Origin of the sequence: Corynebacterium sp. DNF00584 (genome assembly GCF_001552965.1) — a bacterium.
GTDB classification, from domain to species: domain Bacteria; phylum Actinomycetota; class Actinomycetes; order Mycobacteriales; family Mycobacteriaceae; genus Corynebacterium; species Corynebacterium phoceense.
This window is the reverse complement of sequence record NZ_KQ959769.1, coordinates 1-54,835: the sequence shown is the minus strand read 5'-3', so window position 1 is coordinate 54,835 and position 54,835 is coordinate 1. Positions and strand designations below refer to the sequence as shown.

54 protein-coding genes and 7 tRNA genes (1 of these 61 cut by a window edge) are annotated in these 54,835 nt (G+C 63.5%); 18 read left to right on the top strand and 43 right to left on the bottom strand.

The annotated features are described in order from the left end of the window. The 3 genes from HMPREF0307_RS11375 to HMPREF0307_RS11365 form a co-directional block, all read left to right on the top strand. A protein-coding gene (locus HMPREF0307_RS11375; protein ID WP_066493074.1) for a peptidylprolyl isomerase crosses the window boundary here: on the top strand, nucleotides 1-801 show its 3' portion. Its footprint begins 51 nt before the window's first position; 801 of the gene's 852 nt are visible here — the last part of the coding sequence; the start codon falls outside the window, past its left edge; its stop codon occupies nucleotides 799-801. 372 nt (nucleotides 802-1,173) lie between these two features. Beyond that, complete coding sequence (locus HMPREF0307_RS13200; protein WP_066493073.1) at nucleotides 1,174-1,785, top strand: hypothetical protein; 612 nt, start codon at nucleotides 1,174-1,176, stop codon at nucleotides 1,783-1,785. 149 nt (nucleotides 1,786-1,934) lie between these two features. After that, the gene (locus HMPREF0307_RS11365) at nucleotides 1,935-2,180 is read left to right on the top strand and encodes a hypothetical protein (protein ID WP_066493072.1); all 246 of its coding nucleotides are present in this window, start codon (nucleotides 1,935-1,937) and stop codon (nucleotides 2,178-2,180) included. Nucleotides 2,181-2,274: 94 nt separating this feature from the next. Here the strand turns inward: HMPREF0307_RS11365 and HMPREF0307_RS13600 are convergent, their stop codons facing one another. From HMPREF0307_RS13600 to HMPREF0307_RS11300, 13 genes are all read right to left on the bottom strand, one after another. Further along, on the bottom strand, nucleotides 2,275-2,979 hold the full coding sequence (locus tag HMPREF0307_RS13600) for a DUF421 domain-containing protein (RefSeq protein ID WP_369799448.1): 705 nt from the start codon (nucleotides 2,977-2,979) through the stop codon (nucleotides 2,275-2,277). A 103-nt stretch (nucleotides 2,980-3,082) separates the two neighbouring features. Continuing rightward, nucleotides 3,083-5,182, bottom strand: a complete 2,100-nt coding sequence (locus HMPREF0307_RS11355; RefSeq protein ID WP_066493070.1) for a bifunctional metallophosphatase/5'-nucleotidase — start codon at nucleotides 5,180-5,182, stop codon at nucleotides 3,083-3,085. A gap of 223 nt (nucleotides 5,183-5,405) precedes the next feature. Further along, nucleotides 5,406-7,703, bottom strand: a complete 2,298-nt coding sequence (locus HMPREF0307_RS11350) for a RelA/SpoT family protein (RefSeq protein ID WP_066493067.1) — start codon at nucleotides 7,701-7,703, stop codon at nucleotides 5,406-5,408. Between the two features lie 84 nt (nucleotides 7,704-7,787). After that, a complete protein-coding gene (locus tag HMPREF0307_RS11345) occupies nucleotides 7,788-8,333 on the bottom strand; it encodes an adenine phosphoribosyltransferase (RefSeq protein ID WP_066493063.1) in 546 nt (181 codons plus the stop codon). Nucleotides 8,334-8,362: 29 nt separating this feature from the next. Continuing rightward, entirely contained in the window at nucleotides 8,363-9,985 is a 1,623-nt protein-coding gene (locus tag HMPREF0307_RS11340) for an ABC transporter substrate-binding protein (protein WP_231725178.1), read from the bottom strand. A gap of 54 nt (nucleotides 9,986-10,039) precedes the next feature. Continuing rightward, entirely contained in the window at nucleotides 10,040-11,176 is a 1,137-nt protein-coding gene (gene secF, locus HMPREF0307_RS11335) for a protein translocase subunit SecF (RefSeq protein ID WP_066493059.1), read from the bottom strand. Nucleotides 11,177-11,179: 3 nt separating this feature from the next. After that, a complete protein-coding gene (gene secD / locus HMPREF0307_RS11330) occupies nucleotides 11,180-13,033 on the bottom strand; it encodes a protein translocase subunit SecD (protein WP_066493057.1) in 1,854 nt (617 codons plus the stop codon). 263 nt (nucleotides 13,034-13,296) lie between these two features. Beyond that, nucleotides 13,297-13,662, bottom strand: coding sequence for a preprotein translocase subunit YajC (gene yajC / locus HMPREF0307_RS11325; protein ID WP_066493055.1), 366 nt, complete (start codon nucleotides 13,660-13,662; stop codon nucleotides 13,297-13,299). Nucleotides 13,663-13,846: 184 nt separating this feature from the next. Then, nucleotides 13,847-14,959: a Holliday junction branch migration DNA helicase RuvB gene (gene ruvB / locus HMPREF0307_RS11320; RefSeq protein WP_066493053.1), complete on the bottom strand. Its 1,113-nt coding sequence runs from the start codon at nucleotides 14,957-14,959 to the stop codon at nucleotides 13,847-13,849. A 19-nt stretch (nucleotides 14,960-14,978) separates the two neighbouring features. Then, the gene (ruvA, locus tag HMPREF0307_RS11315; protein ID WP_066493051.1) at nucleotides 14,979-15,593 is read right to left on the bottom strand and encodes a Holliday junction branch migration protein RuvA; all 615 of its coding nucleotides are present in this window, start codon (nucleotides 15,591-15,593) and stop codon (nucleotides 14,979-14,981) included. A gap of 9 nt (nucleotides 15,594-15,602) precedes the next feature. Beyond that, nucleotides 15,603-16,166 carry a crossover junction endodeoxyribonuclease RuvC gene (gene ruvC, locus HMPREF0307_RS11310; RefSeq protein ID WP_066493289.1) on the bottom strand — a complete coding sequence of 188 codons (564 nt, stop codon included), beginning with the start codon at nucleotides 16,164-16,166 and terminating at the stop codon, nucleotides 15,603-15,605. Nucleotides 16,167-16,261: 95 nt separating this feature from the next. Beyond that, on the bottom strand, nucleotides 16,262-17,020 hold the full coding sequence (locus HMPREF0307_RS11305) for a YebC/PmpR family DNA-binding transcriptional regulator (RefSeq protein ID WP_066493050.1): 759 nt from the start codon (nucleotides 17,018-17,020) through the stop codon (nucleotides 16,262-16,264). A 98-nt stretch (nucleotides 17,021-17,118) separates the two neighbouring features. Continuing rightward, the gene (locus HMPREF0307_RS11300) at nucleotides 17,119-17,964 is read right to left on the bottom strand and encodes an acyl-CoA thioesterase (protein WP_066493048.1); all 846 of its coding nucleotides are present in this window, start codon (nucleotides 17,962-17,964) and stop codon (nucleotides 17,119-17,121) included. Between the two features lie 157 nt (nucleotides 17,965-18,121). On the opposite strand from HMPREF0307_RS11300, the gene HMPREF0307_RS11295 reads away from it, so the two are divergent. Then, the gene (locus HMPREF0307_RS11295; RefSeq protein ID WP_070736149.1) at nucleotides 18,122-19,489 is read left to right on the top strand and encodes a glycosyltransferase 87 family protein; all 1,368 of its coding nucleotides are present in this window, start codon (nucleotides 18,122-18,124) and stop codon (nucleotides 19,487-19,489) included. 15 nt (nucleotides 19,490-19,504) lie between these two features. Here the strand turns inward: HMPREF0307_RS11295 and HMPREF0307_RS11290 are convergent, their stop codons facing one another. The 15 genes from HMPREF0307_RS11290 to HMPREF0307_RS11220 all read right to left on the bottom strand — a co-directional run bounded on the left by HMPREF0307_RS11290 (nucleotide 19,505) and on the right by HMPREF0307_RS11220 (nucleotide 28,717). After that, entirely contained in the window at nucleotides 19,505-19,972 is a 468-nt protein-coding gene (locus tag HMPREF0307_RS11290) for a hypothetical protein (RefSeq protein ID WP_066493047.1), read from the bottom strand. Beyond that, nucleotides 19,972-21,060 (bottom strand): glycosyltransferase family 4 protein, encoded by a 1,089-nt coding sequence (locus HMPREF0307_RS11285; RefSeq protein WP_066493043.1) that lies wholly within the window; start codon nucleotides 21,058-21,060, stop codon nucleotides 19,972-19,974. Before HMPREF0307_RS11285 ends, HMPREF0307_RS11290 begins: the two co-directional genes overlap by 1 nt. Further along, nucleotides 21,061-21,969 carry a phosphatidylinositol mannoside acyltransferase gene (locus tag HMPREF0307_RS11280; protein WP_066493042.1) on the bottom strand — a complete coding sequence of 303 codons (909 nt, stop codon included), beginning with the start codon at nucleotides 21,967-21,969 and terminating at the stop codon, nucleotides 21,061-21,063. 15 nt (nucleotides 21,970-21,984) lie between these two features. Beyond that, complete coding sequence (gene pgsA, locus HMPREF0307_RS11275; RefSeq protein WP_066493038.1) at nucleotides 21,985-22,611, bottom strand: phosphatidylinositol phosphate synthase; 627 nt, start codon at nucleotides 22,609-22,611, stop codon at nucleotides 21,985-21,987. Next, a complete protein-coding gene (locus HMPREF0307_RS11270; protein WP_369799447.1) occupies nucleotides 22,604-23,215 on the bottom strand; it encodes an HIT family protein in 612 nt (203 codons plus the stop codon). The genes pgsA and HMPREF0307_RS11270 overlap by 8 nt, the downstream gene beginning before the upstream one ends. Then, entirely contained in the window at nucleotides 23,202-25,259 is a 2,058-nt protein-coding gene (gene thrS / locus HMPREF0307_RS11265) for a threonine--tRNA ligase (RefSeq protein ID WP_066493036.1), read from the bottom strand. Before thrS ends, HMPREF0307_RS11270 begins: the two co-directional genes overlap by 14 nt. A 77-nt stretch (nucleotides 25,260-25,336) precedes the next feature. Further along, complete coding sequence (locus HMPREF0307_RS11260; RefSeq protein ID WP_066493031.1) at nucleotides 25,337-26,572, bottom strand: Dyp-type peroxidase; 1,236 nt, start codon at nucleotides 26,570-26,572, stop codon at nucleotides 25,337-25,339. A gap of 9 nt (nucleotides 26,573-26,581) precedes the next feature. Continuing rightward, a complete protein-coding gene (locus HMPREF0307_RS11255; protein WP_066493029.1) occupies nucleotides 26,582-27,217 on the bottom strand; it encodes a copper chaperone PCu(A)C in 636 nt (211 codons plus the stop codon). A 13-nt stretch (nucleotides 27,218-27,230) separates the two neighbouring features. Continuing rightward, a complete protein-coding gene (locus tag HMPREF0307_RS11250) occupies nucleotides 27,231-27,776 on the bottom strand; it encodes a copper resistance CopC family protein (protein WP_066493027.1) in 546 nt (181 codons plus the stop codon). A 348-nt stretch (nucleotides 27,777-28,124) separates the two neighbouring features. Continuing rightward, nucleotides 28,125-28,197, bottom strand: a tRNA-Gly gene (locus HMPREF0307_RS11245). Nucleotides 28,198-28,237: 40 nt separating this feature from the next. Next, a tRNA-Val gene (locus HMPREF0307_RS11240) sits at nucleotides 28,238-28,309 on the bottom strand. Nucleotides 28,310-28,333: 24 nt separating this feature from the next. Next, nucleotides 28,334-28,404: transfer RNA gene (locus HMPREF0307_RS11235), tRNA-Cys, on the bottom strand. Nucleotides 28,405-28,451: 47 nt separating this feature from the next. Next, nucleotides 28,452-28,524: transfer RNA gene (locus HMPREF0307_RS11230), tRNA-Gly, on the bottom strand. Nucleotides 28,525-28,547: 23 nt separating this feature from the next. Next, nucleotides 28,548-28,619, bottom strand: a tRNA-Val gene (locus HMPREF0307_RS11225). A gap of 25 nt (nucleotides 28,620-28,644) precedes the next feature. Further along, nucleotides 28,645-28,717: transfer RNA gene (locus tag HMPREF0307_RS11220), tRNA-Gly, on the bottom strand. 296 nt (nucleotides 28,718-29,013) lie between these two features. Here HMPREF0307_RS11220 and HMPREF0307_RS11215 point away from each other — a divergent pair. The 3 genes from HMPREF0307_RS11215 (at nucleotide 29,014) to msrB (ending at nucleotide 30,892) form a co-directional block, all read left to right on the top strand. Beyond that, nucleotides 29,014-29,085 (top strand) — tRNA-Val (locus HMPREF0307_RS11215). A gap of 105 nt (nucleotides 29,086-29,190) precedes the next feature. Then, nucleotides 29,191-30,486, top strand: a complete 1,296-nt coding sequence (locus tag HMPREF0307_RS11210) for a glycosyltransferase family 87 protein (protein ID WP_231725176.1) — start codon at nucleotides 29,191-29,193, stop codon at nucleotides 30,484-30,486. Beyond that, nucleotides 30,479-30,892: a peptide-methionine (R)-S-oxide reductase MsrB gene (msrB, locus tag HMPREF0307_RS11205; protein WP_066493026.1), complete on the top strand. Its 414-nt coding sequence runs from the start codon at nucleotides 30,479-30,481 to the stop codon at nucleotides 30,890-30,892. The genes HMPREF0307_RS11210 and msrB overlap by 8 nt, the downstream gene beginning before the upstream one ends. 41 nt (nucleotides 30,893-30,933) lie before the next feature. On the opposite strand, the gene hemQ is transcribed toward msrB, so the two are convergent. Continuing rightward, the gene (hemQ, locus tag HMPREF0307_RS11200; RefSeq protein WP_066493023.1) at nucleotides 30,934-31,629 is read right to left on the bottom strand and encodes a hydrogen peroxide-dependent heme synthase; all 696 of its coding nucleotides are present in this window, start codon (nucleotides 31,627-31,629) and stop codon (nucleotides 30,934-30,936) included. Nucleotides 31,630-31,759: 130 nt separating this feature from the next. Between hemQ and HMPREF0307_RS11195 the strand changes: the two genes are divergently transcribed. The 5 genes from HMPREF0307_RS11195 (at nucleotide 31,760) to HMPREF0307_RS11175 (ending at nucleotide 35,629) form a co-directional block, all read left to right on the top strand. Then, nucleotides 31,760-32,395, top strand: coding sequence for a DUF3000 domain-containing protein (locus tag HMPREF0307_RS11195; RefSeq protein WP_066493021.1), 636 nt, complete (start codon nucleotides 31,760-31,762; stop codon nucleotides 32,393-32,395). Then, a complete protein-coding gene (locus tag HMPREF0307_RS11190) occupies nucleotides 32,395-33,627 on the top strand; it encodes an HRDC domain-containing protein (protein WP_066493019.1) in 1,233 nt (410 codons plus the stop codon). Before HMPREF0307_RS11195 ends, HMPREF0307_RS11190 begins: the two co-directional genes overlap by 1 nt. Nucleotides 33,628-33,823: 196 nt before the next feature. After that, complete coding sequence (locus tag HMPREF0307_RS11185; RefSeq protein WP_197418410.1) at nucleotides 33,824-34,162, top strand: helix-turn-helix domain-containing protein; 339 nt, start codon at nucleotides 33,824-33,826, stop codon at nucleotides 34,160-34,162. 2 nt (nucleotides 34,163-34,164) lie between these two features. After that, on the top strand, nucleotides 34,165-35,001 hold the full coding sequence (locus HMPREF0307_RS11180) for an ImmA/IrrE family metallo-endopeptidase (protein ID WP_066493016.1): 837 nt from the start codon (nucleotides 34,165-34,167) through the stop codon (nucleotides 34,999-35,001). Between the two features lie 4 nt (nucleotides 35,002-35,005). Continuing rightward, nucleotides 35,006-35,629 (top strand): PIN domain-containing protein, encoded by a 624-nt coding sequence (locus HMPREF0307_RS11175; protein WP_066493012.1) that lies wholly within the window; start codon nucleotides 35,006-35,008, stop codon nucleotides 35,627-35,629. A gap of 131 nt (nucleotides 35,630-35,760) precedes the next feature. On the opposite strand, the gene HMPREF0307_RS11170 is transcribed toward HMPREF0307_RS11175, so the two are convergent. After that, nucleotides 35,761-36,405: a response regulator transcription factor gene (locus tag HMPREF0307_RS11170; RefSeq protein WP_066493010.1), complete on the bottom strand. Its 645-nt coding sequence runs from the start codon at nucleotides 36,403-36,405 to the stop codon at nucleotides 35,761-35,763. After that, entirely contained in the window at nucleotides 36,402-37,097 is a 696-nt protein-coding gene (locus HMPREF0307_RS11165; RefSeq protein ID WP_066493009.1) for a sensor histidine kinase, read from the bottom strand. The genes HMPREF0307_RS11170 and HMPREF0307_RS11165 overlap by 4 nt, the downstream gene beginning before the upstream one ends. A 118-nt stretch (nucleotides 37,098-37,215) precedes the next feature. On the opposite strand from HMPREF0307_RS11165, the gene HMPREF0307_RS11160 reads away from it, so the two are divergent. Genes HMPREF0307_RS11160 through HMPREF0307_RS11150 form a run of 3 tightly spaced genes read left to right on the top strand, consistent with a single transcriptional unit; the run spans nucleotide 37,216 to nucleotide 40,252 of the window. Further along, on the top strand, nucleotides 37,216-37,938 hold the full coding sequence (locus tag HMPREF0307_RS11160; protein WP_066493007.1) for an ABC transporter ATP-binding protein: 723 nt from the start codon (nucleotides 37,216-37,218) through the stop codon (nucleotides 37,936-37,938). Beyond that, nucleotides 37,935-39,338, top strand: coding sequence for an FtsX-like permease family protein (locus HMPREF0307_RS11155; protein WP_066493005.1), 1,404 nt, complete (start codon nucleotides 37,935-37,937; stop codon nucleotides 39,336-39,338). Before HMPREF0307_RS11160 ends, HMPREF0307_RS11155 begins: the two co-directional genes overlap by 4 nt. Further along, the gene (locus tag HMPREF0307_RS11150; protein WP_066493004.1) at nucleotides 39,335-40,252 is read left to right on the top strand and encodes a S41 family peptidase; all 918 of its coding nucleotides are present in this window, start codon (nucleotides 39,335-39,337) and stop codon (nucleotides 40,250-40,252) included. The genes HMPREF0307_RS11155 and HMPREF0307_RS11150 overlap by 4 nt, the downstream gene beginning before the upstream one ends. A 62-nt stretch (nucleotides 40,253-40,314) precedes the next feature. Here the strand turns inward: HMPREF0307_RS11150 and dxs are convergent, their stop codons facing one another. The 5 genes from dxs to dut all read right to left on the bottom strand — a co-directional run bounded on the left by dxs (nucleotide 40,315) and on the right by dut (nucleotide 45,645). Beyond that, nucleotides 40,315-42,225, bottom strand: coding sequence for a 1-deoxy-D-xylulose-5-phosphate synthase (gene dxs, locus HMPREF0307_RS11145; protein ID WP_066493003.1), 1,911 nt, complete (start codon nucleotides 42,223-42,225; stop codon nucleotides 40,315-40,317). Between the two features lie 70 nt (nucleotides 42,226-42,295). Beyond that, nucleotides 42,296-43,666: a class I SAM-dependent RNA methyltransferase gene (locus tag HMPREF0307_RS11140; RefSeq protein WP_066493002.1), complete on the bottom strand. Its 1,371-nt coding sequence runs from the start codon at nucleotides 43,664-43,666 to the stop codon at nucleotides 42,296-42,298. 3 nt (nucleotides 43,667-43,669) lie between these two features. Then, entirely contained in the window at nucleotides 43,670-44,281 is a 612-nt protein-coding gene (locus HMPREF0307_RS11135; RefSeq protein ID WP_082723337.1) for a DUF3159 domain-containing protein, read from the bottom strand. 77 nt (nucleotides 44,282-44,358) lie between these two features. Beyond that, the gene (locus HMPREF0307_RS11130; protein ID WP_066492999.1) at nucleotides 44,359-45,159 is read right to left on the bottom strand and encodes a DUF3710 domain-containing protein; all 801 of its coding nucleotides are present in this window, start codon (nucleotides 45,157-45,159) and stop codon (nucleotides 44,359-44,361) included. Between the two features lie 21 nt (nucleotides 45,160-45,180). Further along, the gene (gene dut / locus HMPREF0307_RS11125; protein ID WP_181734599.1) at nucleotides 45,181-45,645 is read right to left on the bottom strand and encodes a dUTP diphosphatase; all 465 of its coding nucleotides are present in this window, start codon (nucleotides 45,643-45,645) and stop codon (nucleotides 45,181-45,183) included. A gap of 45 nt (nucleotides 45,646-45,690) precedes the next feature. On the opposite strand from dut, the gene HMPREF0307_RS11120 reads away from it, so the two are divergent. Next, nucleotides 45,691-46,260: a DUF3093 domain-containing protein gene (locus HMPREF0307_RS11120; RefSeq protein WP_082723332.1), complete on the top strand. Its 570-nt coding sequence runs from the start codon at nucleotides 45,691-45,693 to the stop codon at nucleotides 46,258-46,260. 164 nt (nucleotides 46,261-46,424) lie between these two features. Here the strand turns inward: HMPREF0307_RS11120 and HMPREF0307_RS11115 are convergent, their stop codons facing one another. After that, a complete protein-coding gene (locus tag HMPREF0307_RS11115; protein WP_066492996.1) occupies nucleotides 46,425-46,715 on the bottom strand; it encodes a DUF4193 domain-containing protein in 291 nt (96 codons plus the stop codon). A 127-nt stretch (nucleotides 46,716-46,842) separates the two neighbouring features. After that, nucleotides 46,843-47,718, bottom strand: a complete 876-nt coding sequence (locus tag HMPREF0307_RS11110; protein WP_066493276.1) for an inositol monophosphatase family protein — start codon at nucleotides 47,716-47,718, stop codon at nucleotides 46,843-46,845. A 222-nt stretch (nucleotides 47,719-47,940) separates the two neighbouring features. Here HMPREF0307_RS11110 and ppgK point away from each other — a divergent pair, with 222 nt between their 5' ends. Both ppgK and HMPREF0307_RS11100 read left to right on the top strand, forming a co-directional pair. Further along, nucleotides 47,941-48,711 (top strand): polyphosphate--glucose phosphotransferase, encoded by a 771-nt coding sequence (gene ppgK / locus HMPREF0307_RS11105; protein ID WP_141681533.1) that lies wholly within the window; start codon nucleotides 47,941-47,943, stop codon nucleotides 48,709-48,711. Nucleotides 48,712-48,853: 142 nt separating this feature from the next. Next, nucleotides 48,854-50,287, top strand: coding sequence for an RNA polymerase sigma factor (locus HMPREF0307_RS11100; protein ID WP_066492992.1), 1,434 nt, complete (start codon nucleotides 48,854-48,856; stop codon nucleotides 50,285-50,287). A 140-nt stretch (nucleotides 50,288-50,427) separates the two neighbouring features. Here the strand turns inward: HMPREF0307_RS11100 and HMPREF0307_RS11095 are convergent, their stop codons facing one another. The 5 genes from HMPREF0307_RS11095 to HMPREF0307_RS11075 form a co-directional block, all read right to left on the bottom strand. Continuing rightward, on the bottom strand, nucleotides 50,428-51,171 hold the full coding sequence (locus HMPREF0307_RS11095; RefSeq protein ID WP_066492991.1) for an ABC transporter permease: 744 nt from the start codon (nucleotides 51,169-51,171) through the stop codon (nucleotides 50,428-50,430). A gap of 4 nt (nucleotides 51,172-51,175) precedes the next feature. Beyond that, entirely contained in the window at nucleotides 51,176-51,922 is a 747-nt protein-coding gene (locus HMPREF0307_RS11090; RefSeq protein WP_066492987.1) for an ABC transporter permease, read from the bottom strand. Further along, nucleotides 51,919-52,833 carry an ABC transporter ATP-binding protein gene (locus tag HMPREF0307_RS11085; protein ID WP_066492985.1) on the bottom strand — a complete coding sequence of 305 codons (915 nt, stop codon included), beginning with the start codon at nucleotides 52,831-52,833 and terminating at the stop codon, nucleotides 51,919-51,921. Before HMPREF0307_RS11085 ends, HMPREF0307_RS11090 begins: the two co-directional genes overlap by 4 nt. Nucleotides 52,834-52,906: 73 nt before the next feature. After that, nucleotides 52,907-53,584, bottom strand: a complete 678-nt coding sequence (locus tag HMPREF0307_RS11080) for a response regulator (RefSeq protein WP_066492983.1) — start codon at nucleotides 53,582-53,584, stop codon at nucleotides 52,907-52,909. Beyond that, nucleotides 53,581-54,714, bottom strand: coding sequence for a sensor histidine kinase (locus HMPREF0307_RS11075; protein WP_231725172.1), 1,134 nt, complete (start codon nucleotides 54,712-54,714; stop codon nucleotides 53,581-53,583). Before HMPREF0307_RS11075 ends, HMPREF0307_RS11080 begins: the two co-directional genes overlap by 4 nt. Nucleotides 54,715-54,835: the final 121 nt, after the last annotated feature.

Here is a 54,835-nt window from a genome sequence, read left to right as displayed (position 1 = left end):
GAGCTCAAGTCCCGCGACCGCAAAGAAAAGGCCCGCCCGCTCGGCGTCGTGCTCGCCTCCCTCCTCGCGATTCTCGCCATCGGCGGCGGCATTACGTACATGGCCACCCGCAGCAACGACGACGCAGCGTCGGTCGCCGAGTCCTCCCAAGACGCCACCACGACCGCCACCCCGGAGGCCGTTGCCCTTACCGGCAAGCGCGCCACGCCGCTGGCAAAGACCGTGGAGTGCACCTACAACGAGTCCCAGGGTTCCGACGACAACGGCGCCAAGGTCCCGGACGGCAAGGACATCTCCACCGAGGGCACCGCTAAGGTCACGTTCAAGACCAACCAGGGCGATATCCCCATGGAGCTCGATCGCGCGCTCGCACCGTGCACCGTCAACGCCATTACCTCCCTGGCCAAGCAGGGCTACTACGATGACTCGGTCTGCCACCGCATGACCTCGTCTGGCATTTTCGTCATCCAGTGTGGCGACCCCACCGGCACCGGCTCCGGCGGCCCGGGCTTCCAGTTCGCTAACGAGTACCCCACCGATGAGATCGAGGATCAGTCCTCCCCGGTGACCTACCCCAAGGGCTCGCTCGCCATGGCGAACAGCGGTCCGGACACCAACGGCTCGCAGTTCTTCATTAACTACGACGACTCGCCGCTGGCTCCGGCCTACACCTACTTCGGCACCGTGACTGACAAAGGCATGGAGACCGTGGACAAGATCGCCCGCCTCGGCATTCAGGACGGCGCCACCGATGGCGCCCCCGCCAAGGAAGTCAAGATCGAGTCCGTCTCGGTCGCCTAATACTGCTATCCCAGCCCGCCCTCACCGGGGCGGGCTTTCTTCGTTTTCCCTAGCTTTCCGATGCCCCCTTCACCCACCGTCGCACGCGCCGGCGTTCTGAAAGCCTCTCCTCCACTTAATATTCACCTCAAGCCAGCTGTGACGGTCGACATAAAATTACACCCGCGTCATTTAATTTCTGGCGACAAAACTTAAAACTCTCAGGCAAGCGCCCAGCTCATAGACCTAACAGGCGCATTCCACCCAACGTTCAAGCTCACAGGGAAATAACAGGTTGGGGTTGATCATCAAAAAGCGCTTGCAAAGCTATAACGACGCCGTTACTATCAGACGCGTCTGTAACACCGCGACTTCTTTTTAAGGATTCACAACATGAAGTTCTTCTCCCGCAAGGCGCTCATTGCCTCCGCTACCGCCGTTGCCGTTGCTTTCGGTGGCGCTTCCGTTGCCTCCGCTCAGGACAACCCTGGCACCGCTGCCCCCGCCGAGACCAACAACACCAACACCGCCGCCGATGCTGTCGAGACTGCGCAGAAGGCTGCTGCGGACGCTAAGGCCGCTGAGGAGACTGCCGCTAAGGCCGCCGAGGAAGCCAAGGCTGCTGAGAAGGGCAACGTCGCCAACGCCGATGCTGCTGTCAAGAAGGCTAAGGACGCCGTCGCCGCTGCCAAGACCGCTGTTGCCGCTGCCGAGAAGGCCGCTAAGGAGACCGAGGACAAGGCTGCTGACGTTTCCGTCACCAACGCCAAGGAGTCCCTGGCCAACGCTGAGAAGTCCCTCAAGGCCGCCAAGGCTTCCCTCGAGGCCGCACAGAAGGCCGCAAGCGACTCCAAGGACGAAGACGACAAGAAGGACGAGGGTTCCTCCATCAAGGACATGAAGCCGAAGGAAATCCGCGACTGGATCGCCGTCTTCACCGCTGTCATCGGTGCCCTGGGCACCCTGCTTGCATTCCTGGGCAAGTACTTCGACCTTCCGTTCTAAGAAGAAGTCAGAGCGCACCGCGCATTTTGTGACTGAAGAATAGATAGCCGCCCTCCGCCTTTTCTAGTTGCGAGGGCGGTTTCGTCTAAGCATTCCGTCTCACCTGTCTACTTATCCCCACCCCATCACCCTGAATCAAAGGAACTTCCATGCAGCACTCCATTCGTAAGACTCTCGTTGCTGGTGCGACCGCCATCGCCCTCACCTTCGCTGGCACTGGCTTCGCGGCCGCTGAGGACGACGTCACCGCTACCGAGTCTGGCTCGAGCGACAGCTTCTTCGCCAGCTCTTCCGACGATGACGAAGAGGTGAGCCCGGGCGAGATCCGCGACTGGATCTCCATCTTCACCTCCATCATCAAGGCGCTCGACAGCGCCATGTCTTTCGCTGCGTAGTCTCTACCTGCGAACGCACCAACGCCCCGGCGGCGACTCCTAGATTCTGGAGTCCACCGCCGGGGCGTTTCTCATGTGCTCCGACGAATCCGCGCTAGTTCGAATCCTTAGGGGGATTCGCCGGGTTGAGGTCGAGCGTCGGCGGATTCGCTGGTTGCTGAGCCGTGCCCCTGCTTTCAACCCGCGTCTCTCCCCCGCTGGATTCTTCAGCTGCGGCAGCTTCTGCTTCGCGTTGTTCGGCCTCGATCTGTTCACAAAGCTCCACGGCGCCGCGTGCGTCGGCGAGAATGGCGTTGTCGAGCGGTTGGCCCGATTTCACGATGGATATCTGGCCGGTAGGCTCAAGAACCATAGCCTGCACATCTTGGAAGCGTCCCAAGCCGGCCTTGCGTATGGCCGAGATGATGTCCGAATTACTGATGTGCGCAAACTGCATGTTCTCCACGTGCTTGCGGCCCTTGTACATGAGGAGGACAGGACGGCGGTCGATGAAACGCGACCAGCCCACGTAGCGACGCACGGTACCAAAGGCGGCCTCGAGCGCCATAAGGGTTGCCAGGCCGACAACGCCCGCGGCGAGCGTGGGTGGATTACCCACGATGACACGGCCTGAGACGGCACCGAACATAATGATGATGACGGCATCCGACGCGGACATGGACGTGAGCACTCGCGAACCGAAGAGTTTGACCAGAATCATAAAGGCCAAATAGATCCCCACGGTCGCGACAACAACGACGATGATGCGATGGGGTTCGATGCCGAGTTGGTACACGAGCTCATTGCCTAGAACTTTCACACCTTCGACCCTACTATCCGCAGCAACACGAAAGCGGGGCGCCCCTGCCGTTTCTGGTGGGAACGCCCCGCTGAGTGCGGTTGGCAGCGCTAGAACTTCAATGTTAGATCTTCAGCTGAGCGCGCAGCTGCGCGATGATGGAGCGCACCGGCTCCGGCAGCGCGTTGCCCGCCATGGCGAGCGCGCCAGCAACCGCGGCGATGACGGCCACGAGAGCCGCAATGCCGCCGCCGATGGAGGAACCGTCGGCGCTGGAATCCTTGTTGCTGGAGCCGTTATCGCTCGAACCCTTGTCGCTCGAACCCTTGTCGCTCGAGCCGTCGCCCTTGTCGTCGCCGCCGAAGTCGAACGGCAGCGCGACGTTGGTGCCCGCGTCGGTGGTGATCTTCAGCTCCTGCGCACCGGTGATGCCTTCCGGAACAGTGAGCTTGACGGAGGCGCGGCCGCGCTCGCCGTGCTGGGCGTCGCCTTCCAGCGCCGCGTTGTCGATGTCCGCGGTAACCTTTGCGTCGCCGAGCTGCACGGTGACGGTCTTCGCCATCGGCTCGCCCTCGGTCGAGTAGTTGAGGGAGGACAGGTTGACCGTGATCTCCTTGCCCGGGACAACCTCGCCGTCGATGTGGACACCCACGTCGGACTGGCCAGCGCGGACCTTGGCGTCGCCCGCCTTGATGTAGTCGATCATCGCCTGGGTATCCATGTAGCCCAGGTCAGTCACGTCCTTGATAGCTCCCTCGGCGAAGAAGCCGTCGCCACCGCCGATGAGGAACGTGGACAGCGCGATGGTGTAGTCCTTCTCAGCCTCAACCTGCTTGCCGTCGATGGTGACGGACTGGACGCGCATGCCTTGCTCCGCCGTCTGATTGTAGACAACCGAGACGTTGTCCGAGACACCCAGGGACAGGCGCGGGCGGGAATTGCCCGGCTGCCACTGGTTCTCAAAAGCCTGGATGAGGTCCTTGCCCGAAATCTTGCCGTACGCGACCGAGTTGCCGAAGGGCTGGACGGTGAAGACTTCCTCGTAGGTGGTCTCGCCCTTGTCGAGGTCTGCGCGCACGCCGCCGGCGTTCATGACACCCAAGTCGATGGTCTTGCCGGTGGCCTTGGCCACGGAGTCACGCTGTGCCTGCGCAATGAAGTTATTGAGGGTGGACTCGACGCCGCGGTTGGAGCCGGAACCCTTGCCCTCGTCAGAGCCGCGGAACATGGCCTGCTCGGTCGTGCCGACGACATCCTTGCCCAGCTCCTCGGCCTTGGTCTTTGCCTCGGCGACGATCTGCGCGATGGCCTCGTCCTCGGTCAGCTCCGCGGCAGCGGTGGCATCGTACTGGGTGAGCTTGATGTCAGTGATCTTGTCCGCATCGCGGTCGAAGGTGATGTCCACGTCGTTGAGCAGCTTGCCATACTCCCAGCCCTGTGCCCACTGCAGCGGCAGCGCGCCCTCGCGCTCCACGGTGCCTTGGGTCTTCAGGTGGGTGTCGCCACCGAAGAGAACGTCAACATCCTTGTTAAAGCCCTTGGCGTACTCTTGAGCGTCCTCGTGGAACAGCGCGATGACAACGTCAGCCTCGCCGGACTCCTTGAGGCGGGTAGCCTCCTTGTTGGTGGCCTCGACCGGGTCGCCAAACTCCACGCCCTCGATGAGCGACGGAGCAACCTTGTTCTCGGTGTTCTTCGTGACGGAGCCGACGAAGCCGACCTTGACGCCGTCGATCTCCTTGACCACGGAGGCATCGAGAAGCGGCTTGCCGTCCTTCGTGATGTTGGCGCCAAGGATCGGGAAGTCCGAGCTCGCGTCGATGCGGCCCATGAGGTCCTCGGTGCCCTTGTCGAACTCGTGGTTGCCGACTGCCGATGCCGCCACGCCCATGGCGTTGAGCGCGTCCATCGTGTACTCATCGCCGGAGATGGCGGAAATGTAGGCGGAGCCGCCGACGTTGTCACCGGAGGTGGTGAGCGCGTAGTTCTGGCCCTCGTTGACCTTCTTGATGAGCGACTGCAGCAGAGCGACGCCCATCTCGTCGCCCTCCTGTGCGCCTTCTTCGGTGTTGAGGCCATTGGCGATGTGGCCGTGCAGGTCCGTGATGTTGGAGACGGAGAAAGTCACGGAATCCTCGGCGAAGGCGGCGGGTGCGCCGGTGAGGACGGTAGCGGTGACGGTCGTGGCCGCGAGCAGCTGGCCAAAGCGACGGAAGTTGGTCATGGAAGCTCCAAAAGAGAAAAGAGGGATGATCACTACGACGGTTCTTTATAGCGCCAATTCCCACCGCGCGCAGCGCGAATCCCCACGAATGAACAGGAGCTTTACCCGACTGGCCCGCGAAATTCATCAAGGCTTCACCATGATGTCGCGCCGCGTTTCTTTACCGGCATGCGAAACGCCCCGCAGAAGAATCTGCGGGGCGAAGGGCGGCGGGGCGGCGCGGCTAGGCCGTGACGCGGTAGACGTCGAAGACGCCTTCCGTGTTGCGCAGCGAGGTCATGAGCTGACCCAGCTGCTTGATGTCGGAGACGGAGAATGTAAAGCGGATGGTCGCGATGTTGTCGTCGCCGCGGTTGGAGCTCATGTTGAGCACGTTGAGCTTCTGGTCGCTGAAGATCCGGGTGAGCTCGAAGAGCAGGCCTTGACGGTCGAGCGCCTCGAGCTGCACGGTGGCGGCAAAGGCGCCATCGGAAGGCGTGCTCGTCGCCCACTCCACGCGCATCATGCGCTCAGGCTCAGAGCGGAGCTTCTCGGCGTTCGTGCAGTCCGCGCGGTGGACGGACACGCCGCCGCCGCGGGTGACGAAGCCAAAGATTTCGTCACCGGGCACCGGCTGGCAGCACTTCGCGAGCTTCGCCATGACGTCCGGGTTGCCCTCCACGAGGACGCCCGTCGCCGAGTGCGAATCCGCGGTGTGTGCCTTGGCGGTGGCCTCGAGCTCGGACAGCGAGGTGCGCGACGCGAGGGCATCGACAGCGTCGTCCTGGTCGCCAAAGAGCGCCATGAGCTGGTTGGCGACATGCTGCGCGGAGACGTGGCCCGCGCCGATGGCAGTGTAGAGCGCGTCCACGTCGGTAAAGTGCAACTGCTGCACGACCTGCTTCATGGACTGCGCGGTAAACAGGCGGTGCATGGGCAGACCGCCGCGCTGGACCTCGGCGGCGAGCGCGTCACGGCCGGCCTCAAGGTGCTCCTCGCGGCGCTCCTTGGCGAACCACTGGCGCACCTTCGCCTTGGCGCGCGGCGAGACGAGGAACTCCTGCCAATCGCGGGACGGGCCGGCGTTCTCGTCCTTGGAGGTGAAGATCTCCACCTTGTCGCCAGATTTCAGGGTCGATTCGAGGGCGACGAGCTTGCCGTTGACCTTCGCGCCGATGCAGCGGTGGCCAACCTCCGTGTGGACGGCGTAGGCGAAGTCCACGGGCGTAGAGCCGGCGGGCAGGTTGACCACGTCACCCTTGGGCGTAAAGGCAAAGATCTGCTGGCTCGTGAGGTCATAGCGCAGCGAATCAAGGAACTCGTTGGGGTCCGCGGCTTCCTTCTGCCAGTCGAGAAGCTGGCGCATCCACGCCATCTGGTCGACTTCCTCGTTTGAGTGGCCGTTCTTGCCTTTCATCTCCTTGTAGCGCCAGTGCGCCGCTACGCCGAACTCCGCGTTGTAGTGCATCTCGTGCGTGCGGACCTGAACCTCGAGGGTCTGGCCGCCAGCAGCCATCACGGTGGTGTGCAGGGACTGATAGACGCCAAAGCGCGGCGAGGAGATGTAGTCTTTGAAGCGGCCCGGCAGCGCCGAGTACAAGGAGTGGACCACGCCGATACCCGCGTAACAGGAGTTCACGTCGTCCACGAGGATGCGGATGCCCACGAGGTCAAAGATCTCAGCGAACTCGTGTCCGCGGACGATCATCTTTTGGTAAATCGACCAGTAGTGCTTCGGGCGGCCCATGACCTCGGCGTCGATGCCATTTTCGCGTAGTGCGCGCGAGACTTCGTCGATGATTTCTTTCAGCGCCTTATCGCGCGAGGGCGCGCGGTCAGCGACCATGCGCACGATCTCGTCGTACTTCTTGGGGTACAAAATCGCGAAGGCGAGGTCCTCGAGTTCCCACTTCACGCTCGCCATGCCCAGGCGGTGCGCGAGCGGTGCGATGACGTCGAGCGTCTGGCGGGCCTTCTTCGCCTGCTTCTCCGGCGGAAGGAACCGCATCGTCCGCATGTTGTGGAGACGGTCGCAGACCTTGATGACGAGGACGCGCGGGTCCGTGGCCATGGCGACGACCATCTTGCGGATGGTCTCGGCCTCCGCCGCCGCGCCGAGGGCCACCTTGTCGAGCTTCGTCACCCCGTCGACCAGGCGCATGACCTCCGGACCAAAGTCGCGGGTTAAGTCATCAAGCGAGTAATCCGTATCTTCCACCGTGTCGTGGAGTAGGGCCGCGACGACGGTGGTGGTGTCCATGCCGATCTCCGCAGCAATGGTCGCCACGGCGAGCGGGTGTGTGATGTACGGGTCGCCCGACTTGCGGAACACGCCCTCGTGCAGGCGCTCGGCGGTCGTGTACGCACGGTTGAGCAGGGCCACGTCGGCGCGGGGGTGAAACTGCTTGTGGATGGACAGCAAGGGGTCAAGGACCGGGTTGACCTTGACGCGGCCACCGCCCGTGAGCGACCGCGCCAGGCGGGCCGACATGCTGCGCATGCCCGAGCCGGAGGAACGTTTGGTGCCGCGGTCGTTAGTCATATGCGCGCCCACTTTCTTGCTCGAAGGCTCCCCCACGCCGGGAATTAGGCCGCGGCACGGGGAACAGTGCTAGGACTTCTCAGTCTAGTCTGTGTTCCCCAACACAACGAGCGGGGGTCCCGCTAGGCGCTCACGCCCGCCCAATCCCTTCACTTCGATGATGACGACGTTGCCCACGACCTCGGCGCCGGCCTTCTCCAGGAGCAGCTTCGCGCCGTAGAGCGTGCCGCCGGTGGCGAGCACGTCGTCGACGAGGGCAATCTTCTTGCCCTTGAGCTCCGAGCTATCGGCGGGGATTTCCAGGGCCGCGTGGCCATACTCGAGCGAGTAATCCTGGTGCAGGACCGGCGGCGGAAGCTTGCCGGCCTTACGAATGGCGAGGATGCCCAGGCCCATTTTGTAGGCCACGGCCGAGCCCAGCAGGAAGCCGCGGGCATCGAGGCCGCCGATAAGCTCGGCGCCGAGCTCCTCGCAGGCCTCCGCGAGACCGTCGACGACCGTCCTAAAGGCCTCCGCGTCCGCGAGCACCGGCGTGAGGTCCTCGAAGAGCACGCCCTCGGCCGGGAAGTTAGGCACAAGGCGAATCTTGTCTTTGAGCGCCTCTGCGGCGCTGGCGTAAGTCTTGCTCATAACGTCTTTATATCCTAGAAACTAGTCAACTAACGGGTCGTCGAAGCCGCCGCAGGGGCGTTCCCTACGCGCCAACGGTCCATGTTCCAGCCTATGCCAGACGCGCCGGTATTCGGCAGCACTCCTTCCACGGACTGGTCGACGACGAAGGTGCGCGGCTGCGCGGCCACCGGAATGGCAGGCACGGAGTCCCACAGCGCAAGCTCGTCCTTCTTGAGCGCCTCGACCTCCCCGATGCGAGCATCAGCCGAGCTGTATTGGCTCAGCGGATCCACCGCGCCGAGGAAGGCATCGATGGTCGGAGCGCCGGTATCCGGGTCGAGCTCGAGGTAGGCCTTAGACATGAAGTCAGAGGAGGAATCCTCAATGGTGATGCCGGCCGGGGCGCAGGCGTCCTTGAGCGCCGCGACCATTGCGGCCAGGCGCTCATCCGGTCCCTGGTAACCCACGCGCACCGTCGTGCCAGAGGCTGCCGATGCCCCCTGTACATCCACCGCCGCGTGCGCGTCGCCAATGGACTTGAGTTGGGCCGCGATTGGGTCGCCGGCGCTCAAAGTGTGCAGGTAGACCGGCGGGACATCAACGCCGGAGACGCGGGAACTGGCCTTCGCCATGGCCGCAGCATCGACGCACTTGGCAAAGGCCTGGCGCATCGACTTATCAGCGAAGAGACCCTCCTCGGACAGCGTGAGCGTATCCGTGAGCGCGCCCACGTGGGACTCGACCTCGTAGGGGTTGTCGTCCATGCTGACGTCGAGCCACTCCGGCTTCGCCGACGGGGAGTCCGCGATACGCAGCGCGCCCGTGTCCTTGAGTGTGCGCGAGTCCGCGTTCGCCGGCCAAATGACGAGAGTGTCAAGCGCGGCCGGATCGCCGTAGTAGTTCTCGTTGCGCTTGAGGACGACCTCGCCCTCGGAGCCCACCTTATCGATGACAAACGGGCCGTAGGACACCTGCGTAGCAGGGTCGAATTTGGTGAGCATGAAGCCGAAACGCCACGCGTCCGCGATGGGTTCGACGGTGGTGGGATCCCAGGACTGAAGCGCCGTGACGAGTTCTTCCTGACTCATGCCCACCTGCTTGGCGATGACATGAGACGGCAGCACCGTACCCGGGCCAAAGAGGTGACGCCAGCGCCCTCCCTTGTCCTTCTTGAGCACGAGCGTGAAGTCCTTGGCGCCGGCAGCGCACTGCAGGTCCTCCACGTCGCTGGCCATGACCGGCATATCGGAGCCGAACGTTCCGGGCATGGAGCCTGCGGTATACGCCAGCAGGAAGTCCTCGCACGAGACCGGGATGTCATCCGAGTAGGTCGCCTTCTCGGAGATGGTGTAGCGAATCTGGCGCAGGCCGTCGGCTCGCTCCGGAAGCTCTTCCGTCTTCACCAAATCCGTGTTCGGGATGATCTGCCCTTCGGGCCCAGGCACGAAGGCCGCCGGATAGAGGCGCGAGGAAAGCACTTGCGCATTCGTCGCCGTGCCGAAAGCCGACGCGGCGTTGGTGGTCACCAAGCGCGAGGCGACCTGGTAACCAAAGTAGTCCGTGCTCACCGGCGCAGACGGCGCAGCGTTGTCTTCGGAGTCCCCTGCCCCACAGGCGACGAGGGTCGATGCGGTGGCGAGGGCGGCGAACGTTGCCAGAAGGCGTTTCACGGGGTGCTCCTTAGAAGAAGACGAGGCGGGCACTGACTCGGGCGCGCGGGACGCTTAGCGGCCCGGGCGCCACGTGGCGCCAGCGTGGCGTTCCGACGCCGGAGCGGACAACGCGTCCGGCTCGGCGGCGACGGGCGAAGCGACGGTGCGCGGGGCGGCATCGGCAAGCTCGGGGTCTGCGTCCTCACCATGCCGAGCGCGGAACGCCGCGACCTCCGCATTGTGGGCCTTGATGTCCTTGGTGCGATTGGCAATGGACACGAGCAGCGGGGTGGCGAGGAACAGCGAGGAGAAGATGCCCTCGATGACGCCGATGAGCTGAATGAGCGCGAGGTCGCGGAGAGTACCAATGCCGAGGAGCCAGACGGCGACGACGAGCAACGCGATGATCGGCAGGGCCGAGATGACCGAAGTCGAAATCGAACGCATGAGAGTCTGGTTGACGGCGAGGTTGGCCTGCTCCGCGTAGTTGTGCTTGCGCTGGCCTGTGATGCCCTCGGTGTTCTCGTTGACCTTGTCAAAGACGATGACGGAGTCGTAGAGAGAGAACGTGAGGACGGTGAGCAGACCGATGATGACGGCCGGCGAGACCTCGAAGCCAAAGAGCGCGTAGATGCCGGCGATGATGACGGCGTCGACGATGAGCGCGAAGATGGCGGCAAACGCCATGGAGCGCTGCAGGCGGACGGCGACGTAGACCGTAGCGACCGCAAGGAAGACGATCATGGCGAGCAGCATGCGCTGGGTAATGGAGGAACCCCACGACTCGGACACGGTGGAGACACCAATGGCGTCCGGGGTGGCCTTACCCGACTGGTCGACGGGCTGGTACTTGTCGTAGATGGCCTGGCGAGCCGCGTCCGTCTGTTCCTGGCTCAGGCGCTCGGAGGTGACCTCCAAGGTGGCCGAGTCGCCGGAGCCAACGACCTGAGCAATCTCCGGGGTAACTCCCGTGGCTTCCTCGAAGGTGTCAGCGACGTCCGTCGCGACGAGGTCAGCGGCCGGCATGTTGACCGTGGTGCCGCCCTCGAAGTCGATGGAGAGGTTGAAGCCGCGCAGCAGCATAGCCAGGAAGGACACGATGACAAGGCCGACGGTGATGCCGTACCAGAGCTTGGAGCGGCCAATGACGTTGAAGCCGCTGCCTTCGGTGTAGAGGCGGTCGAAGCGGGAAATCTTCTTGCTTGCCATGATTTAGTTCTCCTTCTCCGCGGTGTCCGGGGTGGCCGGGTTCTTCGCGGCGGGGGTGACGGCCGTCTCGGTCGAGGCGGACTTCTTGGCCGGCTTGGCGTAGAAGCCCTGCTCGCGACGCTCCTCGACGAGGTTGAAAATGCCGCCCAGGCCGTTGAGCGCAGGCTTAGCCCACGCGGGCTTGGAAGCGATGAGCTGCATGAGCGGCGCCATGACGAGGAAGGACACAACCAGGTCGAAGGCCGTGGTGAGGCCCATGGTGAACGCGAAGCCCTTGACCTCGCCGATGGCGAGGAGGTAGACGACGACGGCGCCGATGAGGGTGACGGCGTTACCAGTCACGATGGTGGCGCGGGAGCGCTCCCATGCCGTATGAACCGCCGAGCGGAACGTGCGGCCTTCGAGCAACTCATCCTTGATGCGCTCGTAGTAAACGACGAAGGAGTCCGCCGTCGCGCCGATGCCGATGATAAGACCAGCGATACCGGACAGGTCGAGCGAGTAGCCAATCCAACGGCCCAGCAGCACGAGGGTGCCGAAGGTAAGGAAGGCCGAGGCGATCAGCGTGAGGATCGAGAAGACCGACAGCGCACGCATGTAGAACACCGAGTAGATGAGGATGAGGATAAGACCCACGATGCCGGCGATAAGACCAGCCTCCAGCGCGGCCTTACCCAGGGACGGCGGGACGATTTCGGTCGTGCCACCCGGCTCGCCGTTCTCACCGACGAAGGACAGCGGCAGCGCACCGTACTTCAGGTTATTAGCCAGCGACTGTGCCTCGTCCTGAGTGAAACTACCGGTAATCGACGTCGAAGAGCCGTACGGCGTCTGGCCTTGAATGACCGGGGCAGAGATAACAGCCGAGTCGAGCGTGATGGCGATCTGCTGCTGCAGACGTTCCTGCGTGAGGTCCGCCCACGTCTGGGAACCGCTCGGGCCGTCGCCCGTCTTGAAGGCGAAGGAGATTTCCATCTGGCCGGTCTGCGGGTTAAGGCCGCCGTTGATCGGCTTATCGGTGTCGATCTCGTTACCGGTAAGACGCGTGCCGTTTTCGTCCGAGATGCCGTTGAGCAGCGGGGCTTCCTCGAGCAGCAGCGGCTGACCCGTCGTCGAGTCACAGGACGCGAGCGGCTTGGACGGATCATCCGCACCGGCCAGCGGGTCGATGGCACCCGGGGTGCACTGCAGCAGCGTCGAGGCCGCCGAGAGCGTGGTGACGTCCTCGGACTGGCGGTCCTTGAGCAGCATCGCGGTCACTTCGTCGCGGCGCTTGGCCTCCTCGATCGAGTTAGACGGCTCCGGCAGCGGCTTCTCAGTGACCTTCTCCGCCTCTGCCTGGGCGCCCGCCTGGGTAAGCGTCTGCGACAGCTGCGTGAGGCGCGCGTTGGCCTCGTCTGCAGTGAGCACGCCGTACTTCACCCAGCGGTTGGCCATATCGCCAGCGACCTTGCTGATCTTCGAGGTATCCGGCATGGGCTGCGCCATGACCGGGCGGAAGAGCAGCTTGGAGGTTTGGCCCACGGCCTGCGCCTGCGCCGTGTCCTCACCCGGGACGGTAATAACGAGCGTGTTGCCGTTTGTCACGACCTCGGCACCGGACACGCCCTGGCCGTTTACACGCTGCTCCAGAATGGTGCGCGCCTGGGCCAGCTGCTCGGACGTCGGCTCCGCGCCCTGGGGCACGAGGGTGACGCGGGTGCCGCCCTGCAGATCGATACCGAGCTTCGGTGTCGGCGACTTGCTGCCGGTGAAGAAAACCAGGGCGTAGACGACAGCGATGATAAGTACGAAGAGGGCGAGCGCCTTCTTCGGCCATGATCTGCTGCCGCTACCCACGCGAGACTTGCTGCTCAAGGCATGTACTCCTCTGGGGACGTTGAAATAAAAGGGTCAAAATAATCACTGCGGCGCGAAGGTGACACACCTAGGCCGCAGACACGATCCACAATCGTACCTCCTTGCACCTCCAATTCCTTAACGCGCCCCAAGAAAACGCGCGCGTGTGTGACAAGTCCAACCCTGTCCCACACGCGCGTCGGTTCACGCTCCCCGATTGAGTTCTCTCACATCGCGAAAGGCACCGCCCACACGGACGGCGCCATCTCTCTTGCCTTCGGCTAGCGCTGCGCGCCACCTTGAGCGTCACCCTGTGCATCGTGGCCGTCCTCGTTAAGCGGCGGGTAGTCCTCGCTCGCCGTGGTATCGGCAGCCGGCGTACTGACTGCAGCATCAGACTCCGGACGGATAACCGCGGTGCGTTCCACCGTGGCGGTAACACCCGGCGCAATCTCCACGTCGAGCTCGGTCTCGCGCACCGCAACGACGGTCGCGTGGAAGCCGCCCGCAGTCACCACGCGCGCGCCCGGCGTGAGAGAGGCCTGGAAGGACTCGACCGTCTTACGCGCCGCGCTCTGTTTGCGCATCATAAGAATGTAGGGAACGAAGAGGACAAGCAGAAGGACGATAAGCAAAAGGAAATCCATGGCACCCAGTCTGCCATGCCGCTTCCCTGCCCGTCTGCAGCCTGGCGGGGCGTTCGCTCACAGCGTGCGGGGACGAGCGCGCCGTTCCTTAAAACCGATGACGCACCCACGCCGTGCCACTTGCCAAAAATGGTGAAGATTCCGCGCGGAAGGAACGCATTGTTGGCACTCTCGGAGCAAGAAGCTAGAAGAGCGTCGCGCCGATGGTGCCCTCGGGCGGCTCGAGGCCGAGGTGCTGCCAGGCGGCGGCGGTGGCGACGCGGCCGCGGCCGGTGCGGGCGACCATGCCGGCGCGCACGAGGTAGGGCTCGCAGACTTCCTCGACGGTGGAGGGCTCCTCGCCCACCGCGACGGCGAGGGTGGACACGCCCACGGGGCCACCGCCGTGGCCGACGATAAGCGCGCGAAGAACGGCGCGGTCGAGACGGTCGAGACCCATCTCGTCGACGTCGAATACCTCGAGCGCGCCTTGGGCCGCGGCGAGATCGATGTGGCCGTCACCATTAACCTCAGCAAAGTCCCGGACACGACGAAGCAAGCGGTTGGCGATACGCGGTGTGCCGCGGGAACGGGAACCGATTTCTACGGCGGCATCAGGGTCGATCTTCACGCCGAGGATGTGCGCCGCGCGGGTGATGACACGCGTGAGGTCTTCCGTGTCGTAGTACTCCATCTGCGCGGTGAAACCGAAGCGATCGCGCAGAGGGCCGGTGAGCATGCCCGCGCGGGTGGTCGCGCCCACAAGCGTAAACGGCGGGATCTCGAGCGGGATGGAGGTAGCACCGGGGCCCTTGCCCACGATGACGTCAATACGGAAATCTTCCATCGCCATGTAGAGCATTTCCTCGGCGGGGCGGGCGATGCGGTGGATCTCGTCGATGAAGAGGACGTCGCCTTCCATCAAGTTGGAGAGCATCGCCGCGAGGTCGCCAGCGCGTTCGAGGGCCGGGCCCGAGGTCATGCGCAGCGACGTCCCGAGTTCCTGGGCGATGATCATCGCCATCGTCGTTTTACCCAAGCCCGGAGGCCCGGAGAGCAGGACGTGGTCCGGGGTCACGCCGCGCTGCTTGGCGCCAGTGAGCACGAGGGCGAGCTGCTCGCGGACCTTGGGCTGGCCGATAAACTCGTCGAGCGACTTGGGGCGCAAGGAACGCTCGATGTCGTGCTCGCCGGGCTGCTCGAAGGCGTCGACGTCCGCGTTGCGGTTCGTCGCGGGAATACCGGCCGCCGAGGCCGCCGCGGCCTGGGCCGCGAGATCATCCGGAAGCTTGAATTCGGTGCGCTCTACATCGCTCATGGTCTTTTATCCTAACGAGTTACTTGGCGCGGCCCAGCTGCGCGAGAGCGGCGCGCAGGACAGCGGAGGTCGCAGCAGTGGGCTCGGCGGCGACGACGGCGTCGACAACAGGGCGCGCCGCCTTGTCTGTGAAGCCCAGGCCGATGAGGGCCTCGGTGACTTCGTCGACCGTGGCGGTGGCCGAGGCGGGTGCCGTGGGCGCCGAGGTTCCGGCGTCGGGTACGGCAGAAGTAAAGGCAGACACCTTGTCCTTGAGCTCCAGGGCCATGCGTTCGGCCATGCGCTTGCCCACGCCGGGGATGGACTGGAGGCGCTTGGTGTCCCCGCCCGAGATTGCTGCGGCGAGGTCGCCCGCGCCCATGACGGACAGCGCCGCCATGGCGAGCTTGGCGCCCATGCCGGAGACGGTCTGCAGCGTGTGGAACATGTCACGGTCTGCAAAATCACTAAACCCGTAGAGGGTCATGGAGTCTTCCTTGACCACCAGCGAAGTCAGCACTCGGGTCTCCTCGCCGCGGCGCAGCATGGACAGCGTGGTGGGCGTGGCGAGCACGCTGTAGCCCACGCCCGCGCATTCAATGACGGCGTGGTCGAGTGCGATATCAATGACCTCGCCGTGCAGGGAAGCAATCATGGAATCCTCCTAGAGATGAGACGTACGGGTGCGTGAGGCGTTCGTGCCGCCAGTGGTGCCAGGCGCGACGCCGGAGCCTGTGCCGAGTGCCTGGGCTTGGCGGGCGAGCAACGGGGCGCGCCAGGCGTGACAGACGGCCAACGCGAGGGCATCGGCGGCATCGGCAGGCTTAGGCGGAGCTGTCAGGCCGAGGATACGGGTAATCATGGCCGTCATCTGCTTCTTGTCCGCGCGGCCGTTTCCGGAGATAGCCTTCTTGACCTCGGACGGAGTGTACATGTAGACGGGGATGTCGCGCTCCGCCGCGGCGAGGACGAGCACACCCACGGCGTGGGCCGTGTGCATGACTGTGGAGACCTCACCACGCTCAAACACGCGCTCGATGGCGACGACGTCCGGCGTGTAGTCATCCATCCATTCGCGCACCGCCTGCGACAGGCGCAGGAGACGCTCCCCCAGCTCCGCACCCGACGGCGTGCGGGCCACGCCCACGGCAACGGGAAAGACTTGGCGGCCGCGGCCCGTTTGGACCACGGACAAGCCACACCGGGTAAGCCCCGGGTCGATGCCCATGACGCGCACGCGCCACCTCCTTTTGCTACATACGTTCTATAAATTAGCACAAAAAAGAGGCGCCGCGCGGGCGCCCCTTGACACGCTACGAAAGCTTAGTCTTCAGCCTCGAGCTCAGCGAGGACCTCGTCCGAGAGATCCATGTTGGTGTAGACGTTCTGCACGTCATCCGACTCCTCGAGGGCGTCGATGAGGCGGAAGATCTTCTTCGCGTCGTTGGCCTGCAGCGGCACGTCGACGGAAGCACGGAAATCGTTATCCGTGTCGTCGACCTCAATGCCAGCCTCGGTGAGCGCGTCCTTGACGGCCGGGATATCGCCCGGGGCGCAGACAACCTCAAAGCGCTCGCGCAAGTCGTTGACCTCTTCGGCACCAGCGTCGAGCACGGCCATGAGGACGTCATCCTCGGTCAGCTCGCCCTTGGCCACGAAGACCAGGCCGGTGCGGGAGAACATGTAGGACACGGAACCGGACTCACCCAGGTTGCCGCCGTTCTTGGACATCGCGGTGCGCACGTCCGTGGCCGCACGGTTGCGGTTATCGGTAAGGCACTCGATGAGCATGGCCACGCCGTTAGGGCCGTAGCCCTCGTACATGATGGTCTCCCAGTCTGCGCCACCGGCCTCTTCGCCGGAGCCGCGCTTGCGGGCACGCTCGATATTGTCGTTCGGGACGGAGGCCTTCTTGGCCTTCTTGATCATGTCGTCGAGGGTCGGGTTCGCCGCCGGATCGCCACCACCAGTCCGAGCCGCAACCTCGATGTTCTTGATCAGCTTGGCAAATTCCTTGCCGCGCTTGGCGTCGTTGGCTGCCTTCTTGTGCTTCGTGGTAGCCCATTTGGAGTGGCCGGACATGGTCCATCCCCTTTCGGATTGGCGAATTTTTCTCGGTTGCCCATTATACGGATTTACGCCTGGGCCGTTTTTAAAGACCCTCCCTTAACGTGCAGGGTTTAAGCCCAGTGTTGCTCAGGGGTCGCGCGCGTGAGTCCTTCCTGGGACGTCGCTGCGACGAGCTCGCCGTGGTGGTTGTAAATGAGGCCGCGCGCGAGCCCCGTGCCATTTTCCGCCGATGGCGAATCCAAATGGTAAAGCAGCCAGTCAGTCACGCGCAGCGGACGGAAGAACCACACCACGTGATCGAGGCTGGCCATCTGCACGCGCGCGCCGGAGTGCGGGATGAGCGTCGCGCGCAGAAGCAGCATGTCCGTCATATACGTCAGCGCCGCCTGGTGGAACGCGTCATCGTCCGGCAGGTCCGCCGCTGTGTTGCGCAGCCACGCGTCACCAAAGCCACGACCAGTGGGCGACGGAATATCCATGTCCCGGTCCGGAACGACGCGGATGTCCCACTCCGCCCAGTCACCGAGCACCACGCGTGCCGATGCCGCGTGCGCCGGGGCCGGCTCGAGGGTCTCCGCGTCCGGAACCCTCGGCATGGGCGCGGCATGGCTGGGGCCCAAGTCACCGGAGCGGTGAAAGCTTGCGATCATGACGTTCTTGAGGTCGCCGTCCTGGTAGGCACGCGTCTCACGCACACAAAACGAGCGGCCGTCGCGAAGCTTTTCCACCCGCAGCTCCAGTGGCTTTGTGGAGTCAGACGGCGCCACGAAGTAGCAGTGCAGCGAGTGGACGAGTTTGTCCTCTACGGTGTGTTGCGCCGCGCGCAGGGCCTGCCCGGCGACCTGACCGCCAAACGTCCGCGTGATGTTCGAAGGCACCGCGGGACCCAGGAATTGCGTCGCCGCGTGGAGCGGGTCCGTCGCGCGCAAGGCGAGCACATCCGCGATTCTTTGCATGGTGATCTCCTCCGTGGTCCGCTGACATTAGAGCACGTCGCTAACGCCCGTTCATGGCGCCCGGGTGACCCCGGGCCAACGGTGCAAGTATAGGACCGATCTCACTTGCTATTGTTCTAGGGGTTACGTCTACCCTCGCCGCGTGAAAGTTGCCCGCATGTTGTCTCGTCTCCTCCGTTCCGTCCCCGCCGTGTGGGTCGGCTGGGTCGTCGCCCGGTTGCTCTCCGTCTGGTTTATCAAGCTCGAAGACAATCCGCTGGGCGACGTGTACTACTACCACTTTGGCATCTACGGGGATGACCCCACGGCCATGACGGAATATCCGTGGCTCGGACAGCTGCCTTCGGCACTGCTTGCCCGCCTCGTCGGACCCGACTTCCACGTCTATTGGATCGCCTTCCCCATTATGATCCTCGTCCTCGACGCGGCGTTTATGGCGCTCGTGCTGCGTCGCCATCCTGAGACGAAGGCTGCCATCGATGCCGCGTGGCTCTGGGTCTTCTTCGGCACGGCCGCCGGCCAGGTCTTCCTGCTGCGTCTCGACCTCTTCCCCGCCCTCGTCGTCGCGGCCGCGGGATACTTCCTCTTCAAGCACCCGGCTCTGTCCGGCGCGATGGTGGCTATCGCCACCGCCATGAAGCTGTGGCCGGGCGTGCTCGCCGCGGGCATCGTGGGCCGGGCCACCCGTGGGCGCACGTGGTCCGCACTTGCAGCCTTCGTGGGCACCGGCGCCGCCGTCGTCGCCGCGACCATCGCCTTCGCGGGCGTGGACCGGCTCACTTCGCCGCTTGATTACCAAGAGGTCCGCGGCCTCCAGATCGAGTCCGTCGCCGCCACTCCGTTCGTCTACCGCAACTTCTTCGACCTGGGCACATGGAAGCTTGCCTATGCCCCCTCCAAGAGCTTCGAAATCACCGGCCCCGGCGTTGAGACGGCCACCCAGATCACCACGTTCGCCATGGCTGCCGTCGTCCTTTTCGGCTTGGGCTGGGCCCTCTATCGTTTTATCCGTGGCGGCTGGACCCCGGAGAGCACCCTCGTCTTCTTCGTCCTCATGGTCCTTCTGCTCATCGTGACGAACAAGGTCTTTTCCACACAGTACATCACGTGGCTTGGGCCCCTCCTCGTGGTCGCCTTGGCGCGCGGCGGCTGGCCCACCGCGCAGCGCACGCTGCTGTGGACGCTCGCCCTCTTCGCCGTCGTCTGCGCCGGCCTGGGCACCTTCGTCTACCCGTTCAACTACGAGGCCATCTACTCCCCCGATGGCACGCAGTTTCTGCCCATCGCCGCCCTTGCACTGCGCAACGTCCTCGTCGTGCTCATGGCACTAGTCGCCGCGGTGTGGTTCGTTCTTGCCTGCCGGAATCCGCGCAGCGGCGCGATGAGCGCCGGGCCAGCGGCCGGTACGCCGGGCGTCACGTCCACAGCCGCTGCGCCGAGCAGCAATCCCGCGGCGGAAGCAGACCCCCAGCGCGAACAGCCTGCGCAGAGCCACCCACACTCTGCGCCCTCCCCGAAGCTATAACGTCACCGCGCCTTACTACTGCGCCTCCGGCAGGCCGACGAATTCAAAGAACTCCGGCAGGCGCGCCGTGCCGCCCAGGCGCAGGCCACGCACGAGCGGCCGCAGACGCAACGCGCGGGTATCGGACACCGCTTCGTTATAAAAACGGTGCGCGAGCTGCACCCGGGTCTCGGCCTCGACGAGCTCAGCTGGCCGTTGCGGGAACGCACGCGCAATGTCGGCCGTGAGTTCGCGCTCGCACACGCTTCGCTGTTCAAAGGCGCCGTCCGTAAGCGTGGCGGACTCCGCGGCGCGGGCCGCCTCGCGCAGCGAGGGTTCGAGAGCCGCCGCCACCGCAGCCCGGCGGTCTAGCGCCGCCTCGAGCTGCGCGAGCGAAGAGTCGATACGTATGTGCAGGCGATTGAGCCGCTGCGCCGTAAAATACGCCCAGGCAAGGATAACCGCGACGATAATCGCGACGACGGCAACGATCACATAATCCATTACGCCCTCACCTTCGATCCGTCCTGGACCGTCTCGTAGACCTGCAGCACCTGCGTGGCCACGTTGTCCCAGTCATATATCGCAGCCCGTGCACATCCGGCGTCGCGTAGCCGAGCGCGCTCCTCCGGCGAGTCAGTGAGCTCACGCAGGGCAAGCGCGAGGTCCGCGGCGTCGCCGGTCCGGAAGAGTCGGCCCGCGGGCTGTTCCGAGTCCGCGTCACACACGGCCGCGAAAGCTTCAAGGTCGCTGGCGACGACGGCCGCGCCGGCCGCCATGGCCTCGACGAGCACAATGCCAAAAGATTCCCCGCCCAGGTTCGGCGCGGCATAAATATCCGCGCGACCGAGAATCTCGGCCTTCTCCGCGTCCGACACTCGGCCCACGAAGTCCACACCCTCCACGGAGCGCGGGCTGCCGCCGCCCATGACGGTCACGCGGACGTCGCGCTCCAGAACCTCCAGGGCCTTGAGCAGGACGTCGAGCCCCTTGCGCGGCTCGTCGAGGCGGCCCAAGAATACAATCTCCACGGGGCCCTCAGTGGAAGGCTCGCGCGCGGCCGCCGCGTAGACGGAGGTATCCACGCCGTTCGGAATAAGCACGGGATCGCCGCCCAGCTGTTCCACCTGCCAGCGCCGCGCCATCTCAGAGACCGCTATCCCGCCGCGGACCTTTTCCAGCATGGGCATGAGGAAGGGCTTAGCCATGGTGAGCAGCCGCGAACTTGCCGCCGAGGCGTGATACGTCGCCACGATGGGCCCCTGCGCAATGCGCAGCGCCACCATCGAGAACGACGGGCTATTGGGTTCGTGGATGTGGAGGATATCGAAGTTGCCCTCGCGGATAAACCGACGCGTCGTCCGCACAACCTGCGGTCCAATGGACAATCGCGCCACGGAGCCGTTGTAGTTGATGGGAATCGAGCCTCCGCCCTTGACCACGAAGTCCGGCAGCGAGGTTTCCGGCGCCGCGGGGCCCAGCACCTGGACCTCGTGGCCGCGCTCAATGAGTACCGTCGCCAAGTCAATGATGTGCGCCTGCACGCCGCCGGGCTCATCGAAAGAATAAGGGCAGACAAAGCCAATTTTCATTCATTGTCCTTTCGCGCGGCGCGTGCGACGCGCCTCTACGTCGACGTTCCACTCCGGCTGCAGCATATGCCAATCCGCCGGGTGCGCCTTGATGTTCTCCGCAAAGCCATCGGCGAGGCGCTGAGTGGTCTCCTCCACCGTCGTCACCTTGACCGGCTCGGAGACCCTCAGGCCCCAGCCGTCGCCCTCGAACCAGGAGTGCACGACGTGCAGTGCCGCGCCCGTCTCCCGCGCGAGGACCGCCGGGCCCGCCGCGAAGTTAGCCTCCTCGCCAAAGAAATTCACGGTCACGCCGGTACGCGTGAGGTCCCGCTCGGCGAGCAGGCACACGACGCCTCCTTGCTCGAGCACAGACTTAAGGTGCGCCATGGGGTGCTCCCCGCCCGTGAGCGGCAACACCTCGAAGCCCAGGGACTCGCGGAAATCCACGAAGGCGTTGAAGAGGACTTCAGGCTTGACCCGCTCGGCCACCGTCGTAAACGATCGGCCGCGCCCGATAAGCGTCACGCCAGCCATGTCCCAGTTGCCCGAGTGCGGCAGCGCCAGGATGACGCCGCGCCCTGTGCTTTCCGATGCCGCGAAATGCTCAAAACCCTGCAGCCCCGCGTTCAGCTTCGCTAGAAGATGCGGATCCTCATGCAAAGCCTGCAGGCGGAACGCCTCTTTCCAGTAGCGCATGTAGGAGCGTATCGAATCGCGCACCAGCTCGCGCGTGACGTTCTCCGGGCCCACGACACGCGCCAGGTTGCGGCGGAGCATCTCCATGCCCCGGCCGTTGTCCGAGGCATAATCGGCCCCGCGCTCGAAGATCCACGAGGCCACGGAGTCCGGTAAATAGCGGACAAGCCGCCAGCCGGCGAGGTAACCGGCGGCGGCAAGGTGTTCGGTCAGGAGAGCAGGCTTGCTCATGCGTGTCCGGCCTTTCTAGAGGTCTTCTTTAAAGCGTGCCTTCGTGTCCTGGCGGCGGGCCTGCAGCATGCGCTCAATAACGGTCCAGATGGAACCGACCACGAGGATCCACAGGGCGACCTCGATGGAGTACGGGATGCCGAGGCCCTCGAAGCCCACGCCCACGAGACCGATGATGAGGCGCTCGGGGCGCTCGATGAGACCGCCCACAATCGTGAAACCGCTCGCCTCTCCGCGCGCCTTGATATACGAAATGACCTGCGAGCACACGAGAACGATGAGGCACGCCACCACGGTCCACGAGCTCGCGTGGTCCACGTAAACCAACCAGTAGACGATGGAGGCAAACAGTGCGCCGTCCGTGATGCGGTCGCACGACGCATCGAGGGTCGCACCAAAACGCGAACCGCCCGTGGTCATGCGGGCCATCGTGCCATCGAGCATGTCGAACGCGGCAAAGAGACCGGAGAGGATGGCGGCAGCGAAGAGATGGTTCGTGGGGATGAGGACCACGGCGATCGCGATGGTGACCACCGTGCCCACCACGGTCACGACGTTGGGCGTGAGCCCCATTTTGAGAAATGTCTTGGCGACGGGTTCCACCACGACGGCGGCCGGCTTGCGGCCATGCACACTAAGCATGCTTGTCTTCCTCTTCGATTTCTTGCCACCCTGCGGCGAGCACCGCGCGGGTATCCCGCAGCAACGCAGGCAAAACCTTCGTGCCGTCGATGATAGTCATAAAGTTGCTGTCGCCCGCCCAGCGCGGCACGACGTGCAGGTGAAGATGGTCACCCACCGAGCCGCCCGAGGCCTTACCCAGGTTGAAGCCGACGTTGATGGCCTCCGGCCGGGAGACGCGCTTGAGCGTGCGCACAGCCTTCTTCGCGAAGGCCATAAGCTCAGCCGTTTCCGCGTCCGTCAGGTTCTCCAGCTGGGATTCCTTGCGGTACGGCACGACCATGAGGTGCCCCGCGTTATACGGAAACAGGTTGAGCAACGCATAGACGTGCTCGCCGCGCGCGATGATGAGCGCGTCCTCGTCCGACTTCTTCGGCGCCTCGACGAAGGGATCCGTGGACGTGCGTCCCGGGTCCGTGATGTAGGCCTGTCGGAACGGCGCCCACAGACGCTCCAAGCGATCGGGCGTGCCTACGCCGGAGTCAACGTACGTGCCCGCGTGAGCGGGCTCGCCCGCGGGCACGTCGGCCGAACCGGCGGCATCGGAAGGCTTAAACGCGGGCACCGATGTTTCCCTCAGACGGCTGCTCGTTGTTGCGCGAGCGGATCCAGTCCTCGATGACATCGACCGCGCGGCCCACCGGCACGCCGTTGACCTGCGTGCCGTCCAGGAAGCGGAAGGACACGGCGTCGGCCTCGACATCGCGGGCACCGGCTAGGAGCATGAACGGCACCTTGCCCGTGGTGTGATTGCGGATCTTCTTCTGCATGCGGTCGTCCGAGGTATCGACAGTTGCGCGCACACCGCGGGCACGCAGCTGCTCCATGATCCTCTCCAAGTGCGGCGCGAAATCGTCCGCGACCGGAATACCGATGACCTGGTGCGGCGCCAGCCAGGCAGGGAAGGCGCCGGCGTAGTGCTCGAGCAGCACGCCGAAGAAACGCTCGATGGAGCCGAAGAGCGCGCGGTGGATCATGATCGGGCGCTTCTTCGTGCCGTCCTGCGCGGTGTACTCCAGCTCGAAGCGCTCCGGCAGGTTGAAGTCGAGCTGCACCGTGGACATCTGCCACGTACGGCCAATAGCGTCGCGCGCCTGGACCGAAATCTTCGGGCCGTAGAACGCGGCACCCGCCGGGTCCGGCACGAGCTCGAGGCCCGAACGCTCCGCGACGCGCTGCAGGATCTCCGTGGAGCGCTCCCAAATCTCGTCCGAGCCCACAAACTTATTCGGGTCCTTGGTGGACAGCTCCAGGTAGAAGTCGTCCAAGCCGTAGTCCTTGAGCAGCGAGATGATGAACTCGAGCACGCTCGTAAGCTCTTCCTCGAGCTGATCCTCGGTGCAGTAGATGTGCGAGTCGTCCTGCGTGAAGCCGCGGGCACGCGTGAGGCCATGGATAACGCCCGACTTCTCATAGCGGTAGACCGTACCGAACTCGAAGAGGCGCAGCGGCAGCTCACGGTAGGAACGACCACGCGACGCGAAGATGAGGTTGTGCATGGGGCAGTTCATCGGCTTGGCGTAGTAATCCTGCGCCTGCTTGGTGACGTTGCCTGCCTCGTCTGTCTCGCCGTCGAGCTGCATGGGCGGGAACATGCCGTCCTTATAGAAGTCTAGGTGGCCGGACTTAGCGAAGAGGTCGCCCTTCGTGATGTGCGGGGTGTTGACGAAGTCGTAGCCGGCCGCGATGTGGCGGCGACGGGAGTGCTCCTCCATCTCCAGACGGATGATGCCGCCGTTCGGGTGGAACACCGGGAAGCCAGAGCCAATCTCGTCCGGGAAGCTGAACAGGTCCAGCTCTTGGCCCAAGCGGCGGTGGTCGCGCTTCTCCGCCTCTTCCAGCATGGTCTGGTACGCCTCGAGCTGCTCCTTGGACTCGAAGGCCGTGCCGTAGATGCGCTGCAGGCCGGCATTGTTCTGGTCGCCACGCCAGTAGGCGGCAGAAGAACGGGTGAGCGCGAAGGCCGGGATGTACTTCGTGGTCGGCACGTGCGGCCCACGGCACAGGTCGAACCACTCGACCTCGCCCGTGCGCGGGTTGACGTTGTCGTAGTGCGTGAGATCGCCCGCGCCCACCTCGGCGGCCTCGTCCGAATCCGGGTCGACGTTGGATTTGTCGACCACGAGCTCGAGCTTGAACGGCTCCTCGGCCAGCGCCTTCTCCGCTGCCTCGTTGGAGGCGTAGGTGTGGCGCTCGAAGCGCTGTGCGGACTTGATGATCTTCTTCATCCGCTTCTCAATGTTCTTCAGGTCTTCCGGCGTAAACGGCTCGGCCGTCTGGAAGTCAAAGTAGAAGCCGTTCTCGATGGCCGGGCCAATGCCCAACTTCGTGCCCGGGAAAAGATCCTGCACGGCCTGCGCCATGACGTGACCCGTGGAGTGGCGGATGACGGCGCGACCGTCTTCCTCACTCGCTGCGACCGGCGTGAACACGGTGTCCGTCTCCGGGGTGTGGGAGAGGTCGAAGAGCATGCCGCTCTCGTCACGGACAACCACAACGGCCTCCGGGCCCTTGTTCGGCAAGTCCTTGAGGGCCTGGCCCACCGGAGTGCCGGCCGGGACCGTCACGGGCTCGTAGTTCACCGGTACAGCAGGGATCATTTCCGCCATGTCGCGCTCCTTATGCGCTCACGCGGGACGGGCATACCTGGCCAGCCCCGCTAAAGGTCAAGATACAGCGAATAAGTCTACCCCTTTAAGAGGTTTTCTCCCCAACTAGTACCGCCCTGCGTACCGGGCACCACGTAGTACATCGCCGAGCCCACGTGCGTAATCCACGTATTGAGCTGATCGACCTCATCCAGGCGCGCTTGAATGGGCTCAAACTGCTCGCGCGGATTCTTCTGAAAGCAGATAAAGATCTGCCCGGAGTTAGACAATTCCCCCGGCCGTTCCGGTGAGGGCGCCAGGTCAAAGTTATACGGCCTGCGCAAAATGACCTGCTCCGGATGGTCCGCCGGCGGATGGGCACGCGCCACGTGCGACGTCGGGTCAATAGCCTTCAACCCGTACTTGTCGCGCGCCTCGAGGTCCACCGGATCGTTTTCTTCCGTGCCCGACAGCGGCGCACCGTTATCCAACGTGCGGCCAATGGAAATCTCCCGCGCATGACGGTCGACTTCCTCCCACGTCTCCATGTTCATATTGATGCGCCGCACGACCATCGCCGTGCCGCCCTTGAACGGCCCATCCTCAATCCATACCTGCTCGCCAAAGTCCGCGTCCGTCTTGGGATTGACGGTCCCGTCCTTCTGGCCGAACACGTTGCGCGGGGTCTCCCCGTCCTCCAACGAGCCGTTAGCATTGAGGAAGCCCTGCTGCACCCACGCCACGTCCGCATACGACGCGCCCGAGCGCACCATATGGCGCAGGACGTGCGAGGCCGTGAGCTGATCGTCGCAACAAATCTGTAGCACGACATCCGTCTGGCCCCATTCAGGGCGCAGCTTGTCCCTCGTATACGAGCGGACGTCGCCCAGCCACTCCGGCTTCTGCGCACCAATCTTTGCGAAGAAAGACTCGCCCCAGCCGCACGTCACCGTGAGGTTCGCGGGGGTCTGCGTCATCTCCGGCTCGAGCGATCCGCGCGGCGTTTCCGCCGTGCACAACGCCCGCGCGTCCTCGGTCCACAGCCGCATCAGGTTGCGCGCCCCACGCTGCCCCGCCCCATCCTTGAGGTTAAATCCGACGAGGTTGACGTGCGCCTGCGAGGGCGTTTGCACGCCCGCCTGGTGCTCGCCATCAAAAGGCACAATGGCATCCGCAAGCGGGGCACCGCTTACCGATGCCCCTTTCTCCCCACTCGTTGCCTGACCGACCGGATCCGCTTCTTTACCGCGGGCACAGCTCGCCACCACGAGCGCGCTTGCCGCGACGGCGCCGCCGGCCATGAGCTCGCGGCGTCCCAACTGCGCATGTGTCATTGCTAGTCCTTAGTGGGCGTGGTCGTGCTCGGACATGTCCGCCATCCCTGGCATCTCCGACATTCCGGCCATGCCGCCTTCCATGTCCTGGTAGCCCTCCTCGCCGGCGTTCATGGAACGCACCGGCTGCGCACCCAGGTCGACGGTCGTGCCGTCCTCAAGCTCCAGCGTGACGTCGACTTCCTCGCCAGCCATGACCGGCTCGGCAACACCCATGAGCATGAGGTGCTGGCCGCCCGGGGCCAGGGTCACGGACTCGCCGGCCGGGATCATGAGACCATCGGTGTCTTCCTGCATGACACCGTCGACGACCTCGTGAATCTGGTTCATCTTGGCGTCAATGGACGTGGTGAAGCCCGTGACGTGGATGTCCTTATTCGAGCCGTTGTGGATCTCGCCGAAGATGGCGGTCATATCCGAGTCCGCGGCCATCTCACGCACGACGCCGTCGTGCATGTGGATGTCGCCCATGGCGTGCTCTTCAGAACCTGCTTCAGCGCTCTTGTCCGCGCTAGCCTTTGCCGCTGCGGACGATGCAGTGTCCACCTTCTCTGCCGAGTCGTTCTCCTGCGCCGGCGAGCATGCCGCAAGCGCGAGGGCCGCGGCGACGACGGAAGAAACGAGGACGGTACGAGTATTGAGCATGAACGTGCCTTTCTTAATCATTACGGCGAGACTTTGCCGCGAAGAGGATGAGTACTGCGATAACTGCAAGGACCGCCCCCACGGCGATGATCCACTTCCACGGCGTCGACGCATTTTGCGCCGCATCCGCGACCGGATCGCCCGTCGTGGATTCCTCGGAGGAATCAGCCGCCTGGCCAGCAACGTCAAACGGCACCGAGCCACGCGTCGCATGTCCATCCGAGGACGTGATTTGGAATCCCACCTGGTAGTGGCCCGGTCCCGGGTTCACGCCTTCCGGCGTCTCCACGGTGAGCTCGCGGCCGTCCACGGTCGGCTCCGCATCGAAGATCACGTCGCCCGAGTTCGTGTCCGTCACCGCGAAGGTATTGAACCCCTCGCGCGGAATCGCGGAGAACTCCAGCGTGATTTCCTTTGGGAACTCTTCAAGCGGCGCATCGCTTACCACGTTGCCGCCCACCACTGAGTCGTGGGCCTGAGCAACCGGTGCCGTTGCGAGTGCCGCTGCCGCGACGAGCGCTGCTGCACTCGAACGAAGGCCCGAACGAAGAATTCTCATGAAGGTGATGCTCCTTGTCTCAAAGTACGGAAAGTATCCGTGCAATTATCACATCGTATCGCCGCCGCCTACCCCCACAGCTTTCCGCCTCGGGACCAGCGCGCGATACCCAGGTAGTCGTTGCCTCACTGCCAATGGTTCCCAACAAAGATGTACGTCACACTTTCGCGCCACATCCGCCGCGGCTCCCTTCACTCGAGGGCATTTTGCCGTCGAAGCCCTCCCCAACCGCCAATTTCGCACCACTTCTCGGCAAAAACACAGCCGTTCCAGTTTTTCACGCTTCCCCAACACCGCACAACGCCCACAACGCAAAAGCGCCGCCCCGTAGGGCGACGCTTTAATCTGAGCGGATGACGAGACTCGAACTCGCGACCCTCACCTTGGCAAGGTGATGCGCTACCAACTGCGCTACATCCGCATTCGAAACCAGGCCCGGTTTCTGGGACTAAAAGTCCGTGTGCGCGATACTGGGATTGAACCAGTGACCTCTTCCGTGTCAGGGAAGCGCTCTCCCGCTGAGCTAATCGCGCGGGCATCTTCACGTGAAGACTTTGAGGTGGAAACGGGAATCGAACCCGTGTGCAAGGTTTTGCAGACCTTTGCCTCACCACTCGGCCATTCCACCGTGGCTTACCGCCTCAACAGTACACTCTCAAAGAAGAGAAGTACCTGAGCGGATGACGAGACTCGAACTCGCGACCCTCACCTTGGCAAGGTGATGCGCTACCAACTGCGCTACATCCGCATTCGAAACCCGAGGGGTTTCTGTGCGCGATACTGGGATTGAACCAGTGACCTCTTCCGTGTCAGGGAAGCGCTCTCCCGCTGAGCTAATCGCGCGGGATTCGGTTCATAAAAGAACCTGAGCGGATGACGAGACTCGAACTCGCGACCCTCACCTTGGCAAGGTGATGCGCTACCAACTGCGCTACATCCGCATGCACTGCGATGTGATGTTTTGATGTAAGAATTAACAACACTGTGCGGTGCGAGTAGAAACATTATCCTTTGGAGCCACAGTTTGCCAAATCGCCCGTTCAGACGCGGGTTTCACTCATCCCCCAAGCACCCGAGACACGCACCCGAATGACACCACTGTCATTTCAGCACAACACGACACCGTCACGGCCACTCGAACACGGCGCAGCCCAGCGATCCGCGCCACGATTTCACCCCGACCTGCCGATTAGGTACCGCACACAGGAGCGTGCTACTTTTCTCCTGTACCCAATGAGGTCCTATAGCTCAGTGGGAGAGCGTTCCGTTCACACCGGAAAGGTCGTTGGTTCAATCCCAACTAGGACCACAATCAGCCCCGGCGGCGAGTTCACCTCGCAACCGGGGTTTTTGCTTGCCCGTACTCCGTGTGGCACCCCATGTTCCCTGCGCCTATTCCCTAGAATCCACACACGTGAATGAATCCCTGCGCGCGAGAATCGACGGCCTGTTTACCGCCCGGCACGCCCTAGCCCCCGGCTTCGGCGAGCCGGCCTCCCCGGCCGCACAGAATGACGGGCCCGAGACAGCCGCACCAAGCATCAGCCACCGCGTCCTCCGCGCCGCCGCGTGGCCGCTCGCACTTGTCCTTATCGCACACCGGATTCTCATCAGCGCCGTCAACGGCTCCCCTACGGACGACTTCACGACGGTCTACTCCGCCGTCCGCCGCATGCTGGCTGGCGACTCCGTCTACGCACAGGCCTACGACCAGGTCGATCCGCTCTATCTCTACAACCCCGGCGCCACGCTTCTGCTCACACCGCTGGGCCTCGCGGATAACCCAACGGCCGCGCGCATGGCGTTCATCCTCGCCAACGCCGCGTGCATCATCGTCGCACTAGCACTCCTCACCAGACTCGTTAACAAACCCTTAAGCGGCGCCACGCCCCCCATCGCCATCGCTCTCGCATGTGCCACCGAGTCTGTCACCAACACGCTGACCTTCTCCAATATCAACGGCGTCCTTCTCCTCTTGCTCACCGGCTGGCTCTACCTGTTCATCAGGGGCGCACAAGGCCAGACAAAAAAGATGTGGCTTGCCGGACTCGTCCTTGGCATTGCCATCCTCGTCAAGCCGCAGTTTGCACCGCTACTTGCCTTGCACATCGTCAAACTGGACTGGAAGGGCCTCGTCGGCGGCATCGGCGTGCCGGTGCTGACCAACGTTATTGCCTGGCCGCTCGTGCCCGGCACGGAAGACTTCACGGGCAAGCTTCTCCCCTACCTTGGAACCACGCGCGACTACGCCAACTCCTCGTGGCCCGGCGTCAACGCCTACTTCCAGCTAAACAGCGGACTCTACTACACAGTCTGGACAGGCATGGCGCTCATAGTCGCCGCCGGACTCATCGCCCTCCTCAGGCGCCGCCACACCGACGTCGCGCTCTGGGCTATGACCACGGCTCCGCTCGTCCTCGTGGGCGTGTTCTTCCTCTCAAGCCTCGGACAGCAGTACTACTCCATGTGGATCGCGCCCCTTTTATTCACCATTTTCGCGCGCCGCAACGCGCTGGAGACGTGGCTGCCGTGGCTCGGCGCCGTGCTGTGTCTCGCGCCCATGTCGTGGACTTCTGTGCAGTGGCCAGACGCGGGACGGTGGATGAGTTTCTTCGCGGGCACCGCGGGATGGGCCTTCGTTATCATCGGTGTAAGCGCCGCAGCCTTGGGATGGTGGGCCCATGAGCGCGTAGAATCGCGCCATGACTGATTTCAAGCTGATCGCGGACGAAGAGTGGAAGAAGCGCCTCACGCCGGAGGAGTTCTACGTCCTGCGCCAGGCGGGCACGGAACCGCCGCATGTCGGCGAATACACCAACACGACCACGGAGGGCGTCTACTCCTGCCGCGCGTGCGGTGCCGAGCTGTTCCGCTCCACTGAGAAGTTCGAGTCCCACTGCGGCTGGCCGTCCTTCTTCTCCCCGCTCGCGGGCGAAAAGGTCGTCGAGCACACGGATACCTCCCACGGCATGGTGCGCACGGAGGTCCGCTGCGCCAACTGCAACTCGCACCTGGGCCACGTCTTTGAGGGCGAAGGCTATGACACGCCCACGGACCTGCGCTACTGCATTAATTCCATCTGCCTGAATCTCGAAGAGAAGCCGGTAGAAAAATAAAACAAGGGCCGCACCACCGAGGTGCGGCCCTTCACATCGTTTTACGGGAGAATCTTAATCAGATCCGCCACATCCGCCACGCGGTGGCCGGTGTGGAACGGAATCTCCTCACGCACGTGGTGGCGCGCCTCGGTGTAACGCATTAGGTGCATGAGGTCAACGATGCGGTCGAGGGTCGGGGCCTCGAACGCGAGCATCCACTCGTAGTCACCCAGCGCGAAGGCCGGCACGGTGTTCGCGCGCACATCGGGGTAGTTACGCGCCTGCTTGCCGTGCTCGACGAGGATGCGGCGGCGCTCCTGCGGGTCCATCGTGTACCAGTCGTAGGAACGCACGAACGGGTAGACCGCAATCCACTCGCCCGGCTCCTCGCCCATGATGAAGGACGGTAGGTGCGAGCGGTTGAATTCGGCCGGGCGGTGGAGCGCATTGCCCACCCAGGTGACTTCAGAGACCTGCCCCAGGGTCGTCTCGCGGCGGAAGTCCGCGAACGCCTTCTGGATATCGGAGAACTCCTCCGCGTGCCACCAGATCATGTAGTCGGCAGATGCACGCATGCCGGACAGGTCGTAGATGCCACGAACGGTGATCGCCTCATCCAAACCAGCGAAGAAGGCCTGGGCCTGTGCGATAGCCTCATCGCGTTCGGCGCCCAGCGCGCCCGGGTAGACGCGGAAAACCGCATGCTGCGAGTACTGCTGACGGGAGTTGAGCTCCTCGAAATCAAGCTTGGCCATGAATCCTCCATGAAAGTAAAAAGGTTGAACGCAGTCCATCTTAAGTTGGATACCGCCCCGTGCGCACCTTTCCACCCCACACGGCGCGCCTCACACCCCCAGCCTCACCCACCGGCTAGGTTTATCCCCCGTGACCCCAACTAATTCGCAGCAGCCTACAGAGCTCCGCCCTACCGAGCCTGCCGATGCCCCCCGTGAGTCCGGCACCCCCGCCGCCTTCACGCAGGCCGTCGAGTCCATGCACGCCGCGCGCATGCGTCCCGAGATCACGCTGGGCACCATCCGTCCGCCGCAGAAGCTGGCGCCGTTTAGCCACGCGATTGGCCTCGAGGTGGGCGATCAGGACCTCGACGTCGTCCCGCAGGACTCCGAGGGCGATGCCTTTGGTCGCCTCATCCTGCTCCACGACCCGGCCGCGGAGGAGTCGTGGACCGGCTCTATGCGCCTTGTCGCCTATATCCAGGCCGACATGGACTCCGAGGTCGCCTCTGACCCGCTGCTTCCCGATGTCGCCTGGGAATGGCTCACCGAGTCTCTGTCTGCCTGCCACGCCGAGTACACCAACCTCGGCGGCACCGTGACGTCCACGGCGTCTGTCCGCTTCGGCGAAATCGGCGGCCCGCCGCGCGCCCACCAGATGGAAATGCGCGCCTCCTGGACCGCGGACGGCATCGATCTCTCCTCGCACGTGGAGGCCTTTGCCGCGGTCCTCGCCAACGTCGCCGGCCTTCCGCCGGAGGGCGTCACCGACCTTATGCGCGGCTAATGTCCCATCTTCTCGATAGGCCCGCGGACGGCATCCCACCCGTCGCCGCGACCCCAGCCGCCTTCCAGCGCGCCGCGGACCGGCTTGCGGCGGGCTCCGGCCCGTTTGCCATCGACACGGAGCGCGCCTCCGCGTTCCGCTATGACGACCGCGCCTTCCTGCTGCAGATTCGCCGCGCAGGCTCCGGCACGGTCCTCCTCGATCCCGAAGGCGGTCGCGACGCGCTGACCACAGCGCTCGCCCCCGTGCTCAACAACCAGGGCTGGATCATGCACGCCGCACCTAGCGATCTTCCCTGCCTCGCCTGGCTCGGTCTCTACCCCAGCGCCATCTTCGACACGGAACTCGCCGCCCGCATGGCCGGCTTCGACCACCCGAACCTTGGCGCCATGCTCGAAGAGCTCTTCGACGTCGAGCTCGAGAAGGCATACGGCGACGCGGACTGGTCCGCACGCCCCATCCCCGCCCACCAGCTTGCCTATGCCGCCCTCGACGTCGAGCTTCTCCTCGAACTCGGCCGTAAGCTCGCCGATATCCTCGCCGAGGAAGGCAAGCTCGGCTGGGCTAACGCCGAATTCGCCCATATCGTGGACGAACACCGTTCCATCACCGCGCCGCCGGAGCCAGACTGGACGAGCTTACGGGGCATCGGCAGCCTGCGCACGCCCACACAGCTCGCCGCTGCCCGCGCCCTGTGGACGCACCGTGACCGCCAAGCCCGCGCGCGTGACATCGCGCCCGGCAAAATTCTCGCGAACAAGGCGCTTCTCGAAGTCGCGCGTTCCCTGCCGCGCTCCGAGGAAGCCCTCCGCCGCACCCGTGGATTCCCTCGCCGCCGCGCCGGCGCCTCCCAGGCCTGGTTCACGGTCCTCGACACCGCCCTGCGCGCCGACCCCTCGACATTCCCGCGCCCTGACCGTTCGCTGGCTCCCGTGCCCGGCAAGTCCACGTGGTCACGCGACTACCCCGAACTCTGGGAGGTCTACCAAGACATCCGCGCCGAGATCGACGCCCTCGCGGACGACCTTGTCATGCAGCCCGAGACCATCATCAAGACCTCTGCGGTCCGCGCCGCCGTGTGGGCTGCGCTGGGCGAGCCCCGTTTCTCCAGCGACCTCGCTGGCACGCTTAGCCGCGCTGAGGACATCCCGGCCCTCCTGCGCGACGAAGATTGCCGCGACTGGCAAATCCAGCTCGTCACGCCCATCCTCGAGCGCGCCCTCTTCCGCTAACCCCCGGTTCGTGCCGAAAATCGATCCACTATCGCGATTCTGAGCACAATTTTCGGCAGGAACCCTCTCCGGCAAGGCCGGATCACTAATACCAATGCTTGGATCGTGTTTCTTTTCCCTGTTCTACTGGACTTTTACTTGATCTAGCAGTAGCCTGAATCAAAGAAACCTTGCATGATTCAGAACGGAGATGACCATGGACTCCCGCGCCGTGGGGGCACGCATCAATGAGGCCCTCGTCAGCGCTCAGCTGTCACAGCGAGCACTGGCAGACCGCACTGGGCTTGCGCAGTCCACGCTATCGCGTATTGTCAACGGCACCCGCACGGCTACCATGCCCGAGCTCGTCCGTATTGCTGCCGCCACCGGCACCACCGTGGGTCTTCTTACCGGCACGAGCGATGCTCCCGCACGAGTTCAGTACGCGGCGCGCTCAACCAACGGGTCTACGATGACTACGCTCCGCGATAAGCTCATTTCTTTTGTTGAAATCAACGACTACCTCACGGACCAAGGATTCCAGGCGGAGCAATAGGCGTGTCAAACGAAACAGAAGCGCAAGCAGCAGCCGCTCATTTCCGTTCCGAGCATCATCTCGGCAACGGCCCACTCGGTGATCTAGCGACGCTCATCGAGCAAACTACGGGCCACCAGGTCGCCGTCGTCAAGGTCGATGACCCTAACGAACATGGACTCACAATGTGGGACCCAAAGCGCAACGTCACCTTCATAGCGGTGGCATGTACGCCGAACTTCATGCGCCAGCGCAGCTCACTTGCCCATGAGCTCGCCCATGCACTATTTCGCGACTGGTCTACACGCGAGGCCGACCAGCTTTCGAATCGAAGCCCCAGCGAAATTCGAGCAGATGCGTTTGCACGCCACTTCCTCCTGCCTGTCGACGGTCTCCGGGAATTACTTGGAGCCCCCACTGGTGACCTGGATCCCATCGACTTTTCACAAGTCATCCAGGATTTTCGAGTTTCGCCTTCTTTAGCCTCCATCGCGTTATGTTCTGCGGGGTTCATCTCCGAAGAAACCAAAAAGGTGTGGATGAAGACTACTACCAGTGCTTGGGCAACACGATTCGGGTGGATCGACCACTACCGTTCGCTGCAAATCGAGTCCCAATGTCCACGTGTCCCGCAGCGCTTGCTTGCTGCTGCTGTCCGCGGCTACGAAGCAGGCGTGGTCACGGTCGCGACAATCGCCACCCTCCGCGGCATCGACGCAGACACAGCACGCCAAGAACTGGAAGACGCTGGCATCGTGCCAACTCCCCCGCTCGTCCGTGAAACTTCTGCAAACGAAATACACAATGTCGAAGTCGACTTTTCCGACTGGCCAGCAGAACTCGAGGACGATAAGGAATAGCCCCTTGACCCCACATTCTCGTCCCATTTTAGATGCCGGACCTGGGCTCAATTTCTTTTCTATCAATAAAGAACGTCTGCTCATTGCTACACTAGGCCCGCTCTCGGCGCCGGCCATCGTCGGTGAGGAAATCCAACGGAAAGCGCGCCAGGATGCGCGTTTTGAGCGTTCGTACCGCGTATGGAAGACACTATCTTCCTCACAGTACTTGGAAGTCCTATCTGATGAGGCTACGGATGAGTTGTCTGCTGCTGTCTCACGCATCTCTGATATGTCGCTCGCTGACCGTTTCACAATCAGCAAAGACCTCGGCGAAACGATGGTCATCGCGCACGCCGTCGTGCTCGCCGAACAAGGAAAATCGGTCACGGTTCTCATTGATGACGGCGCCGGACAGCAACTCCTCGCTTTCCAGCAGGCTCGCCTCGAAAGGCTGCGTGCTGCAGGGCATAATTTCGGAGACCTGAACCTCATCACCACCCTGACTGTCTTAGAGCGAGCGGCTGGTTCCACGCACATTCCGGACAAAGCCACGATGCGCAAGCTCTACGAACGCCTACGTGGCCTGGACGACGGATTACCTCCCATCACACATACTCAGTTACTCGCTCCCTCCACATGGAGTTAATGTCTTAACCCACGCGATCGAGCCTGCCGCCGAAGGCCGTGGAGTACTACTCGAAGTAAGTAAACGTATTCGCTCGTTCCTGCCGAAAATCGATCCGCTATCGCGATTCTGAGCACAATTTTCGCAAGGAACTACGGCCGCGCCGCCAGGTACTCCAGAATCGCTTTCACGCGCCGGTTGTCTTCCTTCGGGTCGAGCCGAAGTTTGAGGAAGATATTGGACACGTGCTTGGCCACCGCCGCCGCAGAGAGCACCAGCGCCGAAGCAATCTCCTTGTTCGATTTTCCCTGGCTCATGAGCTCGAGCACCTCGCGCTCGCGCGGCGTGAGCTCCGCCAGCCCCGAGCGCCCCGAGGCCATAAGTGCCTTGGCGACCGTCGGGTCGATGACCGTGCCGCCCTGCGCCACGACCTCAAGGCTCGACAGAAAGTCCGCGACCTCGGAGACACGATCTTTGAGGAGGTAGCCCGTCCCGGCCGTGTCCACGTCGAAGAGTTCCACCGCATAGGCCGGCGCCACGTACTGCGAGAGCACCATGACTGCCAGCGACGGAAACTCGCGTCGCAGAGACACCGCCGCTTTCAGGCCATCGTCCGCCATATTCGGCGGCATCCGCACGTCCGTCACCACGATGTCCGGCAACGGGCCCGTCTTCACCAACTCGATAAGCGAGGGCGCCGTCGCGGCTTGGCCCACGATCTCGTGGCCTCGGCGCTCCAAGAGACCGGCCACGCCCTCGCGCAACAGCGCCGAGTCATCCGCCAACACGATCTTCATCGCACACCTCCCAGTCCAGAAGCCCCACGGTCCAACAGCAACGGAATGGAACACGCCACACGCGTCGGCCCACCTGGAGGCGAGGACAACGTCAACGCGCCGCCGAAGGCCTCCAATCGCTGCGCCATGCCTGCAAGCCCCTGGCCCGGCACGACGGCCGCGCCACCCGGGCCTTCGTCCACGACCGAGATATGCAGATCCGCATCCGAGGTCACGAGCACCGTCACGGGCGCGCCCGGCGCGTGCTTCGCCGCATTCGTCAATGCCTCCGTCCCGAAGAAGTATCCGGCCGCGAGCACGGACGGCGACAGCGAAGGAAGCGGGTGCGGCGCAAAGACGGAAACGTGCGGACCGTAGGAGGAGGCGACATCGGAAAGCGCGGCCACCAGCCCGTGGTCCTTGAGCACCTGCGGATGGATGCCGTGCACCGTCGTCCGCAGAGCCGCAAGTCCCGCGTCAAGGTCTTTCTTCGCCGACGCGACCAACTGGGCGGCTTCCCCAGTAAGATCCAAGGAAGCCTCACCGAGCTTGATGGACGCCGCCACAAGGTACTGTTGCGTCCCGTCGTGGAGGTCGCGCTCGATGCGCTGGCGCTCAACCTCATAGGCGTCCGCAATCGCGCGGCGTGAGGCCGTGAGCCGGGCAATCTCCGCGGCCTGGCGCTCCTCGTTGGTGGTCTTTCGCTTAAACATCGCCTCCGATCATAACCATGGCGCCAGCCGTGGCGGGCGGGGGGTAGAGCTAGCACTACCGCGAACTCTAGCGGTGGCACCATTCAATCTGTGCGCCTTAACCTGTGAAATTAGAACCATGACACATTCACTTTCACTTCATGACATCACGAAGGACTACGGCCAAGGCCCAGTCCTCTCCGGCATTTCCCTCGACATCCAGCCCGGCGAAACCGTCGCCGTCATGGGCCCCTCGGGTTCCGGCAAGTCCACGCTGCTGCATTGCATGTCGGGCGTGCTCACGCCCACGGACGGCGCCGTCTTCTTCGGCGAGACCAACATTGCCCAGCTTTCCGATGCCGCCCGTTCCCGCCTTCGTCTCCAGCACTTCGGCTTCGTCTTCCAGGACGGCCAGCTCCTTCCGGAGCTCACCAACGTCGATAACGTGGCGCTGCCGGCCATGCTCACGGGGTCCTCGCGCGGCGCGGCCCGCAAGCGCGCGCAGGCGCTGCTCGATCAGCTGGGTCTGGGCGGTCTGGCTATGCGCCGTCCGGGCGACGTCTCGGGCGGCCAGGCCCAGCGCGTCGCCATCGCTCGCGCGCTTGCCGCTGAACCGTCCATCGTCTTCGCGGACGAGCCGACGGGCGCTCTTGACCAGTCCACCGGCCATGAGGTCATGCAGATGCTCACCACCATCGTCCGCCAGTCGGGCGCGAGCCTCGTCATGGTTACGCACGACCCCAAGGTCGCGGATTGGATGGAACGCCGCGTAGAGATCCGCGACGGCCTCGTCCACGACGACCGTCTCGTGGGCGGCGTGCGTACCGGAGCGCCCGCTGCAGCACAGGGAGGCGCACGATGAGCACGGCAACCCTCACTTTCCAACTGCATCGCGCCTCACTGCATGCCCGCACGGGCACGGGCACGCTATCGCTCCTGTCCATCCTGTCCATCGCCGTGGGTTCGACCGCTGCGTTTCTCGTCGCGGGTGGCACATGGATGTTCTGGGTACGCGCCCACCACTCTGAGCTCATCACTGAATCGATGCGCGCGACCTACGGCAACGAGCCGGGCTTCCTCTACTCGTGGTTCACGTTGGCGATGTTCGCGTGCGCGTTTATCGTTCCCGCCCTGTTTAGTCTCACCGCCCAGGCCGCCGTCCTCGGCGCCTCCGGCCGCGAGCGCCGCCTCGCCACGCTGCGACTGCTCGGACTGTCCTCCCGCGACGTCACGCGCATGACGGTCATCGAGACCGGAATCCAGGCCATCATCGGCATAGCACTCGGCCTCGCCAGTAGCGTGTTGCTTGCCCCCGTCTTCACCAACCTTGAGTTCCAGGACCGTCCCGTCGAGCTCCGCGAAATCCTCTTGCCATGGTGGGGCTACCTCGCAGTCGCCGCGACGCTGTTCTTCCTCGCGCTCGGCGCTGCGTTCGTGGGCATGCAACGCGTCCGCGTGAGCCCCCTCGGCGTGGCACGCCGCTCGACTCCGCCAGCGCTGAAGTACTGGCGTCTTATCGCATTCGTCCTTCTCGTCGCCGTCGTCGCCGTCATCGTGCGCAACTTCGACTTCGATGCCGCCATCGCAGCCATCGCCGGAATGATCGGTTTGCTCTTGCTTGTCGTGCTGAGCATCAATTTCGTGGCCCCCTACCTGCTGCAGGTGGCTGGCCACATCGTTTCCCTCTTTCCGGGCACCGCGCATTTTGTCGCATGGCAGCGCGTGGCCACGAACGGCAAGCGTGCCTGGCGCCGGGTGGCCTCTCTCGCCTTCTTCGGCTTCCTCGCGGGCTACCTCGTCTGCTCGCCGCTGAAGCAGGATAACCTCACGCTCGCCATGAGCGAGGAGGGCGATATTCTCACCCTCTTCAAGGACGTCTCCACAGGTGCCTTGCTCACGCTGCTATTCGGTTTCATCCTCACCGGGTTGTCCATATTCCTGGGCCAGGCAAGCGCCGCCTTTGAAGGCGCTCAACTCTCGCGCTCGCTTCAGCTCATGGGAGTTCCGCGCCGATTCCACACCGCCGTGAACTTCATCGAGATCATGGGCCCGGCTGTAGGCGTAAGCCTCCTTGGCTTTGCCCTCGGTGCCCCATTCGCGTTTGTCATGTTCTCCTCCGTGGGCAGCGACGTCGACACTGCCGGCCGCCTGCTCATGGCGCTGAGCTTCCTCGGCGCCGGGTGGGCCATCACCCTCATCGCGGCACTCGCTGCCGAGCCCCTGCGCTCCCGCGTACTGGCCTCTGGGGGGCGCCACGAATGAAACTCGCACTCAAAATCACCGGTGCCGTTCTCGCGGTGCTCATCGTTGCAGCCCTCGCGCTCGTCTACGTCTTCGGCCCGTCGGTCGGCGCCGCGTACCTAGGCAAGCCCGTCTTCCTCTTCGGCGCCTCCGAGTCCCGCATCAACAAGGCAATGCTCGACACCGCCGCCATGCAAGGCCTCTACGCCGACTCGTCCGAGTTCAAGCAAGCCTACGACGCTGCGAAAGAGGATTCGTCCCGAATCGAGGATGCCATCACAGCTGCCGGCGGCAAGCACTCCACCATCTTCACCCGCGGAGAAGAGGAATCCGTGCCGCGCACCGACCCGAAGGTGGAACTGCGCGACAACGTTGTCTGGGCCACCGTGCCCGGCATCGGGCGCTTCGACGACGGCCAAGCCTACGCCGACACGCTCGCCCACGGGCTTTCCGATGCCCCCGCCTGCGCCGCCGTTGTCGACCTGCGCGGAAACGGCGGCGGCGACATGGGACCCATGCTCGCAGGACTCAGTCCCCTGCTCCCTGACGGTCCGGCGCTCTACTTCCAGTCCCGCTCGCGGAAGACTCCCGTCACCGTCGATGGTAACTACGTCGCGGGCGGCGGCACGCCCACCACGACCTCCGGTGGCAAGCTGGACCTGCCAGTGGCGGTGCTCACTGATGGTGAGACGGCATCGTCAGGCGAGGCAACGCTGCTGGCCTTCCGCGGCCTAGACAACGTGCAGACCTTCGGCGAGCCCACCGCGGGCTACGCCTCAGCGAACGTGGTCATCGACTACCCCGACGGCCGCTCGCTCATGCTCACCGTCGCCAAGGACGTCGCCCGCACCGGCGAGGAATTCGCTGAAGACCCCATCGCCCCGGACGCGCCGCTGAGCGAGCTCGATGGCTGGCTCCACGACGTGTGCCGCTGACTTTTACGCCGACGAAGGCCCCAGATCACCACAGATCTGGGGCCTTCGTCGGATAAAAATTCCTACTCGGAGTCAGGGTCCTCGGTCAGATCTGAAACCCAACCCACGATCGACTCCGCGATGCCAGCCGGGTCGAGGCCAACCTCCTGAAGCAGCTCGCCGCGCGAAGCGTGCTTCGGGTACATATTCGGGAACGCGAGGCGACGGTGCGGGGTGTCGACCTCGGCGGCGCTCAAAGCCTCGGAGACCAGGGAACCAATGCCCCCGCGCATCACTCCATCCTCGATCGTCACCACGAGGTCGTGGTCGCCGGCTAGCCCGATGACGGACTGTGGGACCGGCACAACCCAGCGCGGGTCGACGATGGTGACGTTGACGCCCTCGGCTTCGAGGAGTGCGGCGGCATCGAGAGATCGCTGCGACATCGCGCCGATGGACACGATCAGCACGTCGGGCGACGCCTCGTCCTTGTTGTCGCTGTAGTGGAGGATGTCCACACCGTCGGCCAAGGTGTCCACGGCCTCCTGGTCCTCGAGCAGGTTGCCCTTAGGGAAACGCACGACCGTGGGGCCGTCGTCGACCTCGATGGCCTGTTGAAAGAGCTCGCGCAGGCGCGAACCATCGCGTGGGGCCGCCACGCGAATACCCGGGACGATGGACGAAATAGCCATGTCCCACACGCCGTTGTGCGAGGCACCGTCCGAGCCCGTCACACCCGCGCGGTCGAGCACGAGCGTGACAGGCATGCCCAAAAGACCCACGTCCATGACGAGCTGGTCGAAGGCACGGTTGAGGAACGTCGAGTAGAGCGCCACGACCGGGTGCAGGCCCGCCAAAGCGAGACCAGCAGCGGAGGCCACGGCATGCTGTTCCGCGATGCCCACGTCGAAGAAACGCTCCGGGTATTTATCCGCGAAAGGCTGCAGGCCCGTGGGCCCAGCCATGGCGGCGGTGATCGCCACGATGTCATCGCGGCGCGCACCGGCGGCGAGAAGCTCCTCCGAGAATGCCGCGGTCCAGCCCGGCTGCGATTCCTTGAGTGCTACGCCCGAGACCGGGTCGATGGCACCCGTGGAATGCATTTGGTCGTTCGGCTCGTTGACGGCCGGCGCGAAACCGTGGCCCTTCTCCGTCACGCAGTGGACGATGATGGGGCCCTCGTAATCGCGGGCATAGGAGAACGCGTGGTTGAGCGCATCGATATCGTGGCCGTTGATGGGGCCGATATACTTCATGCCCAGCTCAGGGAACATCTCCTCCGGCATGACGGTGGACTTGATGCCCTCCTTCATCGCATGCAGGGCATCGAAGGCGCGCTCGCCTACCCAACCGAGCTGCTTGAGACGCTTCTTGCCGTGCTCCATGAGCTCGTCATAGCCGTGCTGCGCACGGATATAGGACAAGTTCTCGGACAGGCCACCAATCGTCGGCGAGTAGGAACGACCGTTGTCGTTGACCACCACGACGGCGTTGCGCGACTTTGTCGTCGCCAGGTTATTGAGCGCCTCCCAGCACATGCCGCCCGTCAAAGCGCCGTCGCCGACCACGGCCACGGCGTTGCGGTGCCCCTCGCCCTTGAGCGCAAATGCCTTAGACAGGCCGTCCACGATGGAAATCGCCGCCGAGGCGTGCGAGGATTCCGTCCAGTCGTGCTCGGACTCGCCGCGGTCGGTGTAGCCGGACAGGCCGCCCTTCTGACGCAGCGTATCGAATTGGTCTGCGCGACCCGTGAGCATCTTGTGCACGTAGGACTGGTGCGAGGTGTCGAAGACGATCGCATCATTGGGCGAGTCGAAGGTGCGGTGCAGCGCGATGGTGAGCTCCACGACGCCCAGATTTGGGCCCAGGTGACCGCCGGTGGCGGAGACCTTCTCAATGAGCAGCGCACGCACCTCGTCCGCGAGCTGACCCAGCTGCTGCGGGGTGAAGTTCTTCAAATCGCGGGGCGATTTCACCAGATCCAACAGTGCCATGGAGTGCTTTCTACCTCTTCTTGGAAAACAATGGGTTCTCTTCACGTTACCCGTTCGGGCACGCGGGAGACTAATACAACTCGGCGGGTTCCAGGAATGCCAGCGCCTCCATATGGTGAGTACCCGGGAAAGCATTGATGACGGCGAGGCGGCGCACGGCGTAGCCCTGCTCGCGCCACGTCGCCAAGTCCCGCGCGAAGGTCGCAGGGTCGCAGCCCACGTGCACCACAGCGCCCGGGCGTGCCGATGCTGCCTTTTCCACAACCTCGGCACCCGCGCCCGTCCGTGGCGGGTCAAGCACGATGGCATCGGGCTTGGGCAGCTGGTCGATGGCCTTTTCTACCAGGTCGTTGTGGAGCTCCACGTCGTAGTCTGCGAGCGCGTCCTGGCGTGCCTTCGCCGCAGCCGGCGAGTAGTCGACGGAGACGACGGTGACCTCGAGGCCCGAGGGGGCTTCCGAGTCCGCGTCGATATCGGCGTCGAACTCCTCGTCGAACACGGAGGTCGCGCCGGCGGGCAGGCCGGGCGCGGTCGTGGCTAGGGTCTCGGCGAGCGCGGGGACGAAGACGCCCACGCCGCCGTAGAGGTCCCACGCCACGCGCTTGGAATCCGGGTACGGCAGATCCGCATACGCGCCGTCGACATCCGCGACAGACAGCCAGTTGCGCACGAGCTTCGCGTACGTATCCGGGGCCGCGGTATGCGCCTGCCAGAAGGCGGTGGCTGGGAAGCGGAAGTCGTGGCCATCGGCGGTCTCGCGGACGGTGCCGGAGCCCTCGAGGACGCGCTCCACGCGTTCGACGCGCTGGCCGCGCGGCGGCTTGGAGGTCTCCACGACGTGGCGCACGCCATCGGCGTCGAGCACGGCGATGACCTCGGAGCCCGGCGTAAAGCGCTGGGCGCCCGGCCCCACGAGTCCGTCAACGAGGCCCGGGGCCAGCTGCGTGCAGGCCACGTCCGTGACGAGGTCGTGGCTGCCACGCTTACGCAGGCCCGCGCGGCCCTGGGCGTCCACGCCCAAGCGGACGCGGGTGCGCCAGCCACGGCGCGGGTGCACGTCGATGAGCTGCGGGTCCGGAAGGTCCGTGAGCTTGCCCAGGCGGCGAAGCTGGTCGAGCATGACGTCAGCCTTGAGGCCAAGCTCGGCCTCCGGGTCGAGCGTTGCGAAGTCGCAGCAGCCAGCGCCGGCCGCGGCAGCCGGGCACGAAGACTCGACGCGCAGCGGGCCGGCCTCGACGACGTCGACGAGCCGGGCGCGGCCAAAGCGCTTCTTCAGCTGCGTGAGCTCGGCGTCAACGGTGTCGCCCGGGTACGCGCCCGCGACGAAGATGGTGCGCCCGTCCGCGGCGTGGGCAATACCCTCGCCGCCGTGGGCCATGCGCTCCACGGTGAGCCGAATGGTGTCGCCTTTGGCGAGCTCGGGTGTTTCTGCGGAAGCCATGAATTATGCCTCTTTCTCGGCAGGTTCTGGAGTCTCGACGAGGCCTGCAGCCTCGACGGCAGCGTTGGCACGGCGGACCATCCAGATGGTGAGCAGGGTGACCAGGCCGGTAAGCGGCCAGCCCATGAGAATGCGGGTGACGCCCAGCGTCGTGGTGTCACCGTGGTTGTACATGCCGTTTTGGACGAGGAAGCGCGCGAGGAACACGGCGGCCCAGCCGGCGGTGGCGTAGGAGTACGCCCACATGGCCTTGGGCACCTGGCGCCAGACCATGGATTCGCCGTTGATGCCCTTCCACACCACACCCACGACGGGCCAGCGGAAGATGATAGAAGCGATGGACAGCACCGCGAGCACGAGCGAGACCCAGATGCCGTACAGGAAGTAGCCCTTCGCGTCGCCGGTAAACCACGCGATGGCCGCGCACAGCGCCACGCCCAGCAGGCCCGAGATCGCCGGCTGCAACGTCTCCTTGCGGATGATGCGCCACACCGTGATGACGAGCGCCACGCCGAGCGCGGCGAGCAACGCCGGGCCCAAGCCCCACTGATTATTGACCGGGATCAGCACGACGACGGGCAGCGTCGCCGAGACGAGACCCGTGAGCCCGCCCATCTGCTCGAGCAGCGTGGGCTCGCCCTCGGGAGCGTCGTCGGGCTCGTCGACAGGACGCTCAGTAGAATGATCTGCCACTAATTGTCTTCTTTCAGTTCACGCAGCTGTGCGGCCGCCTGTGCCTCGGCATCGGTGGGCTGCTTATTCGCCTCGGCCTTCTGGGCCTCTTCGCGCTGCTTCATGGCCTTCTGCATCTCCTCGACGAGCGGGGCCGGCATGACCACCGGCAGCGAGTTGCCGGCGAGCACTGGGTCGTCGCCACGGTAGACGAACGTGCGCGCGGCGACCTCGCGGCCGAGCACGGCGAGCTCATCTTCCATGCCCGCCGGCGCGGCGAGCGTAAGACGCAGCATCCAGCGCGGGCCTTCAATGCCCACGATGCGAATGACGCCGCTATCGCTATGGCCCAGTACCTCGCTGCCCCACGGGCCCTCCTCGACGGAGGTTGTGAGCCCATCTTTCTCGATGCCGCGCAGCAAGTCCTGCGCGGCCTCGGCCCACTGGCCCGACGAGCGCGGTGCGGCGAATGCGACCGGCGTAATCCGGCCCACGCGCGTCACGATATGGAGCATCTTCGGGCCTTCCGGGCCCATCTCCACCTGCACCTGCGAATCCTTGGGCAGCGGAATGCGCATGGAGCCCAAGTCGAGGATGCCCACCGAAAAATCCTTGAAGTCAAAAGACTCGATGTCGACCTGGTCGCCGTCGTAGGGACCATTCGCACCATTGACCGGATCGTGCGGGATGGTGACAATCTGCACGCCCGGCTGCGAGGCGGCCGAAGACTCGGCGCCAGCAGCCGCAAGGGTCGCAGAGGTGTCTGGGGTCTCGGCCGAGGGGGCATCGCCAGGCTCGGATTTCTTGCTAAAAGGCCACATAGTTTTCTCCTCAGAGTCGGGCTAGTTCACGCCGGTGGAGCCGTAGCCGCCGGCCCCGCGTTCGGTTGCATCGAGATCCTCGACCTCCACGAAGCCAGGCAACTCGACGCGCTGGACAACGAGCTGGGCAATGCGCATACCGCGCTCGACCGTAAAGGCCTCGCGCGGGTCGTGGTTGATGAGGCAGACCTTGAGCTCGCCGCGGTAATCAGCGTCCACTGTACCCGGCGTATTGACGATGGACAGGCCGTGCTTGGCGGCCAGGCCCGAGCGCGGGTGGATAAGGCCTACCGTGCCCAGCGGCAGAGCGATGGCAATGCCGGTGCCGATAAGGGCGCGCTCCTCCGGCTCGAGCGTCACGGTCTCGGCGGCATAAAGGTCAGCGCCGGCGTCGCCGCGGTGCGCGCGCTGCGGCAGCGGCAGCTCGGGGTCAAGGCGCTTGACGCGGATATCGGCGATGGGCTCCTGCGAAGTAGTAAAAGTCACGGGCCCCAGCCTACCGCCCCGCGTGCCCCGCGACCCCACCGGGAGATGGAACTTAAGTTGGACTGTCGTAGACTGTCCCTTGTGTCTGATTCCGTGTCTGATTCGCAAAACTCGCCCACTCCTGCCCCCACTGTCCTCTACCAGGAGCGGTTCTGGGTGCCGTGGTACTTCTGGCTGTACGGCGCCATCGTCATTTTCGTGGCCACCGCCACCTTCAGCTTGAACCGCGCGCCGATGTGGCTCTACATCATTGGCGCCGTCCTCACCGCGCTGGGCGTGTGGGTGCTCATCGCGTGGTCCGGCACCGTCCTGCGCGTTGAGAAGGACCCAGACGGCTCGCGCTGGCTCACCGTCAAGGGTGCGCAATTGCCTTCCGATGTCGTCTCGCGCTCTCTCGCCATCCCCTCCACCGCCCGCCGCAACGCGCTCGGCCCGCAGCTTGACCCCGCGGCCTTCCTCGTCACGAAGGGCTGGATGAAGGAGCACGTCATGCTCGTCCTCGATGATCCCGAGGACGACACGCCCTATTGGCTCATCGCCACGAAGCATCCGCGTGAGGTCCTCGAGGCCTTCGTGCCCGCCCAAGCCGAGCAGGCGGCGTCCACGCTGGACTAACCGGGTTGCTGTCGAAGACCTTCTCCCGGTGCACGATCGCAGCAGAATTCTCGGCAGGAACAACGTATTCGCCTGCGCCGCATCACAACAGCACAAAGCCCGGCTCTCCCACCGCGCCGCCCCAAAGGCAGCGGCAGGAGGCCGGGCTTGCGCAGTTGTACGCTTTAAGCGCAGTCCATGCAGATAGGGTCGTCGCCTTCGTAATGGGACAGACGCTTATTGGACTGCACGAGGAAGCACGAGGCACACGTGAACTCGTTTTCCTGGCGCGGGATGACCTCGACATTGAGCTCCTCACCGGTGAGGTCATCCATCGGCGGCGCGAAGGGCTCCACAATCTCGCCGTCGTCGTCCATGCCATTGTTTTCGGCCTCAGCGGCCTTGAGACCCTCCAGGGAGTCGGTCTCTTCCTCGTCCTCCGCGCGGCGGCGCGGTGCGTCGTAATCGGTAGCCATGATGGTCAATCCTTACAGGGTTAGGTGGGGACTTTTTCTAGCTTTATCGGGGTGCATACTAAACGACGATTGGCCGCTTGTCATTCTCCGCTTGCCACGGGGTTAATCCCCGTTTACCCCCACCGCTCTACGCTGGGATTTTGTCGGTTCCCTTAGCCTCACTTAAGGTCGCCCACGCCGCCGGCGCGACGCTCGGCTGGGCGGCAAAAAAGATGGCACCATCCTTGCCGTCGGCCTCCATGCCCGGATGCACGACCGCGCACCCGGCTTCACGAGCGATAATCGTGCCCGCAGCGCAGTCCCACGCCTTGATGCCGTGCTCGTAGTAGACGTCCACGGACCCGTCCGCCACGCGGCAGATATCGAGCGCCGCTGCGCCAATGCGGCGAATATCACGCACCTGCGGCAGCAGTCGCACGAGGACTTCCGCTTGCGCGCGTCGCCGCGATGCCTCGTAGCCAAAGCCCGTCGCCACCAGGCTTAAGGCCGGGTCGGTCTCCGTACGCGGATGCACAGGCTGCGGCGACGAACCGCCGCGCACAACCGTCGCGCCATGCCCCAGCGCCGCCGCGTACGTCACGTCCTGTGCGACGTTGACCACGCAGCCTGCCACCGGCTCGCCGTCGACGACCGCGCCGATGGAGACGGCATAATCCGGCACGCCATACAGGAAGTTCACTGTGCCATCGATCGGGTCGACCACCCACGTCACCCCGCTCGAAGACTCACGTGCGGCGCCCTCCTCACCCAGCAGGCCGTCAAAGGGTCGCGCCGCCAGGAGCTCGCCCGTAATAAAGCTTTCCGATGCCTCGTCGACCTCCGTCACCGGATCCACCGCCGAAGACTTCGTGTGATGGGCATGCAGCCCCGCCCCCTGCGGTCCGGCCAGCTCCGCGCGGCGCGTACGGATGAGCGCCGCCGCCTGGCCCGCCACGCGGACCGCGAGGTCGCGCAGCTCGACGGCGTCGACGTCCTCCGGAACCTCAGGCGCCGCCGCGGACATCGTCTCCAGAGACGGAACCTCGCCGCACAGTTCCGGGTCGTTGTACGAGGACCCCACCAGCGCCGCGAAGGAGGAGCCAGGACCGGTTGGATTCTTAGGACTAGTCATGGTCTCCATCATGCCCACCCCACCACGCGCCCGCATCCCCACGACCTCGAACTAGCAACACGGTTGCGCACAAACGCCCCACATCACGCGCAGCAACACCGTATGCTGGCACTTATGACTGAGAATTCCCTGCCCGCCAACGCGGGCTTTGGCATCGACGTGGGTGGCTCCGGCATCAAGGGAGCCATCGTGGACCTCGACACCGGCGAGTTCGTGGGCGAGCGCCATAAAATCGCTACCCCGCAGCCAGCCACCCCGGAGGCCGTCGCCGAGACCATCACCGCCATCATTGAGCACTTTCGTTGGGACGGCCCCGTGGGCATTACCCTCCCGTCCGTCATGAAGCACCAGGTTGCGCGCTCTGCCGCCAACGTCGACCAGCAGTGGATCGGCACCGACACCCAAGAACTCTTCGGCCGCCATCTGCCCGGCCGCGAGGTTACCGTTCTCAATGACGCAGACGCCGCGGGCCTGGCCGAGGTCGAATTTGGCGCCGCGGAAGCGCGCGAGGGTGCGGCTATCTTCCTCACGCTAGGAACGGGCATCGGCAGCGCATTCCTACTGGAAGGAAAGCTGTTCCCCAACACGGAGTTGGGCCACATGATCGTGGGCAAGAAGGAAGCCGAGAAGCAGGCGTCCTCCGCGGTCAAAGACAAGAAGGAGCTCAGCTACAAAGACTGGGCGAAGCGCGTCAACACGGTGCTCGAAGAGTACGAGAAGCTCTTTAACCCGGACGTCTTCCTCATCGGCGGCGGCATTTCCCGCAAGTTCGACAAATGGAGCGGCTACCTCACGCTCGAGACCCCCGTCATGCCTGCGAACCTGCGCAATCGCGCGGGAATCGTTGGCGCGGCGCTGGCCGCACAGCGCGGGGTGAAGCCCTAAAATCAACGGATAGTAATGGCCCAGTTGCGCGGCAAAAGATCCTTTTACGTTATACTGGGCCGCTGTTCATAGCAATGGCTATTTGAGGAGCGCCACACGGCGCCCCACCGGTCCATTGAAGGCACAAGGCGAAAGGGCTTACGTGGCAGCCACTGACTCTTCAGACAAGGCACTCGGCGACAACGCAGAGGTCGACGCTTCCGGCACGCGCACGGCCAAGAAGACGACGAAGAAGACCGCCAAGAAGACTGCTAAAAAGACGGCCAAGAAAACCGCCAAAAAGACTGCGAAGAAGACGGCTAAAAAGACCGCTAAGAAGGCAGTAAAGAAGACGGCGAAGAAAACTGCGAAGAAGTCGGCAAAGAAGACCGTCAAGAAGTCGACGCGTTCCAAGGCTACGTCCCCGGAGGAAACCAGCACGGCAACCGACGAGGAGGAGCTCGAGGATCAGGAGCACCTCGACGACGAGGATGACGACGTCGACTTCGACCCGAATCACGAGGACCTTGAGGACGAGGACCTCGGCGAGGACGATGACGTCGTAGACGACGAGGATGAGGACGAGGACGAAGAAACCACGTCCGTCTGGGACGAGGAAGAATCCGCACAGCTGCGTCAGGCCCGCAAGGACGCCGCACTCACCGCCTCGGCGGACTCCGTACGCGCCTACCTCAAGCAGATCGGCAAGGTCGCCCTGCTGAACGCCGAGCAGGAGGTCTCCCTGGCCGAGCGCATCGAAGCCGGCCTCTACGCCCAGCACAAGCTGGACCAGGCCACGGCTGCCGATGTCCCCAAGGAGGCCCAGCTCAAGCCGTCTGAGAAGCGCGATCTGCGCGCCATCGCCCGCGACGGCCGCAAGGCAAAGAACCACCTCCTCGAGGCCAACCTGCGACTCGTCGTTTCGCTTGCGAAACGCTACACGGGCCGCGGCATGGCCTTCCTCGACCTCATCCAGGAAGGCAACCTCGGCCTCATCCGCGCGGTTGAGAAGTTCGACTACACCAAGGGCTACAAGTTCTCCACCTACGCCACGTGGTGGATCCGCCAGGCCATCACGCGCGCCATGGCGGACCAGGCCCGCACGATTCGTATCCCGGTCCACATGGTTGAGGTCATCAACAAGCTGGGCCGCATCCAGCGCGAGCTCCTCCAGGATCTGGGCCGCGAACCCACCCCGGTCGAGCTGGCCAAGGAAATGGACATCACCGAGGAAAAGGTGCTGGAGATCCAGCAGTACGCTCGTGAGCCCATCTCCCTGGACCAGAACATTGGTGATGAAGGCGACAGCCAGCTCGGCGACTTCATCGAGGACTCCGAGGCCGTCGTCGCCGTCGACGCCGTCAGCTTCACCCTCCTGCAGGATCAGCTCCAGGATGTGCTCACCACCCTGTCCGAACGCGAGGCCGGCGTCGTGCGCCTGCGCTTCGGTCTCACTGACGGCATGCCACGCACTTTAGACGAAATCGGCCAGGTCTACGGCGTCACGCGCGAGCGCATCCGCCAGATTGAGTCCAAGACCATGTCGAAGCTGCGCCACCCGTCGCGCTCCCAGGTCCTACGCGACTACCTCGACTAAAAGGCCAAGCTAGTCGAGGCAAGCGACAAGACGCGCATGCTTGCCGACGCCGCCCTCGCCTCCCCCGTTAGCACTAAATTGCGGAGGGACGCGAGGGCATTTTGCATCTGTGGCACAAAGAAGAGTCCCAAGGATGAGCCCTAAGCCTCAACGTCATGGGTTCGCAGCCAGGCAACAGATGCAATCCAAGCTCCGATGACGAAGCAGATAGAAGCAGCCATCCGGAACACAATACCGCGCACATCAGGGGTGTCATCTGCGCCGAAGGCGGTACTGCCGAGCGAAATCGTCGACGTAACCATAGCCGGTGGCAGCAGCATCGGGATGAGCCGAATACCGCTGTAGAGAATTCCGACTGAGGCAATCGCGCCCACAAGTGAAATCGCCACGGGCGTGGCAAAGCTGCGAATGATCATCGAGAAGAAGGATTGCCAGGCCCCGACTGCGAACGCCGGGATGATTGCTAGGAACAGCGCACTCACGTTGAGAGGCGAAATCTCTCCCTGTATTCCTAAGCCGCGTCCAATACCTAATGCCAGCGCAATGAACACCGCCTGCATTAGCGCGATGAGGACCATGATGGAGAAAAACTTGGCCGCGACTACTTCTCCCGCCGAGCGCGGTGAGGTCAAAATAGTGTTCCAATTGTGGTTGCGGTGTTCCAGGCGCCAGGCCGCTGCAGCGATGATGGCCACTCCCACGGTCATAAAGATTAGGCCGTAGAACAGCGTTGCTTGGGAAAGATAGCTTGCCCATCCGGCATTAAGCACCGCCAAGTTGGCGTGATAATTCGCGGCCCCAATGCCGACTGCTATAGACGGCACGAGGAAGATGACAGCCCATACGTAGGAGCGTCGAAATTTCAGCAGGTCGATAACAAACATGAACTTATTCCTCCTGGGAGTCAAGCGTGCGGCAAAGCACGGTGAAGATGACGGTGACAACGGCGATGAACAGTGCCCATGGAATCCACAGTGGTTCGACGCTCACTAGGCCTTCGGGGCGGAAGGCAAACGGGGCCAAGACTGCGTAGTAGCCGAAGGGATTAATGAGCGTGACCGCGGTTGGGGAAAGCATTCCTGCCACACCAAGGAAGCCGCCTACTACCCCAGTGCTGAGCACCACGAGCTGGGATTCCACGCGTGCTGCCTGCCACAAGAAAATCGCCATCAGTGCGCACGAGGTTCCATATAGACCAGCTGCTGTAAGAACCCATGTGCCGGGTGAATCAATCGACGGAGCACCGAAGAGGAAGGGAGTGGTCAAGACCGCGAGCAATTCAACTACCTTTACTGCGGCTAGAACAAGGGTTAAAGCTGCGAATTTCGCGCGGAGCAGACCACCGCGGCGATATCCGGCGATGGAATTAAGCCGCCAGCCGCCGTGGAGATGCTCTACATCGGCTGCGCGACTGGCTAACAATGCCACCTGCACCGGAGTGAGGAAGGCCGTCACCATGATGTAGCCAAGGAGATATCCGCCCCATTGACTATGTGGATCTTGCTGAAATTGTTCGGCGGTGTTCTCACTCATCAGATTCATACTGGAAAAGGCAACGATGGCGAGCGTGATAGCAAGGGCAAGCGGCAGCATCCGGGTATGCCGCATCTTGGCATATTCAGTCTGCAGGATCATTGCAAGCCACCTCGTCCCGTAATCGAAATGAAGATCTCTTCGAGACTGCGGTGCGTTCTTAGCACCTGGTAGATGGGCACGCCATGGTTGACGAGCTGCGCGCAAGCCCCCGCGACGTCGCGCTCGCTTAAGTTCGGGACCCGAATACCACCTTCTACAAAACGCACTGAGATACCCGCGAGTGCTTGCGCCGCTTCCTTGGGGTTCGGGGTTTCGATAAAGACTTCAGGCGGCTGGGAATGGAAAAGCTCCTGCTTTGTACCTTGGAAGAGCAACTGCCCGCGATTGATAATGGTCAGCTCACTAGCCATCTTTTCGATTTCCGAGAGAAGGTGGCTCGAAACCAATACCGTTCGCCCCTCATCGGCAGCGAGGCTGACGATGAGATTGCGAATCTCTTCGATACCGGCAGGGTCAAGGCCGTTCGTTGGTTCATCAAGGATCAGAAGCTGCGGGTTACGAATCATAGCCATTGCGATGCCGAGGCGCTGCTTCATGCCCAAGGAATAGTTCGCAACTTTCTTGTCCAGCTGCTTTTCCAGCCGCACGAGGTGCACTGCGCGATCCACGTCGTCTGCTCCAGCGCGTAGAAGTCGCGCAGCGATGCGCAGATTCTCTCGCCCGGTGAGATGCAAATAGGCCGACGGCTGCTCGATGAGAGAGCCAGTGCGGGCCAAGGCCCGGCTGCGCGTCTTAGGCCCGAAAGGCTCGCCGAACAAACTGATGCTTCCCTCAGTCGGCTTTGCCAGACCCAAAAGCATTTTCATGGTCGTGGACTTGCCCGAACCATTCGGCCCCAATAATCCGTGGACGACACCGTGGCCGATTGCCATATCAAGGCCGTCGACGGCCTTGAATCCCTTATATTCCTTGGTCAAACCCTGAGTTTCGACAACATATTCTGTGCTCATAACTCAATTGTTTCCCGGCACGCCTACGCCGCACATCGCCGCGAGGCACGATTTTGCGAGTCATACCGGGGTATTAGGAGCTAAGCAGGTCTGCACGGGAGACAACTCCGGTGCGATAGGCGAAAAGGGCTGCGTGTACACGGTCCCTGGAACTCGTCTTGGCGAGCACTCGTCCAACATGCGTCTTGACGGTCGGCATAGAGATGAACATCCGCTCACATATCTCTGTGTTTGACCATCCCATCCCGATTGCTTCAAGGATTTCTTGTTCACGGGCAGTCAGCGATTCAAGTACCCGACGGTCTGCGCCGCTAATACTCAGCGTGTCCGTCGAATCATCCCTCATACTGTGGACAAGGCGCTTAGTGGCGCGGGGTGAAATTACCGCGTCTCCGCGATAGACAGTGCTCAACGCTCTTAGTAGCTCCTCTGGCTCTGCGTCCTTGAGCACGAAGCCACTCGCTCCTGCTCGCAGCCCGGACACTACATAGTCTTCGTCATCGAAGGTTGTCAGAATGATGACCTTCGTCTCCGGAAGAGTGGATGCGATCTCAGCAGTGGCGCTAATTCCATCGCGGACAGGCATCTGTACATCCATGAGCACCACATCGGCAGGCGTGGCCGCGCATTGGGTCAGCGCATCTTCGCCATCGTTTGCTTGCCAGATAACATCCATGTCTGGCTGCGAACTAATGATCTGAGCAATCCCGTGCAGGAAGAGAACCTGGTCATCTACCAATCCGACTTTCATTGCTCATTTCCTCCTACGGTGGGTAACTTTGCTTCTACTATCCATGTGCCAGCGTCACTGCGCTGGTTGAAGGTGCCTCCAACCAATTCCGCTCGTTCCTTCATGCCAGCAATGCCATGTCCCTCGTTTCGTACATCACCCATATATCCATTGCGCACCTCAAGGCGGACGATACCTTCAAGCCATTCGACTAGTACGTCTGCTTGCCCGCCACCATGTTTGTTTGCATTGGTCAAAGCCTCTTGGACAATTCGGTACAGGCTTAGTGACGTCGCGGCGGAAAGCTCTTCAGGTGGCGTTCCTGTGCAGCGATATCCCACAGCAATGCCAGCGCTTCTAACGCTGTTAATGAGTTCTGAAAGATCACCGAATCCCGCCATAGGCTGAGTGCCGCGCTTTTCCCCTGTGCGCAGTAAGCCCACGACTCCCCGCATCTCTCTCAAAGAGGTCCTTCCCACGCGGGAAATAGACTTCAAAGCTTCTTCTTGCGCTTCCGTGTCTTTGGTGTAGAGCCCCCCATCGGCCTGAGCAACTATGACCGATAACGAATGTGTGACGACGTCATGGATCTCACGTGCGATGAACGCCCGTTGTTCCGTCGAGCGTTTCTCGAATTCCAGGCGTTGTTTCTCTAAAGCACGCGAAATCTCCCGTGTGCGTTCTTCCTCTGCTCTCCTACGCAGTTCACCCACAAGCATGCATACCGCAAGGACCAGTAGGCTCCAGCCCACGACGAAAAGGCGCCGCGCAATATCCTGTGTTGCTTCCTGTACCGTTTGGCTCACCCAAAATATGCCGACAAAGTCCGCAGCAAGCATCCCTATAGTCACTATTCGACGTAGCGGCTCTTCCAGCCTGCGGCGAATAATGTAGGCGACCTGCCCCGCAAGGATTATGATGCCCACGGTGAGTTCCACCTGGAACAGGCTGGCGAAGAGCACCACTGATGCAACGAAGACCACCAGACGCGGCCACCGCCTGCTAATAATTGGCACTAGCACGACCAAGGCAATAATCAGGTAGTCAAAGAGCGGCCGGGACATCAGATCCCTACCGATGAGAGACACCGCTCCGCACAAAAGCGACACCGCAAGGTCACGAATCATTCGCCTATCAGAAAAGACTTCCACGCCTCTACGCTATCCGGTTCGACGAGTTAAGTAGTCATGCCTGAGTACGATTTCGTCGGCCCTTTTTATCCAAGGCCGGGCCTAAATAGTGAAGCGTCCTGGGTTTAGTTCCTACCTCAGC

What these genes read in the sequence shown, in the direction of transcription:
- HMPREF0307_RS13200 (WP_066493073.1), top strand. Translation starts at nt 1,174, where the DNA reads ATGAAGTTCTTCTCCCGCAAGGCGCTCATTGCCTCCGCTACCGCCGTT.
- HMPREF0307_RS11355 (WP_066493070.1), bottom strand. Translation starts at nt 5,182, where the DNA reads ATGACCAACTTCCGTCGCTTTGGCCAGCTGCTCGCGGCCACGACCGTC.
- hemQ (WP_066493023.1), bottom strand. Translation starts at nt 31,629, where the DNA reads ATGGCCAAGCTTGATTTCGAGGAGCTCAACTCCCGTCAGCAGTACTCG.
- HMPREF0307_RS11345 (WP_066493063.1), bottom strand. Translation starts at nt 8,333, where the DNA reads ATGAGCAAGACTTACGCCAGCGCCGCAGAGGCGCTCAAAGACAAGATT.
- HMPREF0307_RS11080 (WP_066492983.1), bottom strand. Translation starts at nt 53,584, where the DNA reads ATGAAAGTCGGATTGGTAGATGACCAGGTTCTCTTCCTGCACGGGATT.
- pgsA (WP_066493038.1), bottom strand. Translation starts at nt 22,611, where the DNA reads ATGCTTAGTGTGCATGGCCGCAAGCCGGCCGCCGTCGTGGTGGAACCC.
- HMPREF0307_RS11300 (WP_066493048.1), bottom strand. Translation starts at nt 17,964, where the DNA reads ATGCAAAGAATCGCGGATGTGCTCGCCTTGCGCGCGACGGACCCGCTC.
- HMPREF0307_RS11305 (WP_066493050.1), bottom strand. Translation starts at nt 17,020, where the DNA reads ATGTCCGGCCACTCCAAATGGGCTACCACGAAGCACAAGAAGGCAGCC.
- HMPREF0307_RS11255 (WP_066493029.1), bottom strand. Translation starts at nt 27,217, where the DNA reads ATGCTCAATACTCGTACCGTCCTCGTTTCTTCCGTCGTCGCCGCGGCC.
- HMPREF0307_RS11350 (WP_066493067.1), bottom strand. Translation starts at nt 7,703, where the DNA reads ATGACTAACGACCGCGGCACCAAACGTTCCTCCGGCTCGGGCATGCGC.
- HMPREF0307_RS11170 (WP_066493010.1), bottom strand. Translation starts at nt 36,405, where the DNA reads ATGAAGATCGTGTTGGCGGATGACTCGGCGCTGTTGCGCGAGGGCGTG.
- HMPREF0307_RS11130 (WP_066492999.1), bottom strand. Translation starts at nt 45,159, where the DNA reads ATGTGGCCTTTTAGCAAGAAATCCGAGCCTGGCGATGCCCCCTCGGCC.
- HMPREF0307_RS11290 (WP_066493047.1), bottom strand. Translation starts at nt 19,972, where the DNA reads ATGGATTATGTGATCGTTGCCGTCGTCGCGATTATCGTCGCGGTTATC.
- ruvC (WP_066493289.1), bottom strand. Translation starts at nt 16,166, where the DNA reads ATGGGCATCGACCCGGGGCTTACCCGGTGTGGCTTGTCCGTGGTCCAA.
- thrS (WP_066493036.1), bottom strand. Translation starts at nt 25,259, where the DNA reads ATGGCGGAAATGATCCCTGCTGTACCGGTGAACTACGAGCCCGTGACG.
- HMPREF0307_RS11165 (WP_066493009.1), bottom strand. Translation starts at nt 37,097, where the DNA reads ATGTTTAAGCGAAAGACCACCAACGAGGAGCGCCAGGCCGCGGAGATT.
- HMPREF0307_RS11280 (WP_066493042.1), bottom strand. Translation starts at nt 21,969, where the DNA reads ATGAGCAAGCCTGCTCTCCTGACCGAACACCTTGCCGCCGCCGGTTAC.
- dxs (WP_066493003.1), bottom strand. Translation starts at nt 42,225, where the DNA reads ATGGCACTGTTGGATCTGGTGAAATCGCCCCGCGATTTGAAGAACTTC.
- ppgK (WP_141681533.1), top strand. Translation starts at nt 47,941, where the DNA reads ATGACTGAGAATTCCCTGCCCGCCAACGCGGGCTTTGGCATCGACGTG.
- HMPREF0307_RS11110 (WP_066493276.1), bottom strand. Translation starts at nt 47,718, where the DNA reads ATGTCCGCGGCGGCGCCTGAGGTTCCGGAGGACGTCGACGCCGTCGAG.
- ruvB (WP_066493053.1), bottom strand. Translation starts at nt 14,959, where the DNA reads ATGAGCGATGTAGAGCGCACCGAATTCAAGCTTCCGGATGATCTCGCG.
- HMPREF0307_RS11365 (WP_066493072.1), top strand. Translation starts at nt 1,935, where the DNA reads ATGCAGCACTCCATTCGTAAGACTCTCGTTGCTGGTGCGACCGCCATC.
- msrB (WP_066493026.1), top strand. Translation starts at nt 30,479, where the DNA reads ATGACTGATTTCAAGCTGATCGCGGACGAAGAGTGGAAGAAGCGCCTC.
- HMPREF0307_RS11260 (WP_066493031.1), bottom strand. Translation starts at nt 26,572, where the DNA reads ATGACACATGCGCAGTTGGGACGCCGCGAGCTCATGGCCGGCGGCGCC.
- HMPREF0307_RS11295 (WP_070736149.1), top strand. Translation starts at nt 18,122, where the DNA reads ATGTTGTCTCGTCTCCTCCGTTCCGTCCCCGCCGTGTGGGTCGGCTGG.
- HMPREF0307_RS11095 (WP_066492991.1), bottom strand. Translation starts at nt 51,171, where the DNA reads ATGTTTGTTATCGACCTGCTGAAATTTCGACGCTCCTACGTATGGGCT.
- HMPREF0307_RS11090 (WP_066492987.1), bottom strand. Translation starts at nt 51,922, where the DNA reads ATGATCCTGCAGACTGAATATGCCAAGATGCGGCATACCCGGATGCTG.
- HMPREF0307_RS11160 (WP_066493007.1), top strand. Translation starts at nt 37,216, where the DNA reads ATGACACATTCACTTTCACTTCATGACATCACGAAGGACTACGGCCAA.
- ruvA (WP_066493051.1), bottom strand. Translation starts at nt 15,593, where the DNA reads ATGATTGCTTCCCTGCACGGCGAGGTCATTGATATCGCACTCGACCAC.
- HMPREF0307_RS11150 (WP_066493004.1), top strand. Translation starts at nt 39,335, where the DNA reads ATGAAACTCGCACTCAAAATCACCGGTGCCGTTCTCGCGGTGCTCATC.
- HMPREF0307_RS11185 (WP_197418410.1), top strand. Translation starts at nt 33,824, where the DNA reads ATGGACTCCCGCGCCGTGGGGGCACGCATCAATGAGGCCCTCGTCAGC.
- HMPREF0307_RS11120 (WP_082723332.1), top strand. Translation starts at nt 45,691, where the DNA reads ATGGAACTTAAGTTGGACTGTCGTAGACTGTCCCTTGTGTCTGATTCC.
- HMPREF0307_RS11250 (WP_066493027.1), bottom strand. Translation starts at nt 27,776, where the DNA reads ATGAGAATTCTTCGTTCGGGCCTTCGTTCGAGTGCAGCAGCGCTCGTC.
- HMPREF0307_RS11115 (WP_066492996.1), bottom strand. Translation starts at nt 46,715, where the DNA reads ATGGCTACCGATTACGACGCACCGCGCCGCCGCGCGGAGGACGAGGAA.
- HMPREF0307_RS11285 (WP_066493043.1), bottom strand. Translation starts at nt 21,060, where the DNA reads ATGAAAATTGGCTTTGTCTGCCCTTATTCTTTCGATGAGCCCGGCGGC.
- HMPREF0307_RS11155 (WP_066493005.1), top strand. Translation starts at nt 37,935, where the DNA reads ATGAGCACGGCAACCCTCACTTTCCAACTGCATCGCGCCTCACTGCAT.
- HMPREF0307_RS11140 (WP_066493002.1), bottom strand. Translation starts at nt 43,666, where the DNA reads ATGGCTTCCGCAGAAACACCCGAGCTCGCCAAAGGCGACACCATTCGG.
- HMPREF0307_RS11135 (WP_082723337.1), bottom strand. Translation starts at nt 44,281, where the DNA reads ATGGGCGGGCTCACGGGTCTCGTCTCGGCGACGCTGCCCGTCGTCGTG.
- HMPREF0307_RS11190 (WP_066493019.1), top strand. Translation starts at nt 32,395, where the DNA reads ATGTCCCATCTTCTCGATAGGCCCGCGGACGGCATCCCACCCGTCGCC.
- yajC (WP_066493055.1), bottom strand. Translation starts at nt 13,662, where the DNA reads ATGGATTTCCTTTTGCTTATCGTCCTTCTGCTTGTCCTCTTCGTTCCC.
- secF (WP_066493059.1), bottom strand. Translation starts at nt 11,176, where the DNA reads ATGGCAAGCAAGAAGATTTCCCGCTTCGACCGCCTCTACACCGAAGGC.
- HMPREF0307_RS11085 (WP_066492985.1), bottom strand. Translation starts at nt 52,833, where the DNA reads ATGAGCACAGAATATGTTGTCGAAACTCAGGGTTTGACCAAGGAATAT.